This is a genomic window from Pseudoxanthomonas sp. 68-E7 (assembly GCF_057773145.1).
In genome coordinates this window covers 199,683-257,353 of sequence record NZ_JBYMTI010000002.1, presented here as the reverse complement: position 1 = coordinate 257,353, position 57,671 = coordinate 199,683, and the positions used below count along the sequence as shown (strand labels likewise).

Annotated in this window: 48 protein-coding genes (2 of these 48 cut by a window edge); 31 read left to right on the top strand and 17 right to left on the bottom strand. The window is 67.8% G+C overall.

Annotated elements, in window-relative coordinates; translation table 11 throughout:
• The 15 genes from AC3DE2_RS05730 to AC3DE2_RS05660 all read left to right on the top strand — a co-directional run.
• A protein-coding gene (locus AC3DE2_RS05730; protein WP_488425420.1) for a TldD/PmbA family protein crosses the window boundary here: on the top strand, nt 1-261 show its 3' end. Its footprint begins 1,074 nt before the window's first position; only the last 261 of its 1,335 coding nucleotides appear in the window; its start codon lies off the left edge, out of view; it ends in the stop codon at nt 259-261.
• Nucleotides 262-485: 224 nt separating this feature from the next.
• Nucleotides 486-1,163 (top strand): DUF4159 domain-containing protein, encoded by a 678-nt coding sequence (locus AC3DE2_RS05725; RefSeq protein ID WP_295380590.1) that lies wholly within the window; start codon nt 486-488, stop codon nt 1,161-1,163.
• A gap of 49 nt (nt 1,164-1,212) precedes the next feature.
• Entirely contained in the window at nt 1,213-2,208 is a 996-nt protein-coding gene (locus tag AC3DE2_RS05720; protein WP_295380554.1) for an AAA family ATPase, read from the top strand.
• A gap of 13 nt (nt 2,209-2,221) precedes the next feature.
• A complete protein-coding gene (locus AC3DE2_RS05715; protein WP_295380557.1) occupies nt 2,222-3,118 on the top strand; it encodes a DUF58 domain-containing protein in 897 nt (298 codons plus the stop codon).
• On the top strand, nt 3,115-4,275 hold the full coding sequence (locus AC3DE2_RS05710; protein ID WP_488425419.1) for a BatA domain-containing protein: 1,161 nt from the start codon (nt 3,115-3,117) through the stop codon (nt 4,273-4,275). Before AC3DE2_RS05715 ends, AC3DE2_RS05710 begins: the two co-directional genes overlap by 4 nt.
• Entirely contained in the window at nt 4,272-6,443 is a 2,172-nt protein-coding gene (locus tag AC3DE2_RS05705; protein ID WP_488425418.1) for a hypothetical protein, read from the top strand. The genes AC3DE2_RS05710 and AC3DE2_RS05705 overlap by 4 nt, the downstream gene beginning before the upstream one ends.
• A complete protein-coding gene (locus AC3DE2_RS05700) occupies nt 6,440-8,278 on the top strand; it encodes a carboxypeptidase regulatory-like domain-containing protein (RefSeq protein WP_488425417.1) in 1,839 nt (612 codons plus the stop codon). Before AC3DE2_RS05705 ends, AC3DE2_RS05700 begins: the two co-directional genes overlap by 4 nt.
• A 259-nt stretch (nt 8,279-8,537) precedes the next feature.
• The gene (gene carA / locus AC3DE2_RS05695) at nt 8,538-9,665 is read left to right on the top strand and encodes a glutamine-hydrolyzing carbamoyl-phosphate synthase small subunit (protein ID WP_295380566.1); all 1,128 of its coding nucleotides are present in this window, start codon (nt 8,538-8,540) and stop codon (nt 9,663-9,665) included.
• Entirely contained in the window at nt 9,662-10,273 is a 612-nt protein-coding gene (locus AC3DE2_RS05690; RefSeq protein WP_295380576.1) for a hypothetical protein, read from the top strand. The genes carA and AC3DE2_RS05690 overlap by 4 nt, the downstream gene beginning before the upstream one ends.
• A 4-nt stretch (nt 10,274-10,277) precedes the next feature.
• On the top strand, nt 10,278-13,520 hold the full coding sequence (carB, locus tag AC3DE2_RS05685; protein ID WP_488425416.1) for a carbamoyl-phosphate synthase large subunit: 3,243 nt from the start codon (nt 10,278-10,280) through the stop codon (nt 13,518-13,520).
• 8 nt (nt 13,521-13,528) lie between these two features.
• Entirely contained in the window at nt 13,529-13,993 is a 465-nt protein-coding gene (greA, locus tag AC3DE2_RS05680; protein ID WP_181444083.1) for a transcription elongation factor GreA, read from the top strand.
• A 7-nt stretch (nt 13,994-14,000) separates the two neighbouring features.
• The gene (locus tag AC3DE2_RS05675) at nt 14,001-14,945 is read left to right on the top strand and encodes a phosphoglycerate mutase (protein WP_488425415.1); all 945 of its coding nucleotides are present in this window, start codon (nt 14,001-14,003) and stop codon (nt 14,943-14,945) included.
• Nucleotides 14,942-16,666 (top strand): single-stranded-DNA-specific exonuclease RecJ, encoded by a 1,725-nt coding sequence (recJ, locus tag AC3DE2_RS05670; RefSeq protein WP_295377339.1) that lies wholly within the window; start codon nt 14,942-14,944, stop codon nt 16,664-16,666. The genes AC3DE2_RS05675 and recJ overlap by 4 nt, the downstream gene beginning before the upstream one ends.
• A 90-nt stretch (nt 16,667-16,756) precedes the next feature.
• A complete protein-coding gene (locus tag AC3DE2_RS05665; protein ID WP_488425414.1) occupies nt 16,757-19,693 on the top strand; it encodes a DUF2135 domain-containing protein in 2,937 nt (978 codons plus the stop codon).
• 107 nt (nt 19,694-19,800) lie between these two features.
• Nucleotides 19,801-20,691 carry a LytTR family DNA-binding domain-containing protein gene (locus tag AC3DE2_RS05660; RefSeq protein ID WP_295377343.1) on the top strand — a complete coding sequence of 297 codons (891 nt, stop codon included), beginning with the start codon at nt 19,801-19,803 and terminating at the stop codon, nt 20,689-20,691.
• Nucleotides 20,692-20,746: 55 nt separating this feature from the next.
• On the opposite strand, the gene AC3DE2_RS05655 is transcribed toward AC3DE2_RS05660, so the two are convergent.
• A complete protein-coding gene (locus AC3DE2_RS05655) occupies nt 20,747-21,397 on the bottom strand; it encodes a hypothetical protein (protein WP_488425413.1) in 651 nt (216 codons plus the stop codon).
• A 159-nt stretch (nt 21,398-21,556) separates the two neighbouring features.
• Between AC3DE2_RS05655 and prfB the strand changes: the two genes are divergently transcribed.
• The 4 genes from prfB (at nt 21,557) to AC3DE2_RS05635 (ending at nt 27,943) form a co-directional block, all read left to right on the top strand.
• Nucleotides 21,557-22,682, top strand: a protein-coding gene (gene prfB, locus AC3DE2_RS05650; protein WP_488425412.1) for a peptide chain release factor 2 whose coding sequence is annotated in 2 segments (ribosomal slippage) — nt 21,557-21,631 and nt 21,633-22,682 — 1,125 coding nt in all. Because the reading frame shifts where the segments join, the coding sequence is not laid out codon by codon here.
• An 82-nt stretch (nt 22,683-22,764) separates the two neighbouring features.
• Nucleotides 22,765-24,288 (top strand): lysine--tRNA ligase, encoded by a 1,524-nt coding sequence (lysS, locus tag AC3DE2_RS05645; RefSeq protein ID WP_488425411.1) that lies wholly within the window; start codon nt 22,765-22,767, stop codon nt 24,286-24,288.
• A gap of 328 nt (nt 24,289-24,616) precedes the next feature.
• Nucleotides 24,617-25,756, top strand: coding sequence for an HD domain-containing phosphohydrolase (locus AC3DE2_RS05640; protein WP_488425410.1), 1,140 nt, complete (start codon nt 24,617-24,619; stop codon nt 25,754-25,756).
• Nucleotides 25,757-25,759: 3 nt separating this feature from the next.
• A complete protein-coding gene (locus tag AC3DE2_RS05635; protein WP_295375680.1) occupies nt 25,760-27,943 on the top strand; it encodes an ATP-binding protein in 2,184 nt (727 codons plus the stop codon).
• Nucleotides 27,944-28,056: 113 nt separating this feature from the next.
• On the opposite strand, the gene AC3DE2_RS05630 is transcribed toward AC3DE2_RS05635, so the two are convergent.
• Nucleotides 28,057-28,923, bottom strand: coding sequence for a crotonase/enoyl-CoA hydratase family protein (locus tag AC3DE2_RS05630; protein WP_295375678.1), 867 nt, complete (start codon nt 28,921-28,923; stop codon nt 28,057-28,059).
• A gap of 232 nt (nt 28,924-29,155) precedes the next feature.
• Nucleotides 29,156-30,847: a long-chain fatty acid--CoA ligase gene (locus tag AC3DE2_RS05625; protein ID WP_295375676.1), complete on the bottom strand. Its 1,692-nt coding sequence runs from the start codon at nt 30,845-30,847 to the stop codon at nt 29,156-29,158.
• Nucleotides 30,848-30,963: 116 nt separating this feature from the next.
• Here AC3DE2_RS05625 and AC3DE2_RS05620 point away from each other — a divergent pair, with 116 nt between their 5' ends.
• Complete coding sequence (locus tag AC3DE2_RS05620) at nt 30,964-31,434, top strand: YybH family protein (protein ID WP_488425409.1); 471 nt, start codon at nt 30,964-30,966, stop codon at nt 31,432-31,434.
• Nucleotides 31,435-31,444: 10 nt separating this feature from the next.
• Here AC3DE2_RS05620 and AC3DE2_RS05615 read toward each other — a convergent pair whose 3' ends face one another.
• The 3 genes from AC3DE2_RS05615 to AC3DE2_RS05605 form a co-directional block, all read right to left on the bottom strand.
• The gene (locus tag AC3DE2_RS05615) at nt 31,445-31,885 is read right to left on the bottom strand and encodes a hypothetical protein (RefSeq protein ID WP_488425408.1); all 441 of its coding nucleotides are present in this window, start codon (nt 31,883-31,885) and stop codon (nt 31,445-31,447) included.
• A 226-nt stretch (nt 31,886-32,111) separates the two neighbouring features.
• The gene (acnA, locus tag AC3DE2_RS05610) at nt 32,112-34,871 is read right to left on the bottom strand and encodes an aconitate hydratase AcnA (protein ID WP_488425407.1); all 2,760 of its coding nucleotides are present in this window, start codon (nt 34,869-34,871) and stop codon (nt 32,112-32,114) included.
• 201 nt (nt 34,872-35,072) lie between these two features.
• Entirely contained in the window at nt 35,073-35,972 is a 900-nt protein-coding gene (locus AC3DE2_RS05605) for a LysR family transcriptional regulator (RefSeq protein ID WP_295378108.1), read from the bottom strand.
• Between the two features lie 91 nt (nt 35,973-36,063).
• Between AC3DE2_RS05605 and AC3DE2_RS05600 the strand changes: the two genes are divergently transcribed.
• The 8 genes from AC3DE2_RS05600 to acnB all read left to right on the top strand — a co-directional run bounded on the left by AC3DE2_RS05600 (nt 36,064) and on the right by acnB (nt 44,891).
• The gene (locus AC3DE2_RS05600; protein WP_488425406.1) at nt 36,064-37,185 is read left to right on the top strand and encodes a 4-oxalomesaconate tautomerase; all 1,122 of its coding nucleotides are present in this window, start codon (nt 36,064-36,066) and stop codon (nt 37,183-37,185) included.
• 50 nt (nt 37,186-37,235) lie between these two features.
• Nucleotides 37,236-38,285 (top strand): ABC transporter substrate-binding protein, encoded by a 1,050-nt coding sequence (locus AC3DE2_RS05595; protein ID WP_488425405.1) that lies wholly within the window; start codon nt 37,236-37,238, stop codon nt 38,283-38,285.
• 26 nt (nt 38,286-38,311) lie between these two features.
• Complete coding sequence (locus AC3DE2_RS05590) at nt 38,312-39,154, top strand: ABC transporter ATP-binding protein (protein WP_295378100.1); 843 nt, start codon at nt 38,312-38,314, stop codon at nt 39,152-39,154.
• Nucleotides 39,138-39,911 (top strand): ABC transporter permease, encoded by a 774-nt coding sequence (locus AC3DE2_RS05585; protein WP_295378096.1) that lies wholly within the window; start codon nt 39,138-39,140, stop codon nt 39,909-39,911. The genes AC3DE2_RS05590 and AC3DE2_RS05585 overlap by 17 nt, the downstream gene beginning before the upstream one ends.
• A 108-nt stretch (nt 39,912-40,019) precedes the next feature.
• Nucleotides 40,020-41,465, top strand: coding sequence for an OprO/OprP family phosphate-selective porin (locus tag AC3DE2_RS05580; RefSeq protein ID WP_488425404.1), 1,446 nt, complete (start codon nt 40,020-40,022; stop codon nt 41,463-41,465).
• A 107-nt stretch (nt 41,466-41,572) separates the two neighbouring features.
• Nucleotides 41,573-41,818, top strand: coding sequence for an AbrB/MazE/SpoVT family DNA-binding domain-containing protein (locus AC3DE2_RS05575; protein WP_295378090.1), 246 nt, complete (start codon nt 41,573-41,575; stop codon nt 41,816-41,818).
• A 17-nt stretch (nt 41,819-41,835) separates the two neighbouring features.
• A complete protein-coding gene (locus tag AC3DE2_RS05570) occupies nt 41,836-42,240 on the top strand; it encodes a type II toxin-antitoxin system VapC family toxin (protein ID WP_295378088.1) in 405 nt (134 codons plus the stop codon).
• Between the two features lie 47 nt (nt 42,241-42,287).
• Nucleotides 42,288-44,891 carry a bifunctional aconitate hydratase 2/2-methylisocitrate dehydratase gene (gene acnB / locus AC3DE2_RS05565; RefSeq protein WP_488425403.1) on the top strand — a complete coding sequence of 868 codons (2,604 nt, stop codon included), beginning with the start codon at nt 42,288-42,290 and terminating at the stop codon, nt 44,889-44,891.
• A gap of 125 nt (nt 44,892-45,016) precedes the next feature.
• Here the strand turns inward: acnB and AC3DE2_RS05560 are convergent, their stop codons facing one another.
• The gene (locus AC3DE2_RS05560; RefSeq protein ID WP_295379943.1) at nt 45,017-45,859 is read right to left on the bottom strand and encodes a LysR family transcriptional regulator; all 843 of its coding nucleotides are present in this window, start codon (nt 45,857-45,859) and stop codon (nt 45,017-45,019) included.
• Between the two features lie 141 nt (nt 45,860-46,000).
• Between AC3DE2_RS05560 and AC3DE2_RS05555 the strand changes: the two genes are divergently transcribed.
• Nucleotides 46,001-47,512: an MFS transporter gene (locus tag AC3DE2_RS05555; protein ID WP_488425402.1), complete on the top strand. Its 1,512-nt coding sequence runs from the start codon at nt 46,001-46,003 to the stop codon at nt 47,510-47,512.
• Between the two features lie 19 nt (nt 47,513-47,531).
• On the opposite strand, the gene hflD is transcribed toward AC3DE2_RS05555, so the two are convergent.
• From hflD to AC3DE2_RS05535, 4 genes are read right to left on the bottom strand one after another with little or no spacing between them, the layout of a single operon-like run.
• Nucleotides 47,532-48,143: a high frequency lysogenization protein HflD gene (gene hflD, locus AC3DE2_RS05550; RefSeq protein ID WP_295379938.1), complete on the bottom strand. Its 612-nt coding sequence runs from the start codon at nt 48,141-48,143 to the stop codon at nt 47,532-47,534.
• Nucleotides 48,140-49,258, bottom strand: coding sequence for a tRNA 2-thiouridine(34) synthase MnmA (gene mnmA / locus AC3DE2_RS05545; protein WP_488425401.1), 1,119 nt, complete (start codon nt 49,256-49,258; stop codon nt 48,140-48,142). The genes hflD and mnmA overlap by 4 nt, the downstream gene beginning before the upstream one ends.
• Entirely contained in the window at nt 49,255-49,719 is a 465-nt protein-coding gene (locus AC3DE2_RS05540; RefSeq protein ID WP_295379933.1) for an NUDIX hydrolase, read from the bottom strand. Before AC3DE2_RS05540 ends, mnmA begins: the two co-directional genes overlap by 4 nt.
• Before the next feature lie 15 nt (nt 49,720-49,734).
• Complete coding sequence (locus AC3DE2_RS05535) at nt 49,735-50,223, bottom strand: hypothetical protein (RefSeq protein ID WP_488425399.1); 489 nt, start codon at nt 50,221-50,223, stop codon at nt 49,735-49,737.
• A 75-nt stretch (nt 50,224-50,298) separates the two neighbouring features.
• On the opposite strand from AC3DE2_RS05535, the gene clpS reads away from it, so the two are divergent.
• Entirely contained in the window at nt 50,299-50,619 is a 321-nt protein-coding gene (clpS, locus tag AC3DE2_RS05530; RefSeq protein ID WP_295379929.1) for an ATP-dependent Clp protease adapter ClpS, read from the top strand.
• A 125-nt stretch (nt 50,620-50,744) separates the two neighbouring features.
• Nucleotides 50,745-53,027: an ATP-dependent Clp protease ATP-binding subunit ClpA gene (clpA, locus tag AC3DE2_RS05525; protein WP_295379928.1), complete on the top strand. Its 2,283-nt coding sequence runs from the start codon at nt 50,745-50,747 to the stop codon at nt 53,025-53,027.
• A 123-nt stretch (nt 53,028-53,150) separates the two neighbouring features.
• Here clpA and AC3DE2_RS05520 read toward each other — a convergent pair whose 3' ends face one another.
• The 6 genes from AC3DE2_RS05520 to trxB all read right to left on the bottom strand — a co-directional run.
• Nucleotides 53,151-53,513 carry a hypothetical protein gene (locus AC3DE2_RS05520; protein WP_488425398.1) on the bottom strand — a complete coding sequence of 121 codons (363 nt, stop codon included), beginning with the start codon at nt 53,511-53,513 and terminating at the stop codon, nt 53,151-53,153.
• 214 nt (nt 53,514-53,727) lie between these two features.
• The gene (gene infA, locus AC3DE2_RS05515) at nt 53,728-53,946 is read right to left on the bottom strand and encodes a translation initiation factor IF-1 (protein WP_079726088.1); all 219 of its coding nucleotides are present in this window, start codon (nt 53,944-53,946) and stop codon (nt 53,728-53,730) included.
• 85 nt (nt 53,947-54,031) lie between these two features.
• Nucleotides 54,032-54,778 (bottom strand): leucyl/phenylalanyl-tRNA--protein transferase, encoded by a 747-nt coding sequence (gene aat / locus AC3DE2_RS05510; RefSeq protein WP_488425397.1) that lies wholly within the window; start codon nt 54,776-54,778, stop codon nt 54,032-54,034.
• Between the two features lie 48 nt (nt 54,779-54,826).
• Complete coding sequence (locus tag AC3DE2_RS05505) at nt 54,827-55,957, bottom strand: GNAT family N-acetyltransferase (RefSeq protein ID WP_488425396.1); 1,131 nt, start codon at nt 55,955-55,957, stop codon at nt 54,827-54,829.
• 11 nt (nt 55,958-55,968) lie between these two features.
• Nucleotides 55,969-56,904 (bottom strand): metallophosphoesterase, encoded by a 936-nt coding sequence (locus AC3DE2_RS05500; protein WP_488425395.1) that lies wholly within the window; start codon nt 56,902-56,904, stop codon nt 55,969-55,971.
• 18 nt (nt 56,905-56,922) lie between these two features.
• On the bottom strand, nt 56,923-57,671 hold the 3' portion of the coding sequence (gene trxB / locus AC3DE2_RS05495; RefSeq protein ID WP_488425394.1) for a thioredoxin-disulfide reductase. Its footprint extends 205 nt past the window's final position; 749 of the gene's 954 nt are visible here — the last part of the coding sequence; the start codon falls outside the window, past its right edge; it ends in the stop codon at nt 56,923-56,925.

Sequence of the window (57,671 nt, the reverse complement as noted above, 5' to 3'; positions counted from 1 at the left end):
TGGTACATCCGCCTGGTGGATCCACAGACCGTGCTGCTGACCGGCCTGACCCGCGATGGCACCTTCTATATCGAGAACGGCGAGATCAAGTATCCGGTCAAGAATTTCCGCTTCAACGAATCGCCCGTGATCATGCTCAACAACATCGAGGAACTGGGCAAGCCGGTGCGCGTGGCCGGTGACGAATCCTCGTTCGTGATGATGATTCCGCCGATGAAACTGCGCGACTTCACCTTCACCTCGCTGTCCGACGCCGTCTGATCCTCCGCGTCGCCTCCCGAACGCGGGAGGCGGCGCACGCGCGGGTGCGGAACGCGTCCTCGTGAGAAGCTGGCGTCCGTGCCCACGTACCGTTCCGGGATGCCCGTGCCGTTGATGGATTCCGCCTTTCCCCCGCCGCGCCTCCCGCTCGTGCCTGAGGCCGCCGCGACGTGGGAGCAACCGGCGAGGCGACGGGCGTGACCCGCGCCGAGTTCCTGCGGTTGATGGCCGGCGGCCTGGCCGGCGCATGGCTGGGCGGGTCGCCGCTCGCGGCACGGGCGGCCGCCACCTACGATTTCTGGTTCACCCGCCTGCGCTACGACTCCGGCGACTGGGACGTGGACCAGCGCATGCCGTCCAACCTCATCACCTCGCTGATCGATTACACCGGGATGCGGGTGGATCCGAAGGAGCATGTGCTGGCGCTGTCGGATCCGCGCGTGTTGTCCGCGCCGTTCTGCTACCTGGCCGGGCACAAACTGGTCGAATTCAGTCCGGCCGAGCGGCGCAATTTCGAACGCTACGTGCGCAATGGCGGCTTCGTGTTCGTGGACGATTGCAACCACGACATCGATGGCCTGTTCGCCAAATCGTTCGAGGCGCAGATGGCGTCCATCTTCGGTGCCAGGGCGATGAAGAAACTGCCGAACAACCATCCGCTGTACCGCAGCTTCTTCACCTTCGACGGGCCGCCGGCCACTGGCTTCGAGCTCAATGGCTGGGGCGACGATCTGGTCCACGAATACCTGCAGGGCATCGAGATCGATGGCCGGCTCGGCGTGCTCTACAGCAACAAGGACTACGGTTGCGAATGGGACTACGACTGGCGCAACAAGCGGTTCCTGGCCGAGGACAACACCCGGTTCGCGGTGAACATCGTGATGTATGCGTTGAACTCATGAACCGGCCGCACGCAGGGCCTTTCCGACTTTTTCTTTCGCGGGACTTCCGATGAGCGAGCTTTCCGAATCCGACATCCAGGGACAGTTGCAGCGGCTGGGCGCGCTGCGCGAGGCGATCGGCCGGGCCATCGTCGGCCAGGCGCCGGTGGTGGAGCAGTTGCTGATCGGCCTGCTGGCCGGCGGCCACTGTCTGCTGGAAGGCGTGCCCGGCCTGGGCAAGACGCTGCTGGTACGGACGCTGGGGCAGGCGCTGGCGCTGCAGTTCCGGCGCGTGCAGTTCACCCCGGACCTGATGCCCAGCGACATCCTCGGCACCGAACTGCTGGAGGAAGAGCACGGCACCGGCCATCGCCGCTTCCGCTTCCAGCCCGGTCCGGTGTTCACCCACCTGCTGCTGGCGGACGAACTCAACCGCACGCCGCCCAAGACCCAGGCGGCGCTGCTGGAAGCGATGCAGGAGCGCACTGTCAGCTATGCCGGCGTCACCCATGCGCTGCCGTCGCCATTCTTCGTGCTGGCCACCCAGAATCCGCTGGAACAGGCGGGCACCTATCCCTTGCCCGAAGCGCAGCTGGATCGTTTCCTCCTGCACATCCGGGTGGACTATCCCAGCGAACAGGAAGAGCACGACATCCTGCTGCAGACCACCGGCCGCCAGACCGACGACGTGCCGCAGGTGATGCAGGGTGGGGAAGTGCTGGCGCTGCAGCAGTACGTGCGCCAGGTCCACCTGGGCGAGGATCTGCTGCGCTGGATAACCCGCCTGGTGCGCGCGAGCCGGCCGGGCGAGCACTCGCCGGAAGAGGTGCGCAAGTACGTCAAATGGGGGGCCGGTCCGCGCGCGGGCCAATCGCTGGTGCTGGCCGCCAAGGCGCGGGCATTGCTGCACGGTCGCCTCGCCGCCACCCGCGAGGACATCGTCGCGCTGGCCGCGCCGGTGATGCGCCATCGCCTGCTGCTCTCGTTCGCCGCCGAAGCCGAGCAGAAGAGCGCCGACGACGTGATCGCCGCGCTGCTGCGCGACGTGCCGCTGGCACGGTCCTGACCTTCCGCGCCCGGTGTCCTACGACCCGATCCCGCCCGAGGTACGCAGCCGCCTGAAGGATTTGCGGCTGACCTCGCGTCGCGCCGTCGGCGGGCAGGGCATCGGCCTGCACCGCAGCCGCAGCCGGGGCGCCGGCCTGGAGTTCGCGCAGTACCGCGCCTACGAACCGGGCGACGAGCCGCGCCAGATCGATTGGAAACTGTACGCCCGCTCGGATCGCTTCTTCGTGCGCGAGGCCGAGCGCGAGAGTCCGCTGGCGGTGTGGATCCTGCTCGATGCCAGCGCCTCGATGGCGCAGGCGGACGGCATTCGCCCCGGGTGGTCACGGATGCACGCGGCCAAGGCGATGGCGGCCTGCCTGGCGGACCTGGCGCTGCGCCAGGGCGATCGTTTCGGCCTGGTTGCCTTGCATGAGGACGGATTGCGGATGATTGCCCCGGCCAACGGCGCCCGCCAGCGGGATCGCCTGCTGCTGGAACTGCATGGCCTGTCCGCACATGGCGGTTTCCCCGGAACACGGGTGCTGGCGCCGCTGTGGGAGCGTATCGGCGCCGGTGATCTGGTGATCCTGCTGGGCGATTGCTTTGACGAGGCCAGTGTCGCCCTGGCCGAACGGTTGGCGGCGGCGCGTCGCGAGGTGGTGGTGATTCCGCTGTTGACCGTGGAGGAGCGCGACTTCAGTTTCACCGGCGGCCATCGATTCCGGGATCCTGAAACCGGCGAGGAACTGCTCGGCGACGGCGCCGCCATGCGCGCCGACTATCTGGCCCGTTTCGCCGCCGCCCGGCGCGAACTGAAGGCGCGCCTGGATGCCAGCGGCATCCGCCATGCCGACTATTTCCTGGACCAGGCGCTGGACCTGCCGTTGCGGCGGCTGTTCGGCGCGCGCGACGCCGCGGAGTACGCGTGAGCCTGGCCTTGCTGTTGCCCGCGGCGCTCGCAGCCCTCGGCGCGCTGCTGCTGCCGCTGCTGGTGCACCTGGCCCGGCGCAGCGAACAGCGCCCGACCGATTTCGCGGCGTTGCGCTGGTTGCGGCAGAAACCCCGGCCGCGCCACCGTATCCGTTTCGACGAACGCTGGCTGCTGTGCCTGCGCCTGTTGCTGCTGGCGCTGGTGGCGGTATGGCTGGCGCGGCCGGTGTTGCACGGCGGCGCTGGCGGCCGGCCGTGGATGGTGGTGGTGCCGGGCGTGGACCGCGCTGCGCTGCGCGTGGACGGATCGCGCACCGAATTGCATTGGCTGGCGCCGGGTTTTCCGGCCATGGATGCCGCTCCCGCACCGGCCGGCCCCGCGCAGGTCGCCAGCCTGCTGCGTGAGCTGGATGCGGCTCTGCCACCGGAGACGCCACTGACGGTGGTGGTGCCAGCCTGGTTCGAAGGTGCCGACGGACAGCGCCTCCGGCTGTCGCGCGAGGTGGAATGGCGGGTGGTCGAGCGCGCGCCGCCACAGCCGGAGCGTTTCGCCGTGGATGCGCCGCCGGTCCTGGCCATTCGCCACGCCGCGGATCGCCAGGAGGCCGTGCGCTACCTGCGCGCCGCCGCGGAAAGCGGATGGTCAGAGCACCCCTCCCGGAATGTGTCGGTGGCATCGCCCGGGCAACCGCTGCCGGCGGACGCCGACGCGCTGGCATGGCTGGTGCCGGGCGAGCTGCCGGCGGCGGTGCGCGGATGGATCCGCGACGGCGGCGTCGCGCTGCTGGATGCGCGGGCCGCCGTCGGCGAAACCGTCGTGATGACCCCGCAGTGGTCCGACCCGGCCGGCGCGGTGCTGGTCGAAGGCGGTGCGCTGGGGCGCGGTCGCGTGCTGCGACTGACCCGCCCCCTGCAACCGGCGGCGATGCCGCAATTGCTGGAGCCGGCGTTCCCGGCGCGGCTGCGCGGCCTGCTGTCCGCGCCGATGCCCGCGCCCGCGCGGGTGTTCGCGCGCGATTACGCACCGGAAACCGGCGCGGCCACCCATCCGCGGGCGCCGCGTGATCTGCAACCCTGGCTGGCGCTGCTGATCGCGGGGTTGCTGGTGATCGAGCGATGGTGGGCGACCCGGCGCCAACGGAGCGCCGCGCCATGAGCACCGCGCAACGATTGCGGCAATGGTTGGCCGCCGCGCGCAGGCGGGTGATCGCCGAAGTGGCGCTGGCGGGACTGCCGTGGGTGCTGGCATCGGCCGCCACCGGCTGGCGTTGGCGGGGCGCGTGGGCCGCACTGGCCGCCGCCGCGCTGGCGACGGTCGTCGTGATGCTGATCGCGCACTGGCGCGCACGCGGGTTCGGCCATGCCTGGTTGGTCACGCGACTGGATGCGCGGCCGGAAATGGAGGACAGCGGCGACCTGCTGCTGGCCGACCCCGCGCGCCTGAATCCGCTGCAGCGGTTGCAACTGGCCCGCGTGCGGCGGCGCGTGGATGCGCTCGACGCGCCGGACCTGCGTCCCGGCGGATCGCGACGCGGACCGATTGCGTTCGGCATGGTCGGTGCGTTCGCGCTGACGGCATTGCTGGCCTGGCCTGCGCACAGGCCGGCGGCGGTGACGCTGGCGCCGAGCGATGAACAGGTTCCGGTGGTGGTTGGCGCGCCACGGTTGGTCGCGCAGCATCTGCGCATCGTTCCACCGGCCTATACGCGCCAGCCCGCGCGCGATGAAGCCAGCCTGGACACGCGCGCGCCGCAGGGCTCGCGCCTGCAGTGGACCCTGCGTTTCGCCCCGCAGCCCGAAGCGGCGGAACTGGTTTTCCACCAGGGCCGGCGCATCGCGCTGGCGCGGACCGGCGATACCTGGACCACTTCAACCACCCTGGACCAATCGGTGCTCTATCGCGTGCTGCCACTGGGCGCGCCCGCGCGGCCGGCGCCACGCCTGCATCGCATTGACGCCATCCCGGACAGGCCGCCGCAGATCACCGTGCTGGCGCCGGATCGCGGACTCAGCCTGATGACGGTGGGACAACGGCGCTGGCCGCTTTCCTTCGAGGCGCGCGACGATCACGGCGTGGCCGCCCAGGCGCGCCTGCGGGTGACGCTGGCGCAGGGCAGCGGCGAGAACATCCAGTTCCGCGAGCAGACCCTGCCGGTGGCGGGCAAGGGCAGTGCCACCGCGCGGCAGTTCGACAGTTCGCTGGATCTGGCGGCGCTGGGCTTCGCCACCGGCGACGATCTGATCGTCCAGCTGGAAGTGGCCGACAACCGCCAGCCGCATCCGCAGCTCGCACGCAGCCCCAGCCTGATCCTGCGCTGGCCTTCGGATCTGGGGACCGAGACCAGCGGTCTGGAGGGCATGGTCAAGAAGGTGCTGCCGGCGTATTTCCGCAGCCAGCGCCAGATCATCCTCGATGCCGAAGCGCTGCAGAAGGAAAAGCGCCGCTTGGTGGCGGATCGATTCCTCGCGCGCTCGGATGCGATCGGCGTGGACCAGCGCATCCTGCGCCTGCGCTACGGCCAGTTCCTCGGCGAGGAGGCCGAGGGCGAACCCAGGCCGCCGCCGACCAACGATGCCGATGATGCACACACCGAAGATCACGACGCCGAAGCCGCGCACCACGATGGCGATGGACACGATCACGCCGGCGCGCCACCGGCCGGGGACGCCGCGCGGACAATGGGCCGGGAGCAGGACGTGCTGGCCGAGTTCGGCCACACCCATGATCACGCCGAAGCGGCGACGCTGCTGGATCCGAACACCCGCGCGACGCTCAAGCAGGCGCTTGACCAGATGTGGCAATCGGAATTGCATCTGCGCCAGGGACGTCCGGATCAGGCGTTGCCGTTCGCCTACAAGGCGCTGGGTTTCATCAAGGAAGTGCAGCAGGCCACCCGCATCTACCTGGCCCGGGTCGGACCGGAATTGCCGCCCATCGACGAGAGCCGCAGGCTGGGCGGCAAGCGGGAGGGACTCGCGCGACGGGAACTGGCGACGGCAGCGGCGACCGGTGCCGATGCGGTGCCCGCGGCGGCCTGGGAAGCGTTGCAGGAATCGCCCGGCGGGCAGGGCGCGAATACCGTGGATCTGGATGCACTGCAGCGCTGGCTGCATGACAACGAGGCGCGCGTGGTCGATCCCCTGTCGCTGTTCGCCGCCATCGATGCAGCGCGCGCGGATCCGGGTTGCCGGGCCTGCCGGCAGCGCCTGCGCGGCCTGCTGTGGTCGGTATTGGCGCGACCGCCGGCGCAGGTGGGGCGCCGCAATACCGATGCGGCGGGCGAACGCTACCTCGATGCGCTGCGCCAAGAGGCCGGACGATGAACGCGTCCTCGTGGCTGGCCGGATTGCTTGCGCTCGCCGCGACGCTCGGCATCGTGCGCCTGCTGTGGTGGCAGCATCGGGCGGTCGAACGCGCGCGCGCGTGGCGGCTGGCCGTGCTGCTGCTGGCCCAGCCCCTCTGCGCGCTGCTGCTGTACCTGGCCCTGATGCCGCCGACCTCGCCGGGCCGGGCCGGCACGATGACGGTGCTGACCGCCGGTGCGCAGGCGCCGCTTCGCACGGATCCCGCGGCAGGCGACGTGATGATCGCCTTGCCCGAAGCGCCGGCCACGATGGCGGCCGAACGGGTTCCGGATCTGGCCACGGCATTGCGCCGGCATCCGGGCATGCGCCAACTGCACGTGATCGGCGCCGGCCTGGAGCCGCGTGATCGCGATGCGACGCGCGGACTCGGGCTGGACTTCACCGCCGCCCCATTGCCGCGCGGACTGGTGCGCCTGGATTCACCCGGGCAGGTGGTGGCCGGCGCTTCGTTCGTGGTCGCCGGCCAGGTGCATGGCATCGACGGCGCGAACGTGGAACTACGGGATCCCGCCGGTCGCCGGCTGGACGTGGTGAGCGCAGCGGAGGATGGGGTTTTCCGCCTTACCGGCACCACGCGCGCGCCCGGCCTGGTGGACTTCCGCCTGCGCGTGTCGGATCGCCGGCACGGGCGGGTGGAGGAGATCGACGTGCCCCTCCAGGTCGTCAGCGAACCGCCGCCGCGGGTGCTGGTGCTGGCGGGCGCGCCCAACGCCGAGTGGAAGTACCTGCGGCGCTGGATGGCCGATGCGGGCATGCAACCGCATGTCCAGATCCAGGTCGGGGTCGGCCTGCAACTGGGCGATGCGCCGCTGCCGCTCAACGCGGCCACGTTCGCGCGATTCGATCTGCTGGTACTGGACGATCGCGCGTGGGCGTCGCTGGGCGGGACCGCGCAGGCGGCGCTGGCCGCGGCATTGCGCGACGGCCTCGGCGTGCTGCTCCGGGTCGAAGGCCCGTTGCCGGACACCACCCGTCGCCAGCTGCGCGAACTGGGGCTGATGGTGTCCGGCGGTGGCGAAAGCACGGAGGTCCGCCTGGCGACGGGAGGCGAGGATGAAGAGGGCCTGCGCGCGCGCAGGGGAGCGGGCAGCCGGGACGCGCCCATCGACATGGAGGCCACCGGCATCCCGGTGCTGGCGCGCCGGCAACTGCGTGGTGCATCGGTCGATGCCGTGCCGCTGTTGCGCGATGCCGCCGGCGGCGTGATCGCCGATTGGCGTGCCGAAGGGCGCGGCAGGATCGGCGTGTGGCCCTTGACCGATACCTACCGGCTGACCCTGGCCGGGCGCGCCGATCGCCACGCCGAGTTGTGGAGCGAGGTCTTCGCCACGCTGGCGCGGGCGAGACGCGGGGCGGGGCCGGCCATCCAGCGCGAGGCGCGCGTCGGCGCGGGCATGCGCCTGTGCGGCATCGCCGCGGGCGCACGGGTGATCGCGCCCGATGGCACGGCCGCGAGGTTGTTGACGGACCCGGCCAGCGGCGGCGCTTCCTGCGCGGGGTACTGGCCGGCGCAGCGCGGGTGGCACCGGCTCCGCCAGGGCGACCAGGATTGGCCGTTCCCGGTCCGGGCCGCCGACGAGACGCCCGGTTTGCGGGTCATGGACCGGTGGAACGGCACCCGGGAGCGGGTCGGGCCGCCCGTGTCGCCCGCCGGCGGCGCGGGCGCCGCGCCGGCCCGGCCCGGCAGTCCCTGGCCGTGGTGGCTGGCATGGCTGTGTTGCAGTGTCGCGCTGTGGTGGTTCGAGCGTTCGCGACTGGGCCGGACGCGGCACGCCGCGGCATCGGTGGGATGACGCACGCGCCGCGTCCCCGGATGCCTGGCGACCACCGGCATGGATGTCCCGCAACGCCGCGTCGTGAGCCTGAACAGCGGACGCGATGCCAGTGGACTGCGAATGGATCGGTCAAAAAACTGTAGCGCGGAAGGGGGCTCGCCCGTATAATTCCCGCTCGCCTGTTACCCACCGCCCCGGACCGGAAAAACGCCGAGTCCGCGGTTTCTTGCAGCCGCAAGTCGGAGGGGCAGGGTTCCTTCACCCCAAGGCGAACCCCGTGACTCAACCCGCAATCCTCGTACTCGAAGACGGCACCGTATTCGAGGGCGAATCCGTAGGCGCAGCCGGCCTTTCCGTCGGCGAAGTGGTGTTCAACACCGCGATGACCGGTTACCAGGAAATCCTGACCGACCCGTCCTACGCCCGCCAGCTGGTCACCCTGACCTATCCCCACATCGGCAACACCGGCTGCACCGACCAGGACGACGAAGCGCGCCAGGTCTGGGGTGCCGGCCTGATCGTGCGCGACGTGCCGCGCCGGCCCAGCAGCTGGCGCAGCCAGGTGTCGCTGCCGGAGTGGCTGATCGCCCGCGGCATCGTCGCCATCGCCGGCATCGACACCCGCAAGCTCACCCGCATCCTGCGCGACCGCGGCGCCCAGAATGGTGCGCTGATGGCCGGCCCGGACGTGGACGTTGAAAAGGCACTGGAAGCGGCGCGCAAGTTCCCCGGCCTGAAGGGCATGGACCTGGCCAAGGTGGTCTCGACCACCGAACGCTACGGCTGGAACGAGGGCCAGCTGGATCTGGATCGCGGCGCGTTCGTCCGCGCCGAACCGAAGTTCAAGGTCGTCGCCTACGACTTCGGCGTGAAGCTCAACATCCTGCGCATGCTCGCCGAACGCGGCTGCGACGTGACGGTGGTGCCGGCGCAGACACCGGCCGCCGAAGCGCTGGCGCTGAATCCGGACGGCATCTTCCTGTCCAACGGCCCCGGTGATCCGGAACCGTGCGACTACGCGATCGACGCCATCCGCGAATTCGTCGCGAAGAAGATCCCGACCTTCGGCATCTGCCTGGGCCACCAGCTGCTGGCGCTGGCCGCCGGCGCGAAGACCTTGAAGATGGGACACGGCCACCACGGCGCCAACCATCCGGTCCAGGACCTGGACACCGGCCGGGTCATGATCACCTCGCAGAACCATGGCTTCGCGGTCGACGAAAGCAGCCTGCCGGCCAACGTGCGGGTCATCCATCGCTCGCTGTTCGACGGCACCAACCAGGGCATCGAACTGACCGACGCGCCGGCGTTCTCCTTCCAGGGCCACCCGGAAGCCTCGCCCGGTCCGCACGACGTGTCGCCACTGTTCGATCGCTTCGTCGCCAGCATGGAACGCGCGGCGTGAGCCGCATGCGGCTGCGGCTGCTGCTGGCGGCGACACTGCTGGCCAGCACCGGCGCCGCCATTGCGGCGCCGGTCTCCGTCGATGCGAAAGCGCGCGAGCGGATGACCGAATACCTGGTCGACATGTTCCCGATCCATCGCATCTTCGCGCAACTGATGGAAAAGGATCCGAAGGCGCTGGAGGCTGAACTGGACGGCAAGCAGCGCGCCTGCTTCAGCCAGCAGGTCGCCCGGCCGGCCTTCGTGGCGCGCAAGCGACGTGCGGTCGATGCCTATGCCGACGAGGCGCCGGATGAGTTCCAGGCCGCGCTGAAGTTGCTGGACGAGGGCGCCGGCGATGCGATGAAGGAACTGGGTGGATTTTCGATCGACAACGCGCTGTCCGGCGAAGGGGAAGGATTCGACCCCAGCGGAATGGCCCCGGATCGGCTCGTTTCCTTCATGACCTTCGCCTACGGCTCGCCGTACCGGCGCCTGCGCGAACTGTCCGGCTACGGCGAGTTCACCGATCAGGACGAGGACCAGCCGTCGGCCAGCGACCTCCAACTCGCGGCCATGGCCACCGAAATCTCCGATGCCTGCGGCATCCCCCCGAAATTCTTCGAGTAAGCCCATGCCCAAGCGCACCGACATAAAAACCATCCTCATCATCGGCGCCGGCCCGATCGTCATCGGCCAGGCGTGCGAGTTCGACTACTCCGGCGCCCAGGCGTGCAAGGCGCTGCGCGAGGAGGGCTACAGGGTGGTGCTGGTCAACAGCAACCCGGCCACCATCATGACCGACCCGGAAATGGCCGACGCGGTCTACATCGAGCCGATCAACTGGCAGACGGTCGAGAAGATCATCGCCAAGGAAAAGCCCGACGCGCTCCTGCCGACCATGGGCGGCCAGACCGCGCTGAACTGCGCGCTGGACCTGGCCGACCATGGCGTGCTGGAAAAATACGGCGTCGAACTGATTGGCGCCTCGCGCGAAGCCATCCGCATGGCCGAGGATCGCGAGCTGTTCCGCGTGGCGATGGGCGAGATCGGCCTGGAATGCCCGCGCGCGGCCGTCGCCCACACGCTGGAAGAGGCGATCGAGATCCAGGCCCGGGTCGGTTATCCCACCATCATCCGTCCCAGCTTCACCCTGGGCGGCAGCGGTGGCGGCATCGCCTACAACCGCGAAGAACTGATCGACATCGTCACCCGTGGCCTGGAACTGTCGCCGACCACGGAAGTGCTGGTCGAGGAGTCGGTGCTGGGCTGGAAGGAATTCGAGATGGAAGTGGTCCGCGACACCGCGGACAACTGCATCATCGTCTGCTCCATCGAGAACCTGGATCCGATGGGCGTGCACACCGGCGACTCGATCACCGTGGCCCCGGCGCAGACCCTGACCGACAAGGAATACCAGCGCCTGCGCGATGCCTCCATCGCGGTGCTGCGCAAGATCGGCGTGGACACCGGCGGTTCCAACGTGCAGTTCGGCGTCAACGCGCAGACCGGTCGCGTGGTCGTCATCGAGATGAACCCGCGCGTGTCGCGCTCCTCGGCGCTGGCCTCCAAGGCCACCGGTTTCCCGATCGCCAAGGTCGCGGCCAAGCTGGCGGTCGGCTACACCTTGGACGAACTGAAGAACGAAATCACCGGCGGCAAGACCCCGGCCTCGTTCGAGCCGACGATCGACTACGTCGTCACCAAGATCCCGCGCTTCGCGTTCGAGAAGTTCCCGCAGGCCGACGCCCGCCTGACCACCCAGATGAAGTCGGTGGGCGAGGTGATGGCGATGGGCCGCACTTTCCAGGAATCGCTGCAGAAGGCCCTGCGCGGCCTGGAGACCGGCAAGGTCGGCCTCGACCCCACCGGGCTGGATCTGGCCAGCGAGGACGATCTGGCGCAGCTGCGCCGTGAATTGAAGTCGCCGGGTCCGGAACGGCTGTTCTACGTTGCCGACGCGTTCCGCGCCGGCATGAGCGTGGAGCAGGTCCACGCGCTGTCGTTCATCGATCCGTGGTTCCTGGACCAGATCGAGGAAATCATCGCCGACGAAAAGCAGATCGCCGCCGACGGCCTGGGTTCGCTGGACGCGCGCCGCATGCGCCGGCTCAAGCGGATGGGTTTCTCCGATGCGCGCCTGGCCCAGCTGGCCAGCACCGACGAGGCCGCCGTGCGCGTGCTGCGCAAGGCACTGGGCGTGAAGCCGGTCTACAAGCGGGTGGATTCCTGCGCGGCCGAGTTCGCCACCGGCACCGCCTACCTGTATTCGACCTATGAGGACGAGTGCGAAGCCGAGCCGACCAGCCGCGACAAGATCATGATTCTCGGCGGCGGTCCCAACCGCATCGGCCAGGGCATCGAGTTCGACTACTGCTGCGTGCACGCGGCGCTCGCCCTGCGCGAGGACGGATACGAGACCATCATGGTCAACTGCAACCCGGAAACCGTGTCCACCGACTACGACACCTCCGATCGCCTGTACTTCGAGCCGCTGACCCTGGAAGACGTGCTGGCCATCGTCGAGCTGGAACAACCCAAGGGCGTGATCGTGCAGTACGGCGGCCAAACCCCGCTGAAGCTGGCGCGCGCGCTGGAAGCCAACGGCGTGCCGGTCATCGGCACCTCGCCGGATTCGATCGACCTGGCCGAGGACCGCGAGCGCTTCCAGCAACTGGTCGAGAAGCTGGGCCTGAAGCAGCCGCCCAACCGCACCGCCCGCACCGACGAGCAGGCGCTGGCGCTGGCCCGTGAGATCGGCTATCCGCTGGTGGTGCGCCCGTCCTACGTGCTGGGCGGCCGCGCGATGGAAATCGTCTACGGCGAGTCCGACCTGGCGCGCTACGTGCGCGACGCGGTCAAGGTCTCCAATGACTCGCCGGTGCTGCTGGATCGCTTCCTCGACAACGCGGTGGAAGTGGACGTGGACATCATCGCCGACAGCACCGGCAAGGTGCTGATCGGTGGCGTGATGGAGCACATCGAGGAAGCCGGCGTGCACTCGGGCGACTCGTCCTGCTCGCTGCCGCCGTATTCGCTGTCGGCCAAGACCCAGGACGAACTGCGCCGGCAGGTGGTGGAACTGGCCAAGGCGCTGAACGTGGTCGGCCTGATGAACACCCAGTTCGCCATCCAGGCCAACGACGACGGCGACGACACCGTCTACCTGCTGGAAGTGAATCCGCGTGCCTCGCGCACCGTGCCGTTCGTGTCCAAGGCCACCGGCGTGGCGCTGGCCAAGATCGCGGCCCGCTGCATGGCCGGGCGCAGCCTGGAAGAACAGGGCGCCACCCGCGAAATCGTGCCGGATTACTACTCGGTGAAGGAAGCGATCTTCCCGTTCGCCAAGTTCCAGGGCGTGGATCCGATCCTCGGACCGGAAATGCGCTCCACCGGCGAAGTGATGGGCGTGGGCCGCAGCTTCGGCGCGGCGATGGCGCGCGCGCAGGAAGCCGGTGGCATCAAGGCCCCGCAACCGGGCAAGGCGTTCGTGTCGGTGCGGGATCCGGACAAGAAGCGCGTGCTGCCGGTCGCCCAGGCGCTGGTCGAGCGCGGATTCAGCCTGGTCGCCACCCAGGGCACCGCGGCGTGGCTGCGCGAGCATGGCCTGGCCTGCGAGCAGATCAACAAGGTGGTGGAAGGACGCCCGCACATCGTCGACCTGATCAAGAACGGCGAAATCGTGTATATCGTCAACACCACCGAAGGGCGGCAGGCCATCGCCGACTCCTTCTCCATCCGGCGCGAGGCCCTCCAGCATCGCGTCACCTATTCGACCACGATCGCCGGCGCCAAGGCGCTGGTGCATTCGCTGGAATACCGCGGTACGGGCCCGGTCTGGGCCCTGCAGGAACTGCACAAGGAGCTGCAAGGGTGAGAGCACCACTGACAATGAAGGGCGCGCAGCGGCTGCGCCAGGAACTGGATCTGCTGAAGACGGTGAAGCGGCCGGAAGTGATCACCGCGATCGCCGAGGCGCGCGCGCACGGCGATCTGAAGGAAAACGCCGAGTACCACGCCGCCCGCGAGCAGCAGGGTTTCATCGAAGGCCGCATCAAGCAGCTGGAGAGCGAACTCTCGCACTCGGAGATCATCGACGTCACCAAGCTCAATGCCGGTTCGCGCATCGTGTTCGGCGCCACGGTGACCCTGGCCGACGTGGAGACCGACGAGGAGAAGCGTTACCAGGTCGTCGGCGATCTGGAAGCGGACATCAAGCAGGGCCTGATCGCGATTTCCTCGCCGCTGGCCCGCGCGCTGATCGGCAAGCACGAGGGTGACGCGGTCACCATCGACGCGCCGGCCGGACAGCGCGAGTACGAAATCGTCGGCGTCAGCTACACCGACTGAGCGGCCGATGGCGACCGCCACCCTGCTGCTGCCCGCGCGCCATCGGCTGGCGGGCCAGTCGCTGCCGGCTGATGTCGCCAGGGCGCTGGGGCGGGCCGATCGCCACACCGGGCAGGGCGGCGAACGCGAACAGCTTCGCCGCCATTTCCGGCAGGTGCCCGATCACTGGCCGGTGGCCGCCCTGACCCGGCAACTGGACGCCGGCGACGCCGAAGGCGCCACCTGGCTGCGCGCGGATCCGGCGCGGGTCTCGCCGGACATGAACGGTGCGCGCATGCTCGCCTACGGCGAGGCGCTGGGACTGGATGGAGAGGATGCCGCGCAACTGCTGCCGGCGCTGAAGCCCCTGTTCGGCGACGCCGGCCTGCTGCTCGATGCGCCGCAGCCCACGCGCTGGTACCTGCGCCTGCCGCCGGATGCGCGGCTGCCCGCGTTCGCGCCGATTGGCGACGTGCTGGGCGATGATCTGTTCGCGCACCTGCCCGAAGGCGACGACGGCCGGCGCTGGCGCGCGTTGCTGACCGAGGCGCAGATCGTGCTGCACAACCATCGGTGGAATGCGCGGCGCATCGCGGCCGGCAAGGCGCCGGTCAATTCGCTGTGGTTCTGGGGCGGCGGCCGGCTGCCGCAATCGGTGACCACCCGCTTCCGCCAGGTCAAGGGCCAGGACACCGTGCTGCGCGCGCTCGCGCGCGCGGCCGGCGTCACCGCCGAAGGCGAGGGCGGGGCGGTCGATGCGCTCATCGACCTGCGCCACCTGCGCCAGCTGGACACGCTGGCGCGCGACGCGTTGCAACCGTTGCTGGCGGCGCTGGCGCGCGGCGAACTGCACCTGCTGGAACTGGATTTCGAGGATGGCCAACGGTTCACCCTGCGTCGCGATCAGCGCTGGCGCTTCTGGCGCCGTCCGCTCGCCCGCCTGGGCGGCGCGGACGCCGGATTGACCGCATGACGCCAACGGCGCGGATCCGCCGGCGCGAGGCGGCGGCCGGCGGGGACTGGCCGGCCGGCATGCTGCCATTGCTGCGACGCGTGTACGCCGGCCGTGGCGTCACCGCGGCGGCCGGCGCGCAGCCGCGCCTGGCGCAACTGCTTTCCCCCGACGCGCTGGGTGGCCTGGATGCGGCCTGCGAACTGCTGCGGGCCGCCATCGACGAACAACGCCACATCGTGGTGGTCGGCGATTTCGACTGCGACGGGGCCACCGCGTGCGCGCTGATGGTGCGCGGCCTGCGCGCGCTCGGCGCGGCGCGGGTCACCGCGACGGTGCCCAACCGGATGACGCATGGTTACGGCCTGTCGCCGTCGCTGGTGGACGAACTGGCCGCGCTCGAGCCGGAACTGCTGGTCACCGTGGATCACGGCATCGCCTGCCATGCCGGCATCGCGCGCGCCCGAGCGCAGGGCTGGCAGGTGCTGGTGACCGACCATCACCTGCCCGGCGAAACGCTGCCGGCCGCAGACGCCATCGTCAACCCGAACCTGCGCGAGGACGGCTTCCCCAGCAAGGCGCTGGCGGGCGTCGGCGTGGCGTTCTACGTACTGCTTGCGCTGCGCCGGCGGTTGCGCGACGCCGGCCGCTGGCCGCAGGGCGAACCGGATCTGACCGTGCTGCTGGATCTGGTCGCGGTCGGCACGGTGGCCGATCTGGTGCCGCTGGACGCGAACAACCGCGCCTTGGTCGGCGCGGGCCTGCGCCGCCTGCGCGCCGGCCAGGGCAGCGCGGGCCTGCAGGCCCTGATCGAAGTCGCCGGGCGTGACGCCCGCCATCTGACCGCCTCGGACATCGGTTTCGCCATCGCGCCGCGGCTCAACGCCGCGGGACGCCTGGAAGACATGTCGCTGGGCATCGAATGCCTGCTGTCCGACGACCCCGCGCAGGCGCGCGAAATCGCCGCCACCCTCAACGAAATCAACGCCGAGCGTCGCGGCGTGCAGCAGCAGATGGTGGACGAGGCCCAGATCGCACTGGCGAAGCTGGCCGCGCTGGAGGCGGATCCACCGTTGGCGCTGTGCCTGTTCGATGCCGAGTGGCATCCGGGCGTGGTCGGCCTGGTCGCCTCGCGGATCAAGGACGGCCTGCACCGGCCGGTGATCGCCTTCGCGCCGGCCGAACCCGGCGCGGATTCGCTGCGCGGTTCGGCGCGCTCGATTCCCGGATTCCACATGCGCGATGCGCTGGCGGCCGTCGATGCGGCGAATCCGGGGCTGATCGAGAAATTCGGCGGCCATGCGATGGCCGCCGGCCTGAGCCTGGCGCAGGCGCGGCTGCCGGCGTTCGAGGCCGCCTTCCGCCAGGTCGCCGCGCAGTGGCTGGACGACAGCCTCTTGCAGGCCGAATGGCTGAGCGACGGCGAACTGCTGCCGGAGGAGTTCGATCGCGTCCACGCCGAAGCGCTGCGCGATGGCGGGCCCTGGGGACAGGGCTTCCCCGAACCGCTGTTCGACGGTGAGTTCGAGGTGATCGACTGGCGCGTGGTCGGCGGCAAGCACCTGAAGTTCTCGCTGCGCCTGCCCGGGCGCGCGCAACCGCTGGGCGCCATCCAGTTCGGCGGCTGGCGCGACCAGGCCAGGCCCAGGCGCGTCCACGCCGTCTACCAGCTCGACACCGACGACTACCAGGACCGCCGGGGCATCCAGTTGCTGGTTCGCCATTGGGTGGCGCTGCCGTAGGCAGGCGAAAGCACGCGATTCCGGGTAACCCCAGGGAGCCGCGCCGGACGTTTGTCCGTTCCAGACCGGAAACAAGAAAGGGGATTGCATATGCAGGGGAAGCACGGGGCCGCGATGCTGGCCTGTCTGGTGGCGCTGGTGTTCTGGCTGGGATGCGGGGGCGGGGACCTGCGCTCCCAGCGGCTGTCCAGCGATGCCGTGCCTTTGCTGGAAGTCGCCGGCGCCGAACTTCCGGTGCGGCTGCGCCAGGCGCGGGTGGAGACGATGGTGGTCGGCGGCGTCGCCCAGACCACGGTCGAACTGGAGTTCCACAACCCCAATCGGCGGGTGCTGGAAGGACAACTGGCGTTTCCCTTGCGCGACGGACAGCGCATCACCGGTTTCGCGCTGGATATCGATGGGCGCATGCGCGCGGCGGTGCCGGTCGAGAAGGCCAAGGGCCGGCAGGTGTTCGAAGCGATCGCGCGGCAGGGCGTGGATCCCGCGTTGCTGGAACAGACGGCCGGCAACCACTTCCGCCTGCGCATCTTCCCGATTCCCGCCACCGGCAGCCGCCGGGTACGCCTGATCTACAGCGAGACGCTGGCGCGTGAAGGCGACCACTACCGGTTGCCGGTATCGCTGGCGTTCGCGCGTGGCGCCGCCGAGCTGAGCTGGGACATGCGTATCGAAGGTGTCGCCGGCGCGCCACGGGTCAACGGAACGCTCGCGGGCACCTTGGGCGGGCGCATGGGCCCCCATGGCTGGGATGCCCGCTTCACGCGCCGTGATTTCAGCGGACAGGGCAGCCTGGAACTGCGCATCCCGCGCGCGAAGGGACCGCGCAGTCATCTGCAACGGATCGACGATCAGCTGTATTTCCTCGCCGAGTTGCCGGTGGAGGATGCGCCGGTGGCGCGCACGCCACCCAAGGCGGTGATGCTGCTGTGGGACAGCTCGGGATCCGCGCGCGGGCGCGATCACGAGGCCGAACTGGCGGTGCTGGATCGCTACCTGCGCGCGGCCGGCGATATCGAAGTCAGCCTGGTGCGGTTGCGCGATGTGGCCGAACCCGCGGTGCGCTACCCGGTGCGCCAGGGAGACTGGTCGAGCCTGCGCGAGGAACTGCGCGCCACGATCTACGACGGCGCGAGCCGGTTGGGCGCGTGGCGGCCGCAGGCCGGCATCGACGAGTACCTGCTGGTCAGCGATGGCGTGGACAACTACGGCCCGTCCGCGGAGTTTCCCGAACTGCAGCCGGGACAACGCCTGTTCGCCCTGAGCGGCGCCGGCCCGCATGCCGACGGACGTCGCCTGCGCGACTGGGCCGAAGCGCGCGGTGGCCGCGCGATCCTGTTCGATGCCTCCGGCGTGGAAGCGGCGGCGCACGACCTGCTCAGCGAGCAGGTCCGGCTGCAGGCGATCGAAATGGAAGGCGGCGAGGAATGGATCGCGCCGTCGGCCACGCCCCAGGACGGACTGCTGCGCGTCGCCGGTCGCCTGACCGTGCCGGTGGCGGAGCTGCGGGTCAGCTATCGGGCGCCGGATGGTCGCCTGCGTCGGGTCCCGATACCGATCGATGGCACGCAGGCCGCGCTCAGCGGTCCGGTCGGGCAATTGTGGGCCGGTTACTGGGTGGATCGCTGGAGCCGCGACAGCGCCGCCAACGCGGGACGGATCCGAAGCCTGGGCCAGCGGTTCGGGCTGGTCACCGGCGAGACCTCGCTGATGGTCCTGGAGACCGTCGAGGACTACGTGGAGCACGAAATCGCGCCGCCGGTCGAACTGCGCGCCGCGTACGAACAGGCCTGGGCGTCGCGCGTGCGGGATCGCGAACGCAGCCAGCGCGAACGATTGGATGAAGTGGCGATCGCGTTCGAGGAGCGCCGGGAATGGTGGAACCGGGATTGGCCCAAGGGCCGGCCGCCGGCGCCGCCGAAGCTTGAACGTCGCCAAGGCGAAGCGGATCGCGTCACGGATGGATACGCGGCCGCGGACGCTGCCGCGGCACCGGTGGCCGCCGCGCCTCCACCCCCGCCGGCGCCCGCGTCGGCCACGCAATCGATGCCGGAGGGCAACCTGGCGCTGGCGAGGGAGAGATCGACGCTGGACAGCGTGGCGGTGACCGGCGCCGCGGAAAGCGTGCAGGTGGCGTTGCAACCCTGGCAGCCGGATTCCCCCTACGCGCGTCGCCTGCGCGCCGCGCCCGCGGATCGCATCTACGCGCTCTACCTGGACGAGCGCGACGAACACGCGGCCAGCACCGCGTTCTACCTGGACGTGGCCGACATCCTGTTCGAGAAGGGACAGCGCGGACTCGCCCTGCGGGTGCTGTCCAATCTGGCCGAACTGGATCTGGAGAACCGCCATATCCTGCGCGTGCTGGCCTATCGCCTGATGCAGGCGAGGGAACCGGCGCTCGCGCTGGAACAGTTCCGGCGGGTGCGCGGGATGGCCGAGGAAGAACCGCAGAGTTTCCGCGATCTGGGCCTGGCGCAGGCGGAGGCCGGGGACCCGCAGGCCGCCATCGAGTCGCTATACGAAGTGGTGCGACGCGACTGGGACGCCCGCTTCGACGGGGTCAAGATGATCGCGCTGACCGAACTCAACGCCATCGTCGCCAACGCCGGAAAACCGCTGGATACCCATGCCATCGATCCGCGCCTGCTGGGCAACCTGCCGCTGGATCTGCGCGCGGTGCTGACCTGGGACAGCGACAACAGCGACATGGATCTGTGGGTCACCGATCCCAACGGCGAGAAGTGTTTCTACGGCCATCCGGAAACCTACCAGGGTGGTCGCCTGTCGGATGATTTCACCGGAGGTTATGGCCCGGAGGAATTCGCGCTGCGGGTGGCCAAGCCGGGCAAGTACCGGGTCGAAGCCAATTTCTTCGGCGACCGCCAGTCGCTGGTGACCGGCGCGACCACCCTGCAGTTGGCTTTCATCACCCGGTTCGGCACGCCGCGCGAGCAGCGGCAGATCGTCACCCTGCGCCTCAAGGAGGCCAGCGAAACGGTCTTGGTCGGCGAGTTCGAGGTGCGTTGAGCGCCTGCGCCCCCGCGCGATGACGGGGGCGTCCATCGCGATTTCGGGATGAGCGGTCCGGCGCGCCCGCGAACGCGGAAGCGGGCGCGCCCACCTACAATGCGCGGATGGCATCTTCCTCCGACACGCTCTACCTCCGCTTCCAGCCTTGGCGCCGCAGCTTCGAGATCGGCTTCTGGGTGTTCGGCCTGCTGATCAACGTGGTCGGCAACAGCATCACCGCGGTGATGGACATCCACCGGGCGGGGCTGCGGATCGCGGACTGGGAGCCGGTGGTCTGGGAAACCTCCAGCGGCATCGTGCTGCTGGCGCTGGTGCCGGCGGTGGTCGCGTTCACCCGCCGTTTCCCGCTCCACTGGGACACGCTGCGGAGGCAGTTGCCGTGGTACCTGCTGGCCAGCGTGGCGTACTCGCTGGTGCACGTGGCGGGCATGGTCGCATTGCGGATGCTGGCCTATCGCTGGCAGGGGGCGGAATACGATTTCGGTCCCTGGGCGCGGGAGTTCTTCTACGAATACCTCAAGGATGTGCGCACCTTCCTCTGGGCGGTCGTCACCATCGAGGTCTATCGTTTCCTGCTGCGCCGCTGGCAGGGCGAGGCCAGCCTGCTCGACGTGCCCGACGAGGGGCCGCCGCTGGAACCTGTGGAACGGCCGGAGCGCTTCCTGGTCCGCAAGCTCGGCCGCGAGTTCCTGGTGGCCGCCCGCGACATCGAGTGGCTGCAGGCCTCGGGCAACTACGTCAACCTGCGCGTGCGCGGCCACGACTACCCACTGCGCAGCACCATCGCCGGCATCGAGGCCAAGCTCGACCCCGCGTGCTTCGTCCGCATCCACCGCAGCTATCTGGTCAATCTCGAGCAGGTGGTTTCGATCGAACCGCTGGACACCGGTGATGCCCGCATCCACCTCAAGGACGGTACCGTTTTGCCATGCAGCCGCCGTCATCGGACCGCGCTGCGTTCGCGTACAGGCGCGGAGCAGGACGGAAGCGCCTGAAAATCCAGGGCGTTGACCGTCGCCCCGGCACCACGCGGCACCGGAGCGCGTGGTTTCAGAACATCCGCAGTGAACGGGTGCGGCCACGATTGCGCGCGTAGGGCTGGTAACCGCTCAGGATGTCGTAGCGTGCCATCGCGCCGTCTTCGACCGTCTGCGGATAGTGGCAGTCCGCACTCAATTCGCCGTCGAACTTCACGGGGTGGGTGGTGCCGTGATCGGCACCCCCGTCGATCCAGGTGAACACCAGCGGCCGCAATGGCTTCGAGTAGAGCTTGAGGTCGCATGCCACCGGAGCCATGTGCCGGAGCGCATACGCGGCCTGGGTCAGTTCACCGTGGTATTCATACAGATAGCGGCGCCGTGGCAACCCCGGATCATTCGACGGAATGAAATGCTTGCCATAGCCGCGGATGGTGAGGGTGCGCCCGCGCACCTCGACGAACTGGAAGGCCGGAGTGTCCTCGTCGGTGGCCAGCTCCCGGGCCAGGATGGCCCGGGCCCGCTCCCGCGGCAGCAGGGTATTGTCCTCGAGGCCATTGGCGTCGGCGACATGGAAGCCGTCGACATCCGACAGCATCTGCCGGAGCAGATCCGGGCTGGGTGAAGGATGCTTCCAGCGCACATTCGCGGCGCAGCCGGCCGAGAGCAGCGTCACCAGCGTCATCAGCGTCGGTGCGAGGAGGAGGGTGAGCTTCGATTTCATGATGGGCCGGGAGGGTGAAAACGGGGCATTCTGTGGCAGGCGGGGGCGTCGGCCCATCGGAATGTTCCGGAAGGCGCCGGTTCCCCGCTCCGGGGCGGGCGGGGGCGGCATCCGCTTGTTACAATCCCCGGTTCCTCTGTGTGCCCCCCACCGCCCGCCATGATCGAACTGAATCCCATCCGCCAGCGCATCGCCGACCTGCAGGACCGGTTGGCCTCGCTACGGGGGTATCTTTGACTACGATTCCAAGCGTGAACGCCTGGAAGAAGTGAACCGGGAGCTGGAAAGCCCCGACATCTGGAACAATCCCGAATACGCCCAGCAACTGGGCCGCGAACGCTCGCTGCTGGACAAGACCGTCAACGGCATCCGCGAGATCGACGAGGGGCTGGTCGGCTCCAGCGAACTGCTGGAACTGGCAGAAGGCGAGAACGACGAGGAAACCGCGCAGGCGGTGGTCGACGACGTGGAGCGCTTCGCCGGCCGGGTGGACAAGCTGGAATTCCAGCGCATGTTCTCCGGCGAGATGGACAGCGCCAACGCCTTCGTCGACATCCAGGCCGGCGCCGGCGGCACCGAGGCGCAGGACTGGGCGGAAATCCTGCTGCGCATGTACCTGCGCTGGGCCGAATCGCGCGGCTGGAAGGTCGAGCTGATGGAAGCCAGCGACGGTGAAGTGGCCGGCATCAAGTCGGCGACCTTCCGGGTCGAGGGCGACTACGCCTACGGCTGGCTGAAGACCGAGATCGGTGTGCACCGCCTGGTGCGCAAGTCGCCGTTCGATTCGGACAACCGCCGCCACACCAGCTTCACCTCGGTGTTCGTGTCGCCGGAAGTGGACGACAACATCGACATCGACATCAATCCGGCTGATTTGAAGACCGACGTCTACCGTTCCTCCGGCGCGGGTGGCCAGCACGTCAACAAGACCGAGTCGGCGGTGCGCATCACCCACGTGCCCAGCGGCGTGGTGGTGGCCTGCCAGACCGAGCGCAGCCAGCATGCCAACCGCGATCGCGCGATGAAGATGCTGAAGGCCAAGCTGTACGAGATCGAGATCCAGAAGCGCAACGCCGAGAAAAGCGCGCTGGAAGCCACCAAGTCCGACATCGGCTGGGGCAGCCAGATCCGCAACTACGTGCTCGACCAGAGCCGGATCAAGGATCTGCGCACCGGCATCGAGCGTACCGATACCCAGAAGGTGCTGGACGGCGATCTGGATGAATTCCTGGAAGCCAGCCTGAAGGCCGGCCTGGAAGCCGGCGCCAAACGCATCGACGCATAATCCACGGGTCGGGGCCATGGCCCCGACCCGGTTCCGCGGCCCCGGCCGCATCCCCCCACGTTTCCACCGACCCGTACCCGCCATGACCGACGAGACCCCCGCGCTGCCGCCCCACGCCGACGAGAACAGCCTCATCGCCGAGCGCCGCGCGAAACTCACGGCCCTGCGCGGCCAGGGCATCGCCTATCCCAACGACTTCCGCCGCGCCGACTATGCCGGCGACCTGCAGGCGCAGTACGCCGACAAGGACCTGTGGACCGCCGAGAGCCTGGAAGCGGCCGAGCGTCGCGTCAGCGTCGCCGGACGGCTGATGGCCAAGCGGGTGATGGGCAAAGCCAGTTTCGTGCAGATCCAGGACGAATCCGGTCGCCTGCAATTGTTCCTGCAGGCCAACGCGCTGGGCGACACCTACGAGGCCTTCAAGGGCTGGGACATCGGCGACATCGTCGCCGCCGAAGGCGCGCTGACCCGCACCAAGACCGGCGAACTGTCGGTCAAGGCCGACACGCTGCGCCTGCTGACCAAGGCGCTGCGCCCGCTGCCGGACAAGTGGCATGGCCTCTCCGACGTCGAGCAGCGTTACCGCCAGCGCTACGTCGACCTGATCGTCACGCCCGAGGCGCGCGATGTCTTCATCAAGCGCTCGCGCATCATCCGCGCGATCCGCGAGTGGCTGGACGCGCGCCGCTTCCTGGAAGTGGAAACGCCGATGATGCATTACATCCCCGGCGGCGCCGCGGCCAAGCCGTTCGTCACCCACCACAACGCGCTGGACATGGATCTCTACCTGCGGGTCGCGCCGGAGCTCTACCTCAAGCGCCTGGTGGTCGGCGGCCTGGAGCGGGTCTACGAAATCAACCGCAACTTCCGCAATGAAGGCGTCAGCACCCGCCACAATCCGGAATTCACCATGCTCGAGCTGTACGAGGCCTATGCCACGTACAACGAGATCATGGACCTGACCGAATCGGTGATCCGCGATGTCGCCCATGAAGTGCTGGGCACCGGCGCGGTCAATTGGGAAGGGCAGGACATCGATCTGGAGCCGGCTTTCCGCCGCTGGCGGATGGACGAGGCGGTGCGTCACCACAATCCGGAGATCAGCGCGGCCGACTGCACCGACCGCGACGCGCTGGCGCGCCACTGCGAGCGGCTGAAGATCGCGGTCAAGCCGTCCTACGGGTGGGGCAAGCTGCTGCTGGAGATCTTCGAGCGCACGGTCGAGCACACGCTGATCCAGCCGACCTTCATCACTGATCATCCGGTCGAGGTGTCGCCGCTGGCACGCGCCAACGACCAGAACCCCGGCTACACCGATCGCTTCGAGCTGTTCATCAACGGCAAGGAACTCGCCAACGGCTTCTCCGAGCTCAACGACCCGGAGGATCAGGCGGCCCGCTTCCAGGCCCAGGTGGCGGCCAAGGAAGGCGGCGATGACGAGGCCATGCATTACGACGCCGACTATATCCGGGCGCTGGAAGTCGGCCTGCCGCCGACCGGCGGCCTGGGCATCGGCATCGACCGGCTGGTGATGCTGCTCACCGGCTCGGACTCGATCCGCGACGTGCTGCTGTTCCCCTACATGCGCCCCGAGCACCACGGCTGAGCGGGAACCGCCGTGGCGCGGCAAGCGGGGTGACGCGCAGGGGCGCTTACCGGCGCCCGCCGCCGCCGGCCGCGGTGCCGGATTCCCGGCGGCAGCCTCCCTGGCGATCCCGGCAGGTGGTCGGTTTCCCGCGTCAAAAGCCCGCAGTAGCGGGCTTTTTGCGTGACGGCCTTCGCGATTCCGGCCCGCGGCGGGTCGCTGTCATCACACTGGCACGCTTTCTGCGTCAAAAATCCCACGTTTCCCGTTCACCTCCCGCGCCCACGGGCCGGAGGCCGGTCGGGAGCAGGGATCCAGACGTCATCGATACACGCAGGAAACGGTTCCGATGCTAGATGCCAGTGCAGCCATCGCCGGAGTATCCTTGCCCGACAGTCACTTCATGTGGCCACAAGGGGCGGGAAGCGCTTTGAATATCGTCATCGTCGATGACCAGACTTCGGCGCGCACGATGCTGCGCCATGTAATCGAGGACATTGCCTCGGAGCTGAGCGTGCACGACTTCGGGGATCCCCAGGTCGCGCTGGACTGGTGCGAGCGCAACCGCACCGACCTGTTGCTGCTGGACTACCGCATGCCGGGCATGGACGGGCTGGAATTCGCCCGCCGGTTCCGCCGCCTGCCGCTGCACCGCGACATTCCCATCATCCTGATCACGGTGGTCGGTGACGAGCCGATCCGCCAGGCGGCGCTGGAAGCGGGCGTCATCGATTTCCTGGTCAAGCCGGTCCGCCCGCGCGAGCTGCGCGCCCGCTGCCGCAACCTGCTGCAACTGCGCCAGCAGTCCGAGAACGTCAAGCAGCGCGCGCTTTCGCTGGAACAGCGCCTGCTGTCCAGCATGCACGAGGTCGAGGAGCGCGAACGCGAAACGCTGTCGCGCCTGGCCCGCGCCATCGAGTACCGCGACAGCGGCACCAGCGCCTACCTGGAGCGGATGGCGCACGTGGCGGCGCTGATCGCCGACGAACTGGGCCTGCCCGAGGACGAGGTCCGCGCCATCGAACTGGCCGCGCCCCTGCACGACATGGGCAAGATCGCCATTCCCGATTCGGTGCTGATGAAACCCGGTCCGCTGACCGAGGACGAGACCGACGTGATGCGCCGGCATCCGAAGATCGGCCACCAGTTGCTGTCGGGCAGCCAGAACCGCTTCATCCAGACCGGCGCGATCATCGCGCTGCGCCATCACGAGCGCTACGACGGCAGCGGCTATCCCGATGGCCTGGTCGGCGACGAGATTCCGTTGGAAGCAAGGATAGTGGCGGTCGCGGATGTTTTCGATGCGCTGATTTCGCCCCGGCCGTACAAGAAGGCCTGGGAAAAGGATGCGGCGCTGGCGTATCTGTATGCGCAGCGCGGCCGCCTGTTCGACCCCTCCTGCGTGGACGCGCTCATCCGCGGGCGGGAACGCCTGGACGATATCTGCGAGCGCTACTCGACGGTGCAGAGCCGTCCAGGGATGGAATGAGTCATGGAACGCAATCTGGCCTCGTGGATCAAGAATCGTCTGGCCAACCGGCCGGACAGTGAGCACGGCCAGACCGCGATCCGCGTCATCATCTTCACCGGCGTGATCGTCTACATGGGCATCGCCGCCATGTACGGCGCGCTTCCGCCGGATGTCTACCGCTGGTCGGCCACCATGAGCGGCGTCGGTGCCGCGGTCGGCCTGATGCTGTTCATCGCCATCCTGCTGGAGCCCGGCAAGTCGCATGTGCGCCGGGTCATCGGCATGCTCACCGACTACGGCCTGATGACCGTGGCGATGGTGCTGAAGGGCGAGCCGCTGGCCTGGCTGTACGTGATCCTGATGTGGGTGACGGTCGGGAACGGCCTGCGCTATGGCAACCGTTACCTGGTCGGCGCGGTGGCGTCGGCCTGCATCAGCTTCGGCATCGTGCTGACCGTCAGCCCGTACTGGCAGCAGAACCTCAATCTCGGCCTGGGCCTGTGGGTCGGCCTGATCGCGGTGCCGATGTACCTGTCAGGCCTGCTGCGCGACCTGACCCGCGCGACCGAGGAGGCGCGCCGGGCCAACGAGGCCAAGAGCCGGTTCCTGGCCAACATGAGCCATGAATTCCGCACGCCGCTCAACGGCCTGGCGGGCATGTCCGAACTGCTGGCGACCACCCGCCTGGACAGCGAGCAGCGCGAGTGCCTGTCGACCATCCAGGCGTCCACCCGCAGCCTGCTGGCGCTGGTGGAGGACGTGCTCGATATCTCCGCGATCGAGGCTGGCAAGCTCAAGCTCAATGTCGTCGAGTTTTCGCCGCGCGAACTGGTCGAGAGCATCGGCCTGATCCTGCTGCCGCAGGCACGCGGCAAGCAGCTCAACTATGAAGTGCAGTTCGACGACGCGGTGCCCACGCTGCTGCGCGGCGATTCCGGGCACCTGCGCCAGGTCCTGCTGAACCTGGCCGGCAACGCGGTCAAGTTCACCGACAAGGGTGAAGTGCGCCTGCAGGTCACCGTGGCCGGCGGACCGAACCGCCTGCGCTTCACCGTGACCGATACCGGCATCGGCATTCCCGCGTCGGTGCGCGAACGCCTGTTCGAGGCCTTCGAGCAGGCCGATGTCAGCCTGGCCCGCCGCTACGGTGGCACCGGCCTGGGCACGACCATCGCCAAGGGCCTGACCGAGGCGATGGGCGGCACGATCGGGTTCGAGAGCAGCGAACAGCGCGGCAGCTCGTTCTGGGTCGAACTGCCGTTCGAACCGGTCCAGCCGCGCGAAGTCACTCCCGCGATCCATGCGCCGGCGAGCTGGCTGGAAGATGGCAATGGCAAGCCCGGCGCGGAGAACATCATCGCGTTCTCGGATCCGTTCCTGCGCCATCGCGCACGGGTCCGCAGCATGCAGATCCTGGTGGCGGACGATCACGAGGCCAATCGCATGGTCGTGCAGCGCCTGCTGCAGAAAGCCGGCCACCGGGTCACCTGCGTCAACGGTGGCGAGGACGTGCTCAACGCCCTGGATTCGTTCGACTACGACGCGGTCATCTGCGACCTGCACATGCCCGACGTCAGCGGCCTGGATCTGCTCAAGCAACTGCGGGTGATGGAAGCCGGCTCCGGCCAGCGCACGCCGGTGGTGATCCTGAGCGCGGACGTCACTCCGGACGCCATCCGCAACTGCGAACGCGCCGGCGCCCGTGCATTCCTGGCCAAGCCGGTGGTCGCGACCCGCCTGCTGGATACCCTGGCCGAGATCGCCACCAACGGCGCCGTCGCCCCGCAACAGGCCCCGGTGCCGACCACGGCGGTGCGGGTAGGGGACGAAATCCTCGACATGACCGTGCTGGACGAACTCAGCGCCCTGGGCATGGGCGAAGCCTTCGAACGCGAGTTCATCGCCCAGTGCCTCAACGATGCCGACGGTTGCATCGGTGCCATGGCCCACGCGATGGAACATGGCCAGGGCGAACACCTGCGCGATCACGCGCACGCGCTGAAGGGGGTCGCCAGCAACCTGGGCCTGATCAAGCTGGCAGCGGCCGCGAGCGAACTGATGCGCCTGGCGGATTGGCAGATTGCACGCGAATGGCGGCAACGGCTGGCGGCGGTGAATTCCTATCTCGCCCAGGGCAGGGCGGCGCTGGAGCAACGCGAGCGGGCCCGCCATTCGGCCGACCACGGTAGCCACGAGCGCAATTGAACCGGCCGCGCGATATCAGGGGTAAAGCTCGGGCGGGCGGCCATGGCCTGCCCGCCATCCGGGGTGCCTTGCGCAGTCCCCGCCCCCTGTAGTGGCTGCGAATCGGACTTCGGTCAGGCGGCCTGCATGGCACGCTTTTCCTGCGCGCGGACGATGCGCTCCATCATCCGCAGGGACTTGTCGCCCAGCGCCAGCGCGGTATCGACCCAGACTTCGGTGATGTTCATCAGTTCGTCGTAGCTGACCCGCTGGGCCAGGCCGCGAACGGTGTTCATCGCCAGGTGCGAATAAGGCGCACGCTGCTGCTGGCGGATCAGATCCTGCACGGCGGCTTCGCCCTGGCCCTTCGGCACCAGGATGTCGACGACGCCCATCTTGTAGAACTCGTCGCTGGAGTACATGTTGCCTTCCAGGATGATGCGCTCGGCCAGCTGCGGCGAGACGCGCTTGCACAGGAACGAATAGGCGCCCATGCCCGGGAACAGGCCGAACAGGACTTCCGGCAGGCCCATTTCCACGCCTTCCTCGGCCACGATGGTGTGGCAGGCCAGCGCCATTTCCAGGCCGCCGCCGAGCGCGTCGCCCTGCAGCAGCGCGATCGTGCGGACGTCGCCGCCCAGGCCGGTGTGCAGCGTGTACACGCCATCGATGCAGCGACGGGCATAGGCCAGCAGATGCTCGCGATCATTGGCGCGGATCAGCTTGGCGAACAGTTCCAGATCGCCGCCCAGGTTGAAGGCCGGCGCCGAGGAGGCCAGCACGAAGTGGCGCAGGCGGCCGGACTGGCGCTCGCTCTCGCGCAGGGTGATCGAGGAAGTGAAGCTCCACATCTCATCCAGCAGCTCGCTGCGGAAGCACGGCCGGGAACCCTTGCCAGCGTCGTTGTGCATGTACATCCAATGGCTGTTGCCATCGGGCGCGGATTCCACGCGAATGGTGGAGAAATTGCGGGTGCGCTGCAGTTTTTCGACGTTGTTCATGATGACTCCTGGTGGCCGTTGGCCGATGGTGTGGGGATTGGTATTGGGGACGTGCTGGGCACGGCGCGATGCTACACCTGAACGGATAGTGAAAAGACGACGCACACTGACTGGACCGCTGTGGACAGGGTTTATCCCTTCCTGTTGTTCATAAATGTGATGAGAATCTCAAATTTAACCCTAAAGTCCTGAAGAAAAAAAGAAAGGCCGGCTTTCGCCGGCCTTTCGATTTTCAGTGGGAGGCCCCGGTCGGGGGCGGTTCGCGGAGTTCCTTCCTGAGGATTTTCCCGACGTTGGTCTTGGGCAATTCGGTGCGGAACTCGATGTAGCGGGGCTGCTTGTAACCGGTGAGATTGTCCCGGCAGTAGGCCTTGATCTTCTCCTCGGTCAGGGACGGGTCCTTCTTGACCACGAACACCTTGACCACTTCGCCGGAACGCTCGTCCGGCACGCCGATCGCCGCGACTTCCAGGACGCCTTCCAGGCCGGCGATCACGTCCTCCACCTCGTTCGGATACACATTGAAGCCGGACACCAGGATCATGTCCTTCTTGCGATCGACGATGTAGAAGAAGCCGTCGGCGTCCATCTTGGCCATGTCGCCGGTATGCAGCCAGCCGTCGGCGTCGACGACCTTGGCGGTTTCCTCCGGGCGCTGCCAGTAGCCGCGCATGACCTGCGGTCCCTTGATGCACAGCTCGCCGACCTCGCCGAGCGCGACCAGATTGCCGTCGTCGTCCTTGAGGCAGGCGTCGGTGGACGGAATCGGCAGGCCGATGGCGCCGTTGTAGTCCTTCAGGTCCATCGGATTGATGCAGGCCGCCGGCGCGGTCTCGGTCAGGCCGTAGGCCTCCACCAGGGTGATCCCGGTGACCTTCTTCCAGCGATCGGCCACGGCGCGCTGCACCGCCATGCCACCGCCCAGGGTCAGGTGCAGGCGCGAGAAGTCGACCTGATCGAAGCCGGGCGTGTTCAGCAGTCCGTTGAACAGCGTGTTGACGCCGGTGATCGCGGTGAACTGGATCCTGCTGATCTCCTTGACGAAGTTCGGCATGTCGCGCGGATTGGTGATCAGGTGGTTGGACGCGCCGAACTTCATGAACACCAGGCAGTTCGCGGTGAGCGCGAAGATGTGGTACAGCGGCAGCGCGGTGACGATCAATTCGCCGTCGGCCTTGACGTCACGGCCGATCCAGGCCGACGCCTGCTGCATGTTGGCGACCATGTTGCGGTGGGTCAGCATCGCGCCCTTGGCCACCCCGGTGGTGCCGCCGGTGTACTGCAGGAAGGCAATGTCCTCCGGCGCGATCTCGACCTCGGGCAGCGCATGCAGGCGGCCCAGGGTCAGCGTGTCCTTGAAGCGGACCGTGCCGGCGATGTCGTAGTCCGGCACCATTTTCTTGACGTACTTCAGCACGAAGTTGATCAGCGGTCCCTTGGGGAAGCCCAGCAGATCGCCCAGACCGGTGGTGATGACCTGCTTGAGTGACGTCACCCCGGGAATGGCTTCCTGCACGGTCTTGCCGAAGTTGTCCACCACCAGCAGCACGCTCGCGCCGGAGTCGGACAACTGGTGCCGCAGCTCGCGCGGCGTGTACATCGGATTGACGTTGACCACCGTCAGGCCCGCCCGCAGCACACCGAAGATGGCGACCGGGTACTGCAGGCAGTTGGGCATCATGATTGCGACGCGGTCGCCTTTCTTCAGCTTCAACTCGCCGAGCAGGTACGCCGCGAACTGCTTGCTGAGGGTATCCACGTCGCCATAGGTCAGACTCTTGCCGAAGTTCGAGAACGCCGGACGGTTGCGATAACGATCGATGGCGCTTTCCAGCACCGAGACGATGGAGCGGTACTCATCCAGATCGATTTCGCGCGGAACGCCTTCCGGATAGCTCTTGAACCACGGACGGTCTTGACTCATCTTCTACTCCCTCCCCAGGGCCATGCTTCGGGTATGTTTGCAATGTCGGCGCGACCGCGCCGCGTGGGGTCCACGAGAGTGAGCATACCGTTCCGGATGGAAAAGGCGAAGGGCGAGTGAAGAACGTAATCCGGGTGCCCGGATCCGCCCGCGCCCGGTCCTGGCGGTCATGCCTGCTGCTGGCCCTGCTGCTGCAGTTGGCTGCCTGCGACCGGAGCACCCCCGAGCAGCAATTGCGCGATCAATTCGCCGCCTTGCAACAGGCGGTCGAGCAGCGGCGTCCAGGCGAGGCGATGGATGGGATCGCCGAAGACTTCTCGGGCCCCGGGGGCATGGATCGTGCTGCGTTGCACAACCTGCTGCGCGCGCAGTTGCTGGCCCGCGACAGCGTGGGCGTGACCACCGGGCCGCTGGAGATCGACCTGCAGGCCGACACCGCGACCGTGCGTTTCGATGCACTGCTGACCGGCGCGGGGCGTGGTCGCTGGTTGCCGGACAGCGCGCAGTCGTATCGCGTCACCACCGGCTGGCGCAGGGATGGCGGCGAATGGCGGCTTTACCACGCGCAGTGGCAGGCCGGCCGCTGAGCCCGCAAGGTCAGCGGCAACGCAGATAGGGCGAGCCGGCGACCAGGGCGCGGTTGCGTGGTGACAAGGGCGTGCCCCCGGCGAATCCTTCGTCGTGGGGCGTCACGGTGAGCACGCCCGCCTTTTCGTCGGCGTTGAAGGTCATCAGTACCGGATAGGCGCCATCGCGCCCGAACGGGAAGAACCATTGACTGCTGCCTTCATAGAAGTTCCCGCCATAGCTGGCCGCGTATTCCAGCCGGGCCACCCGTTCGTTGCGGCCCTCGACCTCGAAACCCATGCCGGCCGCGTCGATCACGATTCGCGGTTGCCGATGGCAGTCGCCACCCGGTGCGTACCGGCCCAACAGGGTCGGGAAGTCGCTCATTCCGGTGATCTCGACGGCATGGACCGCCGGCATGCAGGACAGCAGCGACAGCAGGAGCCATCCGGACAACAGTGGTGCGCGCATGGTGTTTCCCCGATGGACCGGCGAATCCAGTCCCGTCACCGGATGCCACGCAAACACCGTGCGGAACCGGCAACCGCCGAGCGGATGTTTTCCATGGGGAAGGCCGTAGTCCGGGCTGCGCCGCGTGGCGGCGTCCTGCAGGAGCGACGCAAGCGGCGACCGGAACAATCCACCCAGCGGGGAATCGGGTCGCGACTCACGTCGCTCCTGCAGAGGGGCTTCTCGCTCAGGCCGCCCCGCGTGCGGCCAGCTGGCGAAGCACGTAGTGGAGCAGGCCGCCATGACGGAAGTATTCGACTTCCTTCGGCGTCAGCAGCAGCACCTTGACCTGGAAACGGACCTCCTGGCCATCGGTGCGGCGGGCGGTGACGGTGGCGACCTTGGACGCGCCGTCCTGCAGGCCGGCGATGTCGAACACTTCCGAACCGTCCAGGCCCAGGGTCTGCGCGTTCTGGCCTTCGATGAACTGCAGCGGCAGCACGCCCATGCCGACCAGGTTGGAGCGGTGGATGCGCTCGAAGCTCTCGGCGAACACCGCCTTCACGCCCAGCAGGTTGGTGCCCTTGGCGGCCCAGTCGCGGGAGGAACCGGTGCCGTACTCCTTGCCGGCCAGGACCACCAGCGGCACGCCGTCGACCTTGTACTTCATCGCCGCGTCGTAGATCGACAGCTTCTCCGGCACGCCCCCGCCAGGCGGGTGATACAGCGTATTGCCGCCTTCCTCGCCGCCGAACATCAGGTTCTTGATGCGGATGTTGGCGAAGGTGCCGCGCACCATCACGTCGTCATTGCCGCGCCGGCTGCCGTAGCTGTTGAAGTCCACCGGCTGCACGCCCCGCGAGATCAGGAAGCGGCCCGCGGGCGAGTCCTTCTTGATGTTGCCGGCCGGCGAGATGTGATCGGTGGTGATCGAATCGCCGAACAGGCCCAGCACGCGCGCGCCGTGCACGTCGTCGATGCCGCCGACCGCCATGGTCATGCCGTCGAAGTAGGGCGGATTCTTGATGTAGGTCGAATCCGAATCCCAGGCGTACAGGCCGCCATCCGGCGAGGCGATGGTATTCCAGCGGGTATCGCCCTTGAATACGTCGGCATAGTTCTTGGCGAACATTTCCGGGCCGATGGTCCGGGCGATGAAGTCGCCGATCTCGCCATTGCTCGGCCAGATGTCCTTCAGGTAGACCGGCTGGCCATCGCTGCCGATGCCCAGCGGCTCGGTGCTCAGGTCGATGTCGGTGGTGCCGGCGATTGCGTAGGCGACCACCAGCGGCGGCGAGGCCAGGTAGTTCATCTTCACTTCCGGATGCACGCGGCCTTCGAAGTTGCGGTTGCCCGACAGCACCGAGGTCACCACCAGATCGCCGGTGGCGATGCCGGCGCTGACTTCCACCGGCAGCGGACCGGAGTTGCCGATGCAGGTGGTGCAGCCGTAGCCGACCACGTAGAAGCCCAGCTTTTCCAGGTCATCCAGCACGCCGGCCTTTTCCAGGTAGTCGGTGACCACGCGCGAGCCCGGTCCCAACGAGGTCTTGACCCATGGCTTGCGATTGAGTCCCTTGGCCGCGGCATTGCGGGCGAGCAGGCCGGCGCCGATCATCACCGCCGGATTGGAGGTGTTGGTGCAGGACGTGATCGCGGCGATGACCACGGCGCCGTCCTTCAGCCGGACCTTCTGGCCTTCGGTTTCGATGTCCGCGTAGCCCCGGCTCAGCGCCTCGTTGCCCACCGCCGAACCGCCGCCTTCGGCGACGAAATCGGAAATCGCCTGGCTGCGCTTGTCGCGGGCTTCGGCGAACGGCTGCAGGTTGTCGCGGAAGTTCTTCTGCATGTCCTCCAGCAGCACCCGGTCCTGCGGGCGCTTGGGGCCGGCCAGCGACGGCTTCACGTCGCCCATGTCCAGGTGCAGGGTGGCGCTGTACTGCGCATGCGGGCTGTCGGCGTCGTGCCACAGGCCCTGGGCCCGGGCATACGCCTCGACCAGCGCGATCTGATCCTCGCCGCGGCCGGACAGGCGCAGGTAGTTCAGCGATTCGGCGTCGATCGGGAAGATGCCGCAGGTGGCGCCGTACTCGGGCGCCATGTTGCCGATGGTGGCGCGGTCGGCCAGCGGCAGATGCTGCAGGCCGTCACCATAGAACTCGACGAACTTGCCCACCACGCCCAGCTTGCGCAGCATCTGGGTGACTGTCAGCACCAGGTCGGTGGCGGTGGCGCCTTCGGGCAGCTTGCCGGTCAGCTTGAAGCCGACCACCTGCGGGATCAGCATCGAAGAGGGCTGGCCCAGCATGGCCGCCTCGGCCTCGATGCCGCCGACGCCCCAGCCCAGCACGCCGATGCCGTTGATCATCGTGGTGTGCGAGTCGGTGCCGAACACGGTATCCGGATAGGCGATGGCCTCGCCGTCACGCTGCGTGGTCATCACCACCCGCGCCAGGTTTTCCAGGTTCACCTGGTGGACGATGCCGGTGTTGGGCGGCACCACCTTGAAGTTGTCGAACGCCTTCTGGCCCCAGCGCAGGAAGCTGTAGCGCTCCTTGTTGCGGTCGAACTCGATCTTGCCGTTCAGATCCAGCGCGTCCGGCTTGCCGAACACGTCCACCTGCACCGAGTGATCGATGACCAGCTCGGATGGAATCAGCGGGTTGATCTGGTCGGGACTTCCGCCCAGCTTGACCACCGCGTCGCGCATGGCGGCCAGATCGACCACGCAGGGGACGCCGGTGAAATCCTGCAGGACCACGCGCGCGGGCATGAAGGCGATTTCGGTGTCCGGCTCATGGGTCGCGTCCCATTTCGCGACCGCCTCGATATGCTCGGGGGTGACGCTGATGCCATCCTCGCCGCGCAGCAGGTTCTCCAGCAGGATCTTCATGGAGTAGGGCAGGCGGGCGATGTCGAAGCGCTCGCCCAGCTTGGGCAGGCTGAAATAAGTGTAGGACTTGCCGTTGACGTCCAGACGGCTGCGGGTGGAGAAAGAGTCGCTCATGCGGGGGCTCCTGTGACGGTTGCTGGCGATGACGACGGCCAGAGGCCGGCTGGCTCGGCGCCGACGGAAACAGTCATCGGCGATGCAAGCGATTGTCCCTCAAATGGAGCCGGATCGGGCGTTCTCCAAGGGCAGGGACATGGACTTCACTGTTGCCGGCGGATACTTGCTTTGGGCCCGGATGCGGGTGGACGGCGGGTTTCAGCCGTCCCGCCACGCATGCTGGAGCAGGTCCAGGAAGCGCTCCGCCGCCGGCGACAACTGCGCGCCGCGCCTGCGTACCACGCCGATGGTGCGCGAGACTTCCGGATGACCCAGTGGACGCGTCACCAGGATCGGATGTTCGCCCTGCGGGGTGGCCATCCGTGGCAGGACCGAGATGCCGACGCCGGCTTCGACCAGACCCAGCGACGTGGACAGGTGGGTGACCTCGTAGAACCAGTTCAAGCGCAGGTTCTCGCGTGCCAGCGCGCCTTCCAGCAGGGTGCGGTTGCCACTGGTCCGATGCACCGTGATCAAGGGATACGGCGCCAGGTCGCTCCAGTGGATGCGCCGCTTCCTTGCCAGCGGGTGATCCCGGCGGCAGGCGAGTACGAACGGATCCTCGAGCAGGGCGTCGAAGGCCAGCTCCGGATGGGAACTGCCCATGAAGTTGATGCCGAACTCGACCTCGCCACGCTCCACCGCCTGCAGGCCTTCGGTGGCCGGCAGATCGAGGATGCGGAACCGCACGTGCGGCTGATCCTCGTGGAAGCGCGCGATCACGCGGGGCAGGAAGTAGAACGCGGCCGTCGGCAGGCAGGCGATGGTGACCTGGCCGCCGCGATGTTCGTCGCTGCCACGCAGCGAGAACAGTGAGCCGTCGAACTCCTCCAGCATGCGCCTGACCAGCGGCAGCAGGTCCTGGCCGACCGCCGTTGGCACAACGCTGCGGGTGGTCCGCTCCAGCAAGGGGGCGCCCACGCTCTGCTCCAGCTTCTGGATGCGCCGGCTGAGCGCCGGTTGCGACAGGTGCAGGGTTTCGGCCGCGCGATGAAAGCTGCGGGTTTCGCTGACCAGCAGGAACGCGCGCAGATCCAGGATCTCGCAATTGATGCTCATCGCCTATCAATTCGGGAAAAATTAGCAATTAATCGTCGCACGGCTTCATGCCAGTATCGAATCACAACCGCGATATTAATGTGATTCAAGCATGAGTGGTGATGCGTCGTCCAACGGCCTGCTGGGCATTCCCTGCGTCCTGATGCGGGGAGGCACCTCGAAAGGTCCCTTCTTCCTGGCCTCCGATCTGCCAGCGGAACCGGCCGCGCGCGATCGGCTGCTGCTGGATCTGATGGGCTCCGGCCACCCCTTGCAGATTGATGGCATCGGCGGAGGCAACCCGCTCTCCAGCAAGGTTGCCATCATCGATCGCGCATCGCGGCCGGATGCGGACATCGACTATCTGTTCGCGCAGGTGAAGGTCGAGGAATGGAGCGTCGATACCAGTCCCAACTGCGGCAACATGCTGGCGGCCGCCGCACCCTTCGCGATCGAGGCGGGCCTGGTGGCGGGCGGCCATCCGCACACGCAGGTCCGCATCCACAACGTCAACACCGGCAAGATCATCCGTGCCACCGTGCGGACCCCGCGGGGACGCGTGACCTACCTGGGCGATACCCGCATCGCGGGGGTACCGGGTCGGGCCGCGCCGGTCGAACTGGCCTTTCTGGATGCCGCGGGCACGCTGGGCGGCTCGTTGCTGCCGACCGGCGTCGCACGGGAGCGCATCGGCGGCGTCGATGTCAGTTGCATCGATTGCGCGATTCCCATGGTGATGATTCCGGCCGCCGCGCTCGGGTTGCGCGGCGATGAACCGACGACGCGACTGAACGGCGACGTGGCCCTGCTGCAGCGCCTGGAAGCGATACGCATCGAGGCGGGCCGACGCATGGGAATACCGGATGCGGGCAACCGGGTCATCCCGAAGCCGGTCCTGCTGGCCGCACGCGCGTCTGCGCCGGGCTTGCGGGTGCGCTACTTCATGCCACACCTGTGCCACGGCGCACTGGCCATTACCGGCGCCATCGGCATCGCCACGGCCGCCGTCACACCGGGCACGGTCGCACGGTCGCTTGCCGGTCAGGTGGACGCGCCGGGAGCGATCATCCTGGAACACCCCGGCGGTTGCCTCGACGTCTCGCTCGAACCCGCGCAGGGCGGCGTTCCCTGGACCGCCAGCGTGGTGCGGACCGCGCGGCGGCTGTTCGAGGGCAGGGTATTCGCGCATCGCCGGTCGGATCAGGATGCCCCCCGCTTGACGCGCGCCGCCTGAGCGCGGGAGCGCATCCAGCCATTCATCACCATTCCTCGGGAGGGAACAGGATGTACGGAAAACTGCTTTGCCTGGGCGCCATGCTCGCCCTGCTGTCCACCGGATGCGACCGTGGGGGCACCGCCGCGCCGACGGGCGGCAACGCCGAACCGGAAGCGGCCACGCAGGCGGTGCGGATCAGCGTGGGGTCCTACAACCTCAACAATCTGCCGTTCTTCATCGCAGACGCCCAAGGCTATTTCAAGGACGAAGGGCTTGAAGTCCGTACCGAGAACTTCGCCCAGGGCGGCGCCAAGGTCCTGCAGGCGCTGGTCGCCGGTTCCACCGACGTGGCCGTCGGCTTCTACGATCACACCATCCAGATGCAGGCCAAGGGCAAGGCGGTGACCGCCTTCGTGCTGCTGTCGCGGAATTCGGGGCTGGTGCTGGCCGGCGGCAACCGCAGCCCGTTTGACCCGGCCCGGCCGGAAACCATCCGCGGTATGCGCGTGGGCATCACCTCGCCGGGCTCTTCTTCGGACTTCTTCATCCGCTACTACCTGGAGCGCCACGGCATTCCGGCCTCCGCCGTGTCGCTGATCGGCGTGGGCTCGGGCGCCGCCGCCGTCGCGGCACTGGAACAGGGCAAGGTCGATCTGCTGGTGAATTACGATCCGGCGGCGACCCTGATCCAGGAACGCGGCGTCGGCCGGATCCTGATTGACGCCCGCAGCGATGCCGGCGCCCGCGAAGTCTATGGCGGCATCTATCCGACGTCCGTGCTGTACGCGCAGCAGTCGTTCATCGAGAAGCATCCGGACGCCATCCAGAAGATCGTTCGCGCGGAACGCCGCGCCCTGAAATTCATTGCCGAGAACGGCGCCGAGGCCATCGTCGCCGCGCTTCCCGACAGCTATGTCTCCGGCGACCGCGCCGTCTACGCCAAGGCGGTGGAATCGGCGCGGGGCATCTTCTCCGTCGATGGCCGGTTCACCGAGACCGACATGGCCACGCCGCTGGCGGTGCTGGCGGAGTTCAACCCGGACATCGCGGCTGCCCGCGTGGATCTGGCGAAGACCTACACGAACCGCTTCGTCGATCGGGCGTCGAGCGGGCACTGACGATTCTGTCCGGGGAGGGCAATGTCATGGCTGTACTGAATCCCGTGCGCGAGCACAGGCGGGAAATACCTTTCGCGGCACCGGTGGTGCCGGGTCCGATGGTGTCGATCGAGCGGATGACGATGGCATTCGGTGATTTCGTCGCCGTGCGCGATGTCGATATCCGGGTCGGTGATGGCGAGTTCCTGGCGATCGTCGGACCCACCGGGTGCGGCAAGAGCACCATCCTCAATGCCGTGGCCGGTCTGCTGGCGCCGGCGGCGGGCGGCGTGTCGATCGATGGCCGGCCGGTGGCCGGCATCCAGGACAGCGTCGGCTACCTGTTCCAGCAGGATGCGCTGTTGCCGTGGAAGACGGCGCTGGAGAACGTCGAACTCGGCCTGCGCTTTCGCGGTGTCGGCATGCCCGGACGTGGCCGGCAGGCGCGCGACTGGCTCGCGAAGGTCGGCCTGGCAGGGTTCGAACACCGCTATCCGCACCAGCTTTCCGGAGGCCAGCGCAAGCGCGTGCAGATGGCCCAGGCGCTGATTGTCGGGCCCAAGGTGATCCTGATGGACGAGCCGTTCTCCGCCCTGGACATCCATACCCGCCACCTGATGCAGAACGAGTTGCTGCGGCTTTGGCAGGAGGATCGCCGCTCGGTGATCCTGATTACCCACGATCTTGAAGAGGCCATCGCGCTGGGCGATCGCGTGGTGGTGCTGGCCTCGGGGCCGGGCAGTCGCGTGGTGGAGAGTTTCCACGTGCCGCTGGAACGGCCGCGCAACGTGGCTGAAATCAAGCTGGATCCGCGCTTCACCGATCTGTATCGCGATATCTGGGCCTGCCTGCGCGGGGAAGTGGAGAAGAGCTATGCGTACGGCGACTGAGCGGTTCATCCAGGCGGGTCTGGTGGTGGCCGTGTTCGGCGGCTGGCAGGCCGGGGTGGCCCTGGGCGTGATCGATCCTTTCTTCTTTCCCGCACCCTGGGACGTGGTTTCCCAGATGTATGCGTGGCTGAGCGATACCGGGTTCTACCGGCATGTCTCGGTGACGCTCACCGAAACCGCGCTGGGATACGTCATCGGCACCGTGCTGGGCGTGGCCGGCGGGGTGTGGCTGGGATTGAACACCACGATCGCCCGCATCCTGGATCCCTTCATCAAGAGCTTCAACGCCATCCCGCGGGTGGTGCTGGCGCCGATCTTCGTGCTGTGGCTGGGACTCGGATTGTGGTCGAAAGTGGCGCTGGCGGTGACGCTGGTGTTCTTCATCACCTTCTTCAATGCCATGCAGGGCGTGCGCGAAGTCAATCCGACCGTGCTGGCGAATGCCCGCATCCTGGGCGCCAACCGGCGTGACCTGCTGCGGCACGTGTACTTCCCCGCGGCCGCCAGTTGGATCCTGTCGTCGCTGCGCACCTCGGTGGGATTCGCGGTGGTCGGGGCGATCATCGGCGAGTACCTGGGCGCGTCGGCGGGGCTGGGCTATCTGATCGCGCAGGCGGAGGGCAACTTCAATGCCGTCGGCGTGTTCGCCGGCATCGTGGTGCTGGCAATGTTCGTCCTGCTCATCGATCGCGTGCTCGATGTGGCCGAACACCGGCTGATTACCTGGCGTCCGCGCGCGACGGAAACAACCCGCTAGCGGGTAACCCCTGCCTGGAATCCGCTGGAGTGCAGCGGTTTCCCTTTTCCCTTTGACGAATGCAACGGCATCGGCGCCGAGGGCGTCGGCTTGCCTGGAGAAATCATGATGAGCACGAAATTGACGCCACCCTTGCTGGCACTCGCCGTCTTGTCGTCCTGCGCGACAGCCCGCGCGCAATCCGGAATCGAGACGGAAGGGCCGTCGTCCGCCGCGGTCGAACAACTTGTCCGGCAGCAGGCGGCGCGCATCCAGGCGCTGGAGGCGCGGTTGGCCGAAATCGAATCGAGTCTTGCCGGAACGCCGGTGCGCGCCGCGGACGCGGCCGGCCATCCACCAATGAGTGCCCCGGATGCCGCCGCACTGGTGTCACGGCTTGATCGCCTGGAAGCCGCCCAGCCGGCCGTACCCAAGGTCCAATGGGCCAAGGGCGCGCCGGAGTTCTCCAGCGCGGACGGCAAGGCGAAGTTCCATCCGCGTGGCCGCTTCTTCGTGGATGCGTCCAGTACCGGCGGTTCCAGTACCGCTTCGCGCAACCTGTCGGGAACCGAAATCAGCTCGGCCCGCCTGGGCGCGGAGGGCAACTACGGCCGCCTGGGTTACGTGCTGGAAGCCGATTTCGCTGGCGATGCGGTGAGCTGGAAGTCGGCGTATGGCGCATTCGAGCATCGCCTGTTCGGCATCCCGGCCGAATTCTCGATCGGCCTGCGCCTCAACGACCGCGGCATGGATGGCGCCAGCGGCGTCTCCAACACGCCCTTCCAGAGCCGGAACGTGGTGGGTGCGATCATCATTCCGCAGCATGGGGCTTCTGATCTCGGCGTGATGCAGCGGCTGCAGGGCGAAGGCTGGCATGCCGCGCTGCATGTCAGCGGCGACGGACCGGATGAGCCGGGCAGTGGCAATGGCGCGCTGGCCTACACGCTGCGCGGCCACTGGAACCCGGTGCGCAACGAGCGGACGACGATCCATCTGGGCGGGTGGGGATTCCGCGAGCAGATCCGGGGCACCGCCAGGGCCGTGCGCGGAGCCGCCATCGGCGGCACCTTCAACGACAACCTGCGGATAGCCCCGGGGCGCGTCGCCGATGCCGACAGGAGCGAGGCGCTGGGACTGGAGTTGGCGGCGTTCTCCGGACCGGCGTGGGTCCAGGGCGAATGGGGCGCGCGGCGGCTGCACGGCGGGGAACCAGGAGAGCGCGGGACCTTCATCCACCGTGCCCATGCGCTGGGCGCCGGCTGGTTCCTGGGCGAGGCACGGCCGGCGTACTCGGCCAGGTCCGGAACCTGGGGCCGGGTCAAGGTCGGCACGCCGGTCAGCGAAGGCGGCAGCGGCGCCTGGGAACTCAAGACCCGCTACGAATCCGCCGACTATGCCGACCTGCCCGGCGGCGGGCGGGGCAGCGCGTGGACCGTGGGCACCAACTGGTACCTCAACAACTGGAGCCGGCTGATGCTGGATACCGTGCGCTGGCGGGCCCGGCAGCCGGCCGGGCGTTACGCGGGGGACGACCGCGGCTACACGGTCAACATGCGTTTCCAAGTGTCCTTCTGAGGTGCGGCCGGGCCGGGCGCGATGCCCGGCCTCGGTTTCCCGCCGGGCGGGGTGGGGTATGCGGCAGAAAGTATGTATAATTCGTACATACTTCGCAGGAGCCCCGGATGGAAGCGACCGTCGCCGAACGTGGCCAGATCACCCTGCCCAAGGCCGTCCGTGACGCCCTCGGGCTGACCAAGGGCAGCGTGCTCAAGGTCGAACTGGAAGGCAGCCGGATTGTCCTGCGCAAGAGCGTGGACGACGCCATCTCGCGCGCCCGCGGCCGCTTCAAGCTGGACGGTTTCGACAGCACCGACGCGGCCATGCGCGCCCTGCGCGGCCACGCGCCCGGCGATCCGCCGGAACAGTGAGCGCCTGAGCCGACGCCATGATTGCCCTGGATTCCTCCGTCCTCATCGATCTGCTGGCCGACGGCCCGCAGGCGGACGCCGCCGAAGCCTGCCTGCGCCAGTGCCTGAGCGCGGGGCCGGTGGTGATCTGCGAAGTCGCGCTGGCCGAAGTATGCAGCGCCCTGCGCGATGGCTCGGAAGCCATGGCCGTGCTGGAGGAGATGAGCATCCGTTTCAGTCCGCTGGAAGCCAAGTCGGCGCTGCGCGCCGGCGAGATGCAGCGGCGCTACCGCCAGCGCGACGGCGCGCACCTCCGCGCGGCACCCGATTTCCTGATCGGCGCCCATGCGCTGCTCCAGTGCAATGGCCTGATCACCCGCGACGACAGGTTCTACCGTGATTACTTCAAGGGGCTGAAGTTGATCGTTCCCGTCGCCGAATGAAGTCCCACCCGTTGTTTCCCGTCACCCCACCGCATTCCGGAGTCACCATGTTGGAAGCCTATCGCCACCACGTAGCCGAGCGCGCCGCGCTGGGCATCCCGCCGCTGCCGCTGACGGCCCAGCAGACCGCCGAGGTCATCGAACTGCTGAAGGCGCCGCCGGCCGGCGAGGGCGACTTCCTGCTGGAGCTGATCACGAACCGGGTGCCGGCCGGCGTCGATGACGCCGCCAAGGTCAAGGCGTCCTATCTGGCCGCGGTCGCCTTCGGCAGCGAGCAGTGCCCGCTGATCAGCCGCGAACGCGCCACCGAACTGCTGGGCACCATGCTAGGCGGCTACAACATCCATCCGCTGGTGGAACTGCTGGATGACGCCCAGGTCGGCACCATCGCCGCCACCGCGCTCAAGCACACGCTGCTGATGTTCGACGCCTTCCACGACGTGCAGGAAAAGGCGCAGAAGGGCAATGCCAACGCCCAGGCCGTGCTGCAGAGCTGGGCCGACGCCGAATGGTTCACCAGCCGTCCGGAAGTGCCGCAGTCGCTGACCGTCACCGTGTTCAAGGTGCCCGGCGAGACCAACACCGACGACCTGTCGCCGGCGCCGGACGCGACCACCCGTCCGGACATCCCGATGCATGCATTGGCGATGCTGAAGAACAAGCGCGACGGCGCGCCGTTCACCCCGGAAGAAGACGGCAAGCGCGGCCCGATCGCGTTCATCCAGTCGCTCACCGAAAAGGGCCATCCGGTCGCCTACGTCGGCGACGTCGTGGGTACCGGTTCCAGCCGCAAGTCGGCCACCAACTCGGTGCTGTGGTGGACCGGCGAGGACATCCCGTTCATCCCGAACAAGCGCTTCGGCGGCGTGTGCCTGGGCAGCAAGATTGCCCCGATCTTCTACAACACGATGGAAGACGCCGGCGCGCTGCCGATCGAACTGGACGTGTCGAAGATGGACATGGGCGATGTCGTCGAACTGCGCCCGTATGAAGGCAAGGCGCTGAAGAACGGCGAGGTGATCGCCGAGTTCCAGGTCAAGAGCGACGTGCTGTTCGACGAAGTGCGCGCCGGCGGCCGCATCCCGCTGATCATCGGTCGCGGCCTGACCGCCAAGGCGCGCGAGGCGCTGGGCCTGCCGGCTTCCACGCTGTTCCGCCTGCCGCAGAACCCGGCCGACACCGGCAAGGGCTACACCCTGGCGCAGAAGATGGTCGGCCGCGCCTGCGGCCTGCCCGAAGTCAACGGTGTGCAGACAGGCATCCGCCCGGGCACCTACTGCGAGCCGAAGATGACCTCGGTGGGCTCGCAGGACACCACCGGCCCGATGACCCGCGACGAACTGAAGGATCTGGCCTGCCTGGGCTTCTCCGCGGATCTGGTGATGCAGTCGTTCTGCCACACCGCCGCCTATCCGAAGCCGGTCGACGTCAAGACCCACCACGAACTGCCGGCCTTCATCAGCAACCGCGGCGGCATCTCGCTGCGTCCGGGCGACGGCGTGATCCACAGCTGGCTCAACCGCATGCTGCTGCCCGACACGGTCGGCACCGGTGGCGACTCGCACACCCGTTTCCCGGTGGGCATTTCGTTCCCGGCCGGCTCTGGCCTGGTCGCCTTCGCCGCGGCCACCGGGGTGATGCCCTTGGACATGCCGGAATCGGTGCTGGTCCGCTTCAAGGGTGAAATGCAGCCGGGCGTGACCCTGCGCGATCTGGTCAACGCCATCCCGCTGTACGCCATCAAGCAGGGCCTGCTGACGGTCGCCAAGCAGGGCAAGAAGAACATCTTCTCCGGCCGCATCCTGGAAATCGAAGGCCTGCCGGATCTGAAGGTGGAGCAGGCGTTCGAGCTGTCCGACGCCTCGGCCGAGCGTTCGGCCGCCGGCTGCACCGTGCACCTCAACAAGGAACCGATCATCGAGTACATCAACAGCAACATCACGCTGCTGAAGTGGATGATCGCCGAGGGCTACCAGGATCCGCGCAGCCTGCAGCGCCGCATCAAGGCGATGGAAGCGTGGCTGGCCGATCCGCAGCTGATGAAGGCCGACGCCGACGCCGAGTACGCGGCGGTCATCGAGATCGACCTGGCCGACGTGCATGAGCCGATCGTGGCCTGCCCGAACGATCCGGACGACGTGAAGACCCTGTCGGAAGTCTCCGGCGCGGTCATCGACGAAGTGTTCATCGGTTCGTGCATGACCAACATCGGCCACTTCCGTGCCGCCTCCAAGCTGCTGGAAGGCAAGCGCGACATTCCGACCAAGCTGTGGGTCGCGCCGCCGACCAAGATGGATGCCGCCGAGCTGACCAAGGAAGGCCATTACGGCACCTTCGGCACCGCCGGCGCGCGCATGGAGATGCCGGGTTGCTCGCTGTGCATGGGCAACCAGGCGCAGGTGAAGGAAGGCGCGACGGTGTTCTCCACCAGCACCCGCAACTTCCCGAACCGGCTGGGCAAGAACTCCAACGTGTACCTGGGTTCGGCGGAGCTGGCCGCGATCTGCTCGCGCCTGGGCCGCATCCCGACCAAGGCCGAGTACATGGCCGACATCGGCGTCATCAACGCCAACGGCGATCAGATCTACCGCTACATGAACTTCGATCAGATCGCCGACTACAAGGACGTCGCCGATACCGTCGCCGCGTAAGCGTCGCGCGGGTCAACGTCGTACCGGAACCCCGGCCAAGGCCGGGGTTTCTTTTTGCAAGCCGGCAATCCGGGACGGGGAGGGTGGCAAGCCGATTGACTGCGGTCGTCGTGTCCGCGGCGTCCTCAGGCATGGTCCCGCAGCAGGCGCACGAACTCCTCGTCCGCCGCGCTCTGCTCGCCGGGACGGCGCACCAGCACGTATTCGGCCTTCGGCAAGGCCGGCAGGCCCAGATCGTCGTTGACGATCTTCAGGCCGGGAACCAGTTCGGTCCGGGTCATCACCGCGATGCCGAGGCCGGCGAGGGTGGCCGCGCGCAGTCCCTCGTTGCTGGCGGAGGTGAAGGTGAAATGCCAGGGCTGCGCGGCGCGCTCCAGCGCCGCGAGACCGATATGCCTGCGCAGGCAGGGAGCGGGCGCGAACGCGAGCGGCAGGGAATCGCCCGCCGGGGGCACGAAATGGTCCGCCGCGCTCCAGACGAACTCGGTACTGCGCAGCAGCAGGTCGTCCTCCTGGCCGGGTTCGGCCAGCACCACCGCCATGTCGAGCTCGCCGGCCGCGACCATCGCGCGGAAATCCGGGCTGGACGAGACGTTCACTTCCAGGCGCACGCAGGGATGGCTGCGGGCGAACTGGCCCAGCAGGGTGGGCAGGCGCGCGCCGAGGTAGGTATCGGCCACGCCGAAGCGGATCACGCCGGACACCGGCGACAGCCGGAATCGCCGGGTCAGCGCGTCGGAGGCTTCGAGGATGCGCTGCGCATGGCTCAGGAATTCCTCGCCGTCCTCGGTCAGGGTCAGGCGCCGGGTGGTGCGCTGGAGCAGGGGGCGCCCAACCTGTTCCTCCAGCCGGCGGATCTGGTGGCTGACCGCCGATTGGGTCAGGTGCAGGCGCTCGGCCGCGCGGGTGAAGCCGCCGGTCTCGGTGACCGCAAGGAAGGCGCGCAGGAGTGCGGGGTCGAAGTCCATGCGGATAAATGACCGTAATTACTGGATTCGAATAAATTAAATCATTTCCTTCATTCATGGGTGTTCCCGACAATGGCCCGGTGCCCGCCCGTCCTGGCCCGTCACCCAGGCGCGGCAGCCTCCCTCCACCGGAGTTCCCCCATGTCCGCTTCCCTGTCCTCGCGAAACAGGACGGCGCTGTTCGCCGTCTGCCTCGCCTCCCTGATGTTCGGCCTGGAGATTTCCAGCGTGCCGGTGATCCTGCCGACCCTGGAGCGGGTGCTGGGCGGGGACTTCCGCCAGATGCAGTGGGTGATGAACGCCTACACCATCGCCAGCACCACCGTGCTGATGGCGGCCGGCGCACTGGCCGACCGGTTCGGACGACGCCGGGTGTTCCTGATCAGCGGCGCGCTGTTCGGAGCCAGTTCGGTGATGTGCGGCCTGGCCGGCGATGTCGGCATGCTGATCCTGGCACGGGCCCTGCAGGGGTTGAGCGGCGGCGTGCTGCTGATCTGCATGCTGGCGATCCTGTCGCACCAGTTCCGCGACGGACGCGAGCGCGGCAAGGCGTTTGCCGCGTGGGGCGTGGTGTTCGGTCTCGGACTGGGCTTCGGACCGCTCATCGGTGGCGCGATCGTGGCCCTGTCCGACTGGACGTGGGTGTTCCTGGTGCATGGGCCGATTGCCGTGCTGACCCTGCTGCTGGTGATCGCCAGCGTGGAGGAATCGCGGGATCCGCAGGCGCGCCGACTCGACTGGGGCGGGATGCTGTCGCTGTCACTGGCCGTGCTGGGGTTCGCCTTCTATCTCACCCAGGGCGACGCGATGGGTTTCACCGGCCCGCTGTCGCTGGGCGTGCTGGCCGCGACCGTGGCCTGCCTGGCGATTTTCATCGTGGTGGAGCGGCGGCTGCATCACCCGATGTTCGATTTCTCGGTGCTGCGCAATCGCGCATTCTCCGGCGCCCTGCTGGGCTCGATGGGAATGAACTTCAGCTTCTGGCCGCTGATGGTCTACCTGCCTATCTACTTCCACGGCGTACTGGGCCTGGGTGAACTGCAGTCCGGCATCGCGCTGCTGGCCTACACCTTGCCGGCGCTGGTGTTCCCGCCGGTGGGCGAGCGCCTGTCGCTGCGCTACCGGCCGGGCCTGGTGATACCGGCGGGATTGTTCACCATCGGCGTCGGCCTGCTGCTGATGCACTGGGCGGCGGGCGCGGCGGCGCCGGGCCTCTGGAAGGTGCTGCCGGGCGCGCTGATCGCGGGCATCGGACTGGGCATCACCAACACCCCGGTCACCAACACCACCACCGGGTCGGTCTCGCCGGATCGTGCCGGCATGGCGTCGGGGCTGGACATGAGCGCACGCCTGATCTCGCTGGCGATCAACATCGCCCTGATGGGCCTGCTGCTGGTACGCGGCGTGCAGTCGGCCTTGCAGCAGTTGCCGGCCAGCGCGGCAGGGAACGCGGATCTGCGCGGGCTGGCCGAGCGGATTGCCGCCGGCGACGCCGGCGCGGATCCGGCCGCACCGCTCGCCTTGGCCCAGGGGTTCGGCTGGATCACGCTCTACGGTGGCGTGAGCGTATGCCTGGTGGCGTTCGCCAGCCTGTTCGTGTTCGGCATGGCCAAGACGCGCCGGCATGCGCCGGTCGCCTCCTGTACGGGTTGAGACGGATGGGCTTGCCGGATCAGTTCAGCCAACCGTCGATGGCCGTGGCCATCGCGCGGCGCGAGAACAGGAAGTCCCAGTAGCTGCCGCCGAGTTGCCGCCACAACACCGCGGCGCGCACCGCCGCGAGCAGGATGGCGCGTATCTCGGCGACCACGCCGGGCTGGCCGAGATAGTGCGGATTGCCCTGGACCATCACCCGCGGACGCAACTGGCTGAGGGTTTCTGCGTACAGATTGCCGAGCGCCGCGATCACTTCCGGATGCGTGCTGCCGACCTGCCGGGCCTGCGGCGCCAGCCTGTCCACGGCTTCGCTGACGGCGCTGCCCAGATCGCCGCGGCGGATGAACCGGCGCTCCAGCTGCAGCACCGCCATGCCGAGCCGGGGCAGGGTGTCTTCCTTGTTCTCGCCAATCAGATAGCCGCGCAACAGGCGCAGGCCCGGATTGAGTTCGGAAACCCGGCCGAACACGCCTGCCGCGTCGGCGGCGTCGATCCGGAACACGCTGTCCAGCGCGGTCTGGACCACGCCGGCTTCGGAATGACCGGTTTCGGCGATGCGACGGACCTGGTGGAGGGCCTGCGCCAGGCCGGCGAGGGCCAGGACGCGTTCGGAAAACTGGTTGCTCAAGCGGCTTGCTCCGCGATTCTTCGTTCCAGGGGGGCGTCGGTGGCGGCGATGACGGCGCCACCAAGGCAGATGTCGCCGTCGTACAGCACCACCGACTGGCCGGGCGTGACCGCCCGCTGCGGGTGCGCGAAGGCAACTTCAAGCCGGCCGTCATCGGCGACGGTCACCGAACAGGGTTCATCGGCCTGCCGGTAGCGCGTCTGCGCGGTGCATTCGAAGCGCATGGCCGGCGCGCTGCCGGCGGTCCAGTGCGCCTGTTCGGACCACAGCCGGTGGGACTGCAGGTACGGGCTGCCGGTGTCCTGGTCCACGTACAGGATATTGTTGGCGACATCCTTGCCGACCACGTACCAGGGCGCCGCCGGCCGGCCACGCACGCCGCCGATCTGCAGGCCTTCGCGCTGGCCGAGGGTGAAATAGAAAACGCCGGGATGCTCGCCGATGCGCTGGCCCTGCGGATCGCGCATTTCGCCTCGCCGGGCCGGCAGGTAACGGCCCAGGAATTCGCGGAAATCGCGCTCGCCGATGAAGCAGATGCCGGTCGAGTCCTTCTTGTCGTGCGTCGGCAGCCCGGCCTCGCGGGCTACCCCGCGCAGATCCTGTTTCTGCATGTCGCCGATCGGGAACAGCGTTGCCGACAACTGCTCCTGCCCCAACTGGTGCAGGAAATAGCTCTGGTCCTTGCCGCGATCGACCCCGCGCAGCAACTGCCAGCGGCCGGCGTGGAAGCCGATCCGCGCGTAGTGTCCGGTGGCGATCTTCTCCGCGCCCAGTTCGCGGGCGGCGTCCAGGAAGTGCTTGAACTTGACCTCGCGGTTGCACAGCACGTCCGGGTTGGGCGTGCGGCCGGCGGCGTACTCGGCCAGGAAGTGTTCGAACACGCCCTGCCAGTACTCGGCGGAGAAATCGCGGAAATGGAACGGGATGCCGAGCCGTCCGCACACGGCGACCGCATCGCGGCGATCCTCCTCGGCCCGGCATTCGCCGCTGCCGTCATCGGCCCAGTTCTGCATGAACAGTCCGGCCACGGACTCGCGGGCCTGGACCAGGCGCAACGCCGCCACCGACGAGTCGACCCCGCCCGAGATACCGACGATGACGCGCGGCGTGCTCATGCGGTCTGGTGGAGCATGTCGAGTGGATAGCGGCGGCCACCCAGGTAGTCCTCGACCACCTGCCAGACCAGGGGGCTGCGGTGGCGCTCGTGGACCTGCTGCAACTCGGCGGGCGTCAGCCAGTGGGTCTGGACGATGCCGTCGTCGAGCGGCCGCGCGGGGTCGTGGCGCACCGGCTCCGCCGCGAAGGCGAAACGCAGGTAGTGCCGGCCGGTCTCGGTGGCCTTCCACTGGTAGGCGCCGACGAAGGCGGTCAGGCGCACGTCCCAGCCGGTTTCCTCGCGGGTCTCGCGCAATGCCGCGTCCAGCAGGGTCTCGTCCGGTTCCAGGTGGCCGGCGGGCTGGTTGAACACCAGCCGGCCCTGGGCGCGTTCCTCGACCATGAGCAGGCGTCCGTCGCGCACCACGATGGTGGCGACAGTGACGTCGGGCTGCCAGAACCGGCCTTCGCGATAGCTCATGGGAAATTCCCGGGCTCAGTAGTCGTCGGAAGCCGGATCTTCGGCCAGCTCGACTTCCATCGCGTCGGCCGAGACGGCGGCGGCGGAAATCGCATCCTCCAGCAACTCGGTGCTGGCATCGGCCGGAAGCTTGGCCACGTACACCGCGCTGCGTTCCTGCTTGACCCAGGAGCCCAGGATCAGCGCGTTGGAGGCATCCAGCAGGCGGTTGGCCACCACGGCCGGCAGCGAGTCGCTCGGTGACTGGTAGGCGTAGGACCACAGCTCGCGCACCCGGTGCTTGCCGTAGGTTTCCACGGCCGATCGGATGTAGACGATCTGGCTGCGCTCCTCGTTGTCGCCGGTGGCCATCAACAGCTTGTAATCGCCGTCCTCGTCCACTTCGTATTCGTAGCCAAGCGCCTTCAGCTGCTTGGCGATGGCCGGATCGGCCTCGGCGGCATGCGCGCCGGACACGCCCGCGAAGGCGGCGGCGAGGGCAAGGGCGAGGGCGGCTGGTTTCATCGGTTCAATCCATTGGGGGAAAGGAGTTAATTGTGCGTGCAACCTCGATGGGCGTCCAATCCGTATAATTGGCGCATGTCCCGCAAGACCGAAAACGAACGCGACCACGGCGTGCTGGTGGAGACCGGCAAGCCCGAGGTGGCGCCGCCGCCGCTTTTCCAGGTGGTACTGCTCAACGACGACTACACCCCGATGGATTTCGTGGTGGTGGTGCTCCAGCAGTTCTTTTCCATGGACCTGGAAAAGGCCACCCAGATCATGTTGCATGTCCATACCCGGGGCCGCGCCATCTGCGGGGTCTACACCCGCGAGGTGGCCGAATCCAAGGTGGCCCAGGTCAACGAGTTTTCGCGGGTGAACCAGCACCCGCTGCTGTGCACGATGGAAAAATCCTGAGGTTTCGGTGTTGGGGCGCCGTCGGGCCCTTGCAAGGCAACGATTCCTGAACACTGAAATCCGGGCGGGTGATGGAAATCCACCCCTCAGGCCGCATATTGTCGGCATCGGCCCCGGAGGCGACCATGTTCAGCAAAGATCTCGAGCAAACCATCGGCCAGTGCTACAAGCGCGCCCGCGAGGCACGGCACGAGTTCATGACGGTGGAGCACCTGCTGCTCTCCCTGTTGGAGAACCCGTCCGCGCAGGCGGTGCTCAAGGCCTGCGGCGCGGATTCGACCCGCCTGCAACACGACCTGGAACAGGCCATCGAAGCGTCGGTGTCCCGCCTGGCCGAGGATGACGGCCGCGACACCCAGCCCACCCTGGGCTTCCAGCGCGTGCTCCAGCGCGCGGTCTACCACGTGCAGTCCTCGGGCAAGAAGGAGGTCACCGGCGCCAACGTGCTGGTGGCGATCTTCGGCGAGAAGGATTCGCACGCGGTCTACTTCCTCAACCAGCAGGATGTCACCCGCCTGGACGTGGTGAATTACCTGTCGCACGGCATCGCCAAGCAGGGCGAGGAAGGCGAGGGCCAGGGCGCGCCCGAGGGCGAGGGCGGCAAGGCCGAAGCCGGCGAGGGCGAGGGCAAGGGCGATGCCCTGACCGAGTTCGCCAGCAACCTCAACGACCTCGCCCGGCAGGGCAAGATCGATCCCCTGGTCGGCCGCGCCGACGAGGTCGAACGGACCATCCAGGTCCTGTGCCGGCGCCGCAAGAACAATCCCCTGTACGTCGGCGAGGCCGGCGTGGGCAAGACCGCCCTGGCCGAGGGGCTGGCCAAGCGCATCGTGGAAGGCGAGGTGCCGGACGTCCTGCTGGACGCCACCATCTATTCGCTCGACCTGGGCGCGCTGGTGGCGGGCACCAAGTACCGCGGTGATTTCGAAAAGCGCCTGAAGGGCGTGCTGGCGGCGATCCGCAAGATCCCCGGCGCGGTCCTCTTCATCGACGAGATCCACACCATCATCGGCGCCGGTTCCGCCAGCGGCGGCACCATGGATGCCAGCAACCTGATCAAGCCGGCGCTGGCCTCGGGCGAATTGCGCTGCATCGGTTCGACCACGTTCCAGGAATACCGCGGCATCTTCGAGAAGGATCGCGCGCTGGCGCGGCGCTTCCAGAAAATCGACATCGTCGAACCGACGGTGGGCGAGGCGTTCCAGATCCTGCAGGGCCTGAAGCCCAAGTACGAAGCGCACCACGGCGTCACCTACGCCGACGAGGCGTTGCAGGCCGCGGTCGATCTGTCGGTCAAGCACATCGGTGACCGCCTGCTGCCGGACAAGGCCATCGACGTGATCGACGAGGCCGGCGCGCGCCAGCGGCTGCTGCCGGAAGGCCAGCGCAAGGATCTGATCGACATCGAGGAAATCGAGACCATCATCGCCAAGATGGCGCGCATCCCGGCCAAGCAGGTCACCTCGTCCGACAAGGACGTGCTGCAGCACCTGGAGCGCAACCTGAAGATGGTGATCTTCGGCCAGGATCCGGCCATCGAGACCCTGGCGTCGGCCATCAAGCTGGCGCGCTCGGGCCTGGGCAATCCGGACAAGCCGATCGGCAATTTCCTTTTCGCCGGCCCGACCGGCGTGGGCAAGACCGAGGTGACCAAGCAGCTGGCGCTGCAACTGGGCATCGAACTGGTTCGCTTCGACATGTCCGAGTACATGGAACCGCATTCGGTCAGCCGCCTGATCGGCGCGCCTCCCGGCTACGTCGGTTTCGACCAGGGCGGCCTGCTGACCGAGAAGATCGTCAAGACCCCGCATTGCGTGCTGTTGCTGGACGAGGTCGAGAAGGCGCACCCGGACATCTTCAACATCCTGTTGCAGGTGATGGACCGCGGCGTGCTGACCGACACCAATGGCCGCGAGGCGAACTTCAAGAACGTGATCCTGGTGATGACCACCAATGCCGGCGCGGCGCAAGCTTCGCGGCGTTCGATCGGCTTCACCCAGCAGGACCATTCGACCGATGCGATGGAAGTCATCCGCCGCAGCTTCACCCCGGAATTCCGCAATCGGCTGGATGCGGTGGTGCAGTTCCAGGCACTGGGCTTCGAGCACATCCTGCGGGTGGTGGACAAGTTCCTGATCGAACTGGAGATGCTGCTGCAGGAGAAGCACGTCAGCCTGTCGGCCACGCCGGCCGCGCGCGACTGGCTGGCCCAGCATGGCTTCGACCCGTTGATGGGTGCCCGTCCGATGGCGCGCCTGATCCAGGACAAGGTCAAGCGTCCGCTGGCCGACGAGTTGCTGTTCGGCAAGCTGGTCAATGGCGGCCGGGTCAGCATCGATGTGCGCGAGGGTGAACTGGTGGTGGACAGCCAGGCCGAACCGGAGAGGCTGTTGCCGGTGACGGTCTGAGGATTCCCGGCTGGCGACGAGCCTGGCCTGACTGCCCAGGTAAATCTGCAGGACGAAAACAAGGCCGGCGCCCCAGGGCGCCGGCTTTTTCTTTGCCCCATCGATGGCAGGAACTCGTGTGTTTCAGCGGCGAAGGCGCGCCTTCCGGCCGGTGAACTCTTCCGCGGTGATTTGCTCGAAGCTGGCGATATCGCACTTGCCACGCTGGGTATCGACTCGGCTGCCGGTGGGGCACAGGCGGTTGTCCTGGCCTTCGGCGATCACCAGCAGGCGCGAGGCGAGGGGAAGGCTGTCGCAGATGCCGCGCAGCTTGACCCGGTAGTGCCGGTCGCCATCCTTGAGGAAGAAGGACTGGGTGCCGCTGCGGACGATCTCATGGCCGGGGGCCAGGTCAACGCAGGCGGTAGCCGGAGTGTCGCGGGCCTGGGCGAGCGCGGGCAGCAGCATGGCCAGTGCCAGGGCGGCGCAAGGCAGGAAACGGGTCATCGGAATCTCCGCATGTGGTGGGAGTCGCCACCTTAGGCGGGAGGGCGAAACACCGAATCTGGCGGAAGTGTCCATGACTGAAGACCCGGCGCCGCGTCGGGCCGCGACCTTTTGCCCCGCTGCCGCATCCCGCCGGTTCCGTCTGTAGCGGCCTGAACTCGGGAAAACAAAAAGGGCGACCAAGTCGCCCTTTTTAATCAATCGCTTACCGCAGTTATTTCATGCGATAGGTAATGCGACCCTTGGTCAGGTCGTAGGGGGTCATTTCGACCTTGACCTTGTCACCGGTGAGGATGCGGATGTAGTTCTTGCGCATGCGACCGGAGATGTGGGCGATGATTTCGTGCCCGTTTTCCAGTTTGACCCGGAACATGGTGTTGGGCAGCGTTTCGGTGACGGTGCCTTCAAATTCGATGGAATCGTCTTTCGACATGCAGACCTGTGCTGTGCGGCCGGAACGGCCAGGGCGATAAAGTCCGCCATTGTACGCCGCCGAGGCTTCCGGCGCAAAAATCCCGTTAATCCCCCAGCGGGTGGGCCAATCGGGCGGCGGGCAATGCGCCGAACCGCGTGGTCCAGCTCGTCGCCGGCCCAGGTACCTCCACCAGTTCCCGCACCCGTTCCAAGAACGTCCGGCGCGGCCAGCGCTCCGCGCCCAGGCTCAGCAGATGCGGGTTCTCCACCTGCGCGTCGATGAGCGGCCAGCCCCACGCGTGCAGGGTGGCGGCCAGGGCCGCGATCGCGATCTTGGAACCGCCGCTTTCCACACTGAACATGCTCTCGCCGAAGAACATCCGGCCGACGGCCACGCCGTAGAGCCCGCCGACGAGATGCGTGCCGTCGAACACTTCGATGGAATGGGCGTGCCCGGCCCGATGCAGCGCGGCGTAGGCCGCCTGCATCTGGCCGGTAATCCAGGTGCCGTCCTGGCCCGGCCGCGGGCGGCTGGCGCATTCGGCGACGACCGCGTCGAAGGCGGTGTCGGCTCGCACCTGCCAGGTGGACTGGCGGAGGCTGCGCCGGAACCGCGAGGCCAGGTGCAGGCGATCGGTGCGGAACACCATGCGCGGATCCGGCGACCACCACAGCAGCGGCTGGCCCTCCGAGAACCAGGGAAAGATGCCGCCCCGATAGGCGTTGAGCAGTCGGGGCGGGCTCAGATCACCGCCTATCGCCAGCAGGCCGTCGGGCTGGCGCAGGGCCAGTTCCGCGGGTGGAAACGGCGCTTCGGGTTCGGGGGCGAGCAGGAAGGGGCGCTGGCTCATGCCGGCATTATCGGCGTCCGGCAGGGCACGGGGCCATGCCGTCGCGGTTCAGCCGGTGACAACCTTGAACGGCGAGTGCGCGGCCAGGGTCGCGGCGTAGCGGCGGACCGCGAGGGTTTCTTCGTCGCACCAGCGCGCCAGGGCTTCGGCGAAGGCGGGATCGGCGATCCAGTGCCGGCTGCGCACGAACACGGGCAGGAAGCCGCGCGCGATCTTGTGCTCGCCCTGCGCACCGGGTTCGAACACGCGCAGGCCCTCGCGCAGGCAGTATTCGACGCCCTGGTAGTAGCAGGTTTCGAAGTGCAGGCCGGGCAGGTTGCGGTGGCAGCCCCAGTAACGTCCATACAGGGTGTCGCCACCGCGCAGGCAGAGCGCGCCGGCGATCGCTTCGCCGCCGGATTCGGCCAGGAACATCACGAACTGCCGGCGCAGCGCGCGCGCCAGGTGGCGAAAGAAATCGAAGGTCAGCGCCGGTGAGTTGCCGTAGTCCTGGAAGGTCTGCAGGTAGAACCCGAACATCGCGCCCAGATCCGCCTCGCTGGCCTCGTCGCCGTGCAGGGTGCGGAAGGTGATTCCGGCGCGCGCGACCCGCGCGCGCTCCTGGCGGATGTTCTTGCGGTGCTTGTGATCGAAGGCGGCCAGGAAGGCATCGAAATCGGTCCAGCCGGTGTCGTTGCGCCAGTGGTACTGCACGTCGGTGCGGGACAGCCAGTTTCCATCGAATGCGACGTCTTCCCCCTCCGAATGGAAGTTGACGTGCACCGAGGACAGCCCGTCCTGTTCCGCCTGCGCGATCAGCGCTCCGGCCAGTTGCCGGCGCAACGCGGCGGTGGGCGCCAGCAGGCGCGGACCGGTGACGGGCGAGTAGGGCACCGCGCACAGCCATTTGGGGAAGTACTCGCGTCCGTAGCGCGCATAGGCCTGCGCCCAGGCGTGGTCGAACACGAATTCGCCGTGGGAGTTGTGCTTCAGGTAGGCCGGCGCGACGGCGACCAGCGTGTCGCCTTCCCACAGGGTGGCGTGGCGCGGCGTCCAGCCCCAGTCCTCGCGCAGGCAGCCGTGCTGTTCCAGTCCGGCCAGGAACGAGTGCGAGACGAACGGATTGCGGCCATCGTGCAGGGCGTCCCATGCCTCGGGGGCAATGCCCGCCAGCGAGGGCAACGTGCGGAATTTCGCCATCGTCGCGGGCATCAGGGGCGCAGGTGCAGGACGTCGATCGTCGGCGGATTGAACAGGCGCATGGGCAATCCGATTTCGCCCACGCCCGAGGTCGTGAACACGCGTACGCGCCCGCGCGGCGTCGAGGCGAATTGTTCTCCCCGGTCGAAGCCGTGCGCGCTCGGAATCACCCGGCGATACAGCCCGGGAATGCGGATCTGCCCGCCGTGGGTATGGCCGGCCAAGAGCAGGCGCGTGCTCGCCGGATCCAGGTCCACGGCGCTGTCCGGATTGTGCGCGACCACGAAGGTGGGCAGGGAGGACGGGGCGGCGGCCAGGAATGCCGGATCGTCCTTGCCCGCCCATCGATCACCGAGCCCTGCCCAGCGATAGCCGGCGGCGGTGGTCAACAGTTTTCCCTCGATGATCTTCACGCCATGGTGGCCGAGCGCCGCCCGCAGCGCCTGATCGATATCGGGGCCGGGAGCCTGCTGGTCATGGTTGCCCAACACGGCCAGGACCGGAACGCGTACGCGCGACAGCGGCGCGAAAAGCACTTCCAGTGCGCACTGCTGCGCCTGCCGGGGGTCGGGTTCCCGCGAACATTGCGGCCGGGCTTGGGGTTCGTAGGTCAGATCGCCCGCGATCACGACGGCATCGACGGGCAGGTCATTGATCCGTTCCACCAACCGATGCAGGAATCGTGAGTCCTTGTAGATGCCGAGATGGATATCGCTGATCAGCGCGATGTCCGCTTCGGCGCCGGTGCCAGGGAGGGTCGTTTCCCTGACCCGGATCATCTGGGGTTCGACGAACCGCGCCCACACGAACACCAGACCCGCCGCCAGCACGCAGGCGGTGAACCAGCGCCTGCCTGGCCTGCGCAGGCGCCAGGCCAGCCAAGCCAGGCAGGGGAACGCCAGGTAGCTGCCGTAGAACAGCGCCTGCTTGAGCAGGATCTTGTCCACCTCGGAGCGCGGCGGGGATCAGGCGTCCTTGTCGAGGAACCGCTCGGCATCCAGCGCGGCCATGCAGCCGAAGCCGGCCGAGGTGATGGCCTGGCGGTAGTGCTGGTCGGCCACGTCGCCGGCGGCGAACACGCCCGGCACGGTGGTGGCGGTGGCGCCGCCGTCCAGCCCCGACTTGATGGTCAGGTAGCCGTTGTTCATGCCCAACTGGCCCTCGAACAGGCTGGTGTTGGGGGTATGGCCGATGGCCACGAAGAAACCGTGCACGTCCAGGTCGCGGGTGCTGCCGTCCTGCACCGACTTGACCCGCAGGCCGGTGACCCCGGCCTCGTTGCCCAGCACCTCGTCCACGGTGTGGTGCCAGACCGGCTCGATCTTGCCGGCCTGGATTTTGGCGAACAGCTTGTCCTGCATGATTTTCTCCGCGCGCAGGGTGTCGCGGCGGTGGACCAGGTAGACCTTGCGGGCGATGTTGGCCAGGTACAGGGCCTCTTCCACGGCGGTGTTGCCGCCGCCGACCACGGCCACGTCCTGGTCACGGTAGAAGAAGCCATCGCAGGTGGCGCAGGCGGATACGCCGCGGCCCTTGAAGGCTTCTTCCGAGGGCAGGCCCAGGTACTTGGCGGTCGCGCCGGTGGCGATGATGAGGGCGTCGGCGGTGTACTCGCCGTTGTCGCCGATGAGCTTGAACGGACGCTGGCCCAGGTCTGCGGTGTGGATGTGGTCGAAGATGACCTCGGTGTCGAAGCGCTCGGCGTGGGACTGCA

What these genes read in the sequence shown, in the direction of transcription:
- AC3DE2_RS05520 (WP_488425398.1), bottom strand. Translation starts at nt 53,513, where the DNA reads ATGACCCGTTTCCTGCCTTGCGCCGCCCTGGCACTGGCCATGCTGCTG.
- AC3DE2_RS05630 (WP_295375678.1), bottom strand. Translation starts at nt 28,923, where the DNA reads ATGAACAACGTCGAAAAACTGCAGCGCACCCGCAATTTCTCCACCATT.
- AC3DE2_RS05625 (WP_295375676.1), bottom strand. Translation starts at nt 30,847, where the DNA reads ATGAGTCAAGACCGTCCGTGGTTCAAGAGCTATCCGGAAGGCGTTCCG.
- carB (WP_488425416.1), top strand. Translation starts at nt 10,278, where the DNA reads ATGCCCAAGCGCACCGACATAAAAACCATCCTCATCATCGGCGCCGGC.
- clpS (WP_295379929.1), top strand. Translation starts at nt 50,299, where the DNA reads ATGTCCCGCAAGACCGAAAACGAACGCGACCACGGCGTGCTGGTGGAG.
- AC3DE2_RS05660 (WP_295377343.1), top strand. Translation starts at nt 19,801, where the DNA reads ATGGCATCTTCCTCCGACACGCTCTACCTCCGCTTCCAGCCTTGGCGC.
- AC3DE2_RS05560 (WP_295379943.1), bottom strand. Translation starts at nt 45,859, where the DNA reads ATGGACTTCGACCCCGCACTCCTGCGCGCCTTCCTTGCGGTCACCGAG.
- AC3DE2_RS05635 (WP_295375680.1), top strand. Translation starts at nt 25,760, where the DNA reads ATGGAACGCAATCTGGCCTCGTGGATCAAGAATCGTCTGGCCAACCGG.
- AC3DE2_RS05640 (WP_488425410.1), top strand. Translation starts at nt 24,617, where the DNA reads ATGCTAGATGCCAGTGCAGCCATCGCCGGAGTATCCTTGCCCGACAGT.
- aat (WP_488425397.1), bottom strand. Translation starts at nt 54,778, where the DNA reads ATGAGCCAGCGCCCCTTCCTGCTCGCCCCCGAACCCGAAGCGCCGTTT.
- AC3DE2_RS05725 (WP_295380590.1), top strand. Translation starts at nt 486, where the DNA reads ATGGCCGGCGGCCTGGCCGGCGCATGGCTGGGCGGGTCGCCGCTCGCG.
- AC3DE2_RS05665 (WP_488425414.1), top strand. Translation starts at nt 16,757, where the DNA reads ATGCAGGGGAAGCACGGGGCCGCGATGCTGGCCTGTCTGGTGGCGCTG.
- clpA (WP_295379928.1), top strand. Translation starts at nt 50,745, where the DNA reads ATGTTCAGCAAAGATCTCGAGCAAACCATCGGCCAGTGCTACAAGCGC.
- infA (WP_079726088.1), bottom strand. Translation starts at nt 53,946, where the DNA reads ATGTCGAAAGACGATTCCATCGAATTTGAAGGCACCGTCACCGAAACG.
- acnA (WP_488425407.1), bottom strand. Translation starts at nt 34,871, where the DNA reads ATGAGCGACTCTTTCTCCACCCGCAGCCGTCTGGACGTCAACGGCAAG.
- AC3DE2_RS05675 (WP_488425415.1), top strand. Translation starts at nt 14,001, where the DNA reads ATGGCGACCGCCACCCTGCTGCTGCCCGCGCGCCATCGGCTGGCGGGC.
- AC3DE2_RS05720 (WP_295380554.1), top strand. Translation starts at nt 1,213, where the DNA reads ATGAGCGAGCTTTCCGAATCCGACATCCAGGGACAGTTGCAGCGGCTG.
- AC3DE2_RS05615 (WP_488425408.1), bottom strand. Translation starts at nt 31,885, where the DNA reads ATGCGCGCACCACTGTTGTCCGGATGGCTCCTGCTGTCGCTGCTGTCC.
- lysS (WP_488425411.1), top strand. Translation starts at nt 22,765, where the DNA reads ATGACCGACGAGACCCCCGCGCTGCCGCCCCACGCCGACGAGAACAGC.
- AC3DE2_RS05590 (WP_295378100.1), top strand. Translation starts at nt 38,312, where the DNA reads ATGGCTGTACTGAATCCCGTGCGCGAGCACAGGCGGGAAATACCTTTC.
- mnmA (WP_488425401.1), bottom strand. Translation starts at nt 49,258, where the DNA reads ATGAGCACGCCGCGCGTCATCGTCGGTATCTCGGGCGGGGTCGACTCG.
- acnB (WP_488425403.1), top strand. Translation starts at nt 42,288, where the DNA reads ATGTTGGAAGCCTATCGCCACCACGTAGCCGAGCGCGCCGCGCTGGGC.
- AC3DE2_RS05705 (WP_488425418.1), top strand. Translation starts at nt 4,272, where the DNA reads ATGAGCACCGCGCAACGATTGCGGCAATGGTTGGCCGCCGCGCGCAGG.
- AC3DE2_RS05505 (WP_488425396.1), bottom strand. Translation starts at nt 55,957, where the DNA reads ATGGCGAAATTCCGCACGTTGCCCTCGCTGGCGGGCATTGCCCCCGAG.
- AC3DE2_RS05655 (WP_488425413.1), bottom strand. Translation starts at nt 21,397, where the DNA reads ATGAAATCGAAGCTCACCCTCCTCCTCGCACCGACGCTGATGACGCTG.
- AC3DE2_RS05540 (WP_295379933.1), bottom strand. Translation starts at nt 49,719, where the DNA reads ATGAGCTATCGCGAAGGCCGGTTCTGGCAGCCCGACGTCACTGTCGCC.
- AC3DE2_RS05555 (WP_488425402.1), top strand. Translation starts at nt 46,001, where the DNA reads ATGTCCGCTTCCCTGTCCTCGCGAAACAGGACGGCGCTGTTCGCCGTC.
- AC3DE2_RS05585 (WP_295378096.1), top strand. Translation starts at nt 39,138, where the DNA reads ATGCGTACGGCGACTGAGCGGTTCATCCAGGCGGGTCTGGTGGTGGCC.
- AC3DE2_RS05700 (WP_488425417.1), top strand. Translation starts at nt 6,440, where the DNA reads ATGAACGCGTCCTCGTGGCTGGCCGGATTGCTTGCGCTCGCCGCGACG.
- AC3DE2_RS05535 (WP_488425399.1), bottom strand. Translation starts at nt 50,223, where the DNA reads ATGAAACCAGCCGCCCTCGCCCTTGCCCTCGCCGCCGCCTTCGCGGGC.
- AC3DE2_RS05575 (WP_295378090.1), top strand. Translation starts at nt 41,573, where the DNA reads ATGGAAGCGACCGTCGCCGAACGTGGCCAGATCACCCTGCCCAAGGCC.
- AC3DE2_RS05600 (WP_488425406.1), top strand. Translation starts at nt 36,064, where the DNA reads ATGAGTGGTGATGCGTCGTCCAACGGCCTGCTGGGCATTCCCTGCGTC.
- AC3DE2_RS05605 (WP_295378108.1), bottom strand. Translation starts at nt 35,972, where the DNA reads ATGAGCATCAATTGCGAGATCCTGGATCTGCGCGCGTTCCTGCTGGTC.
- AC3DE2_RS05570 (WP_295378088.1), top strand. Translation starts at nt 41,836, where the DNA reads ATGATTGCCCTGGATTCCTCCGTCCTCATCGATCTGCTGGCCGACGGC.
- recJ (WP_295377339.1), top strand. Translation starts at nt 14,942, where the DNA reads ATGACGCCAACGGCGCGGATCCGCCGGCGCGAGGCGGCGGCCGGCGGG.
- AC3DE2_RS05580 (WP_488425404.1), top strand. Translation starts at nt 40,020, where the DNA reads ATGAGCACGAAATTGACGCCACCCTTGCTGGCACTCGCCGTCTTGTCG.
- AC3DE2_RS05595 (WP_488425405.1), top strand. Translation starts at nt 37,236, where the DNA reads ATGTACGGAAAACTGCTTTGCCTGGGCGCCATGCTCGCCCTGCTGTCC.